Origin of the sequence: Undibacterium sp. SXout7W (assembly GCF_049339385.1) — a bacterium.
GTDB lineage: Bacteria > Pseudomonadota > Gammaproteobacteria > Burkholderiales > Burkholderiaceae_D > Undibacterium.
This window is the reverse complement of the sequence record NZ_JBMPPF010000025.1, coordinates 1-57,671: the sequence shown is the minus strand read 5'-3', so window position 1 is coordinate 57,671 and position 57,671 is coordinate 1. Positions and strand designations below refer to the sequence as shown.

42 protein-coding genes and 2 riboswitches (1 of these 44 running past the window's edge) are annotated in these 57,671 nt (G+C 49.4%); of the genes, 29 read left to right on the top strand and 13 right to left on the bottom strand.

What is annotated here, in order from left to right; all coding sequences use genetic code 11:
* The 4 genes from ACO0LB_RS19135 to ACO0LB_RS19120 form a co-directional block, all read left to right on the top strand.
* On the top strand, positions 1–1,849 hold the 3' portion of the coding sequence (locus ACO0LB_RS19135; protein ID WP_423052024.1) for a TonB-dependent receptor. The gene continues 446 nt to the left of window position 1, outside the view; only the last 1,849 of its 2,295 coding nucleotides appear in the window; its start codon lies off the left edge, out of view; the stop codon is at positions 1,847–1,849.
* 165 nt (positions 1,850–2,014) lie between these two features.
* A complete protein-coding gene (locus ACO0LB_RS19130) occupies positions 2,015–4,036 on the top strand; it encodes an alpha-amylase family glycosyl hydrolase (RefSeq protein WP_423052022.1) in 2,022 nt (673 codons plus the stop codon).
* A complete protein-coding gene (locus ACO0LB_RS19125; RefSeq protein WP_423052020.1) occupies positions 4,033–5,076 on the top strand; it encodes a PfkB family carbohydrate kinase in 1,044 nt (347 codons plus the stop codon). Before ACO0LB_RS19130 ends, ACO0LB_RS19125 begins: the two co-directional genes overlap by 4 nt.
* Positions 5,073–6,473, top strand: a complete 1,401-nt coding sequence (locus ACO0LB_RS19120) for an MFS transporter (protein ID WP_423052018.1) — start codon at positions 5,073–5,075, stop codon at positions 6,471–6,473. The genes ACO0LB_RS19125 and ACO0LB_RS19120 overlap by 4 nt, the downstream gene beginning before the upstream one ends.
* 419 nt (positions 6,474–6,892) lie before the next feature.
* On the opposite strand, the gene ACO0LB_RS19115 is transcribed toward ACO0LB_RS19120, so the two are convergent.
* Both ACO0LB_RS19115 and ACO0LB_RS19110 read right to left on the bottom strand, forming a co-directional pair.
* Entirely contained in the window at positions 6,893–7,270 is a 378-nt protein-coding gene (locus ACO0LB_RS19115; RefSeq protein WP_423052016.1) for a VOC family protein, read from the bottom strand.
* 213 nt (positions 7,271–7,483) lie between these two features.
* Positions 7,484–9,286: an ABC transporter transmembrane domain-containing protein gene (locus ACO0LB_RS19110; protein ID WP_423052015.1), complete on the bottom strand. Its 1,803-nt coding sequence runs from the start codon at positions 9,284–9,286 to the stop codon at positions 7,484–7,486.
* A 366-nt stretch (positions 9,287–9,652) separates the two neighbouring features.
* On the opposite strand from ACO0LB_RS19110, the gene ACO0LB_RS19105 reads away from it, so the two are divergent.
* The 5 genes from ACO0LB_RS19105 to gcvP all read left to right on the top strand — a co-directional run bounded on the left by ACO0LB_RS19105 (position 9,653) and on the right by gcvP (position 17,638).
* The gene (locus tag ACO0LB_RS19105; RefSeq protein ID WP_423052013.1) at positions 9,653–9,892 is read left to right on the top strand and encodes a hypothetical protein; all 240 of its coding nucleotides are present in this window, start codon (positions 9,653–9,655) and stop codon (positions 9,890–9,892) included.
* A gap of 240 nt (positions 9,893–10,132) precedes the next feature.
* The gene (locus ACO0LB_RS19100) at positions 10,133–12,544 is read left to right on the top strand and encodes a penicillin acylase family protein (protein WP_423052011.1); all 2,412 of its coding nucleotides are present in this window, start codon (positions 10,133–10,135) and stop codon (positions 12,542–12,544) included.
* A 133-nt stretch (positions 12,545–12,677) separates the two neighbouring features.
* Positions 12,678–12,766, top strand: a riboswitch (glycine riboswitch).
* An 11-nt stretch (positions 12,767–12,777) separates the two neighbouring features.
* Positions 12,778–12,901, top strand: a riboswitch (glycine riboswitch).
* Positions 12,902–12,977: 76 nt separating this feature from the next.
* The gene (gene gcvT / locus ACO0LB_RS19095) at positions 12,978–14,108 is read left to right on the top strand and encodes a glycine cleavage system aminomethyltransferase GcvT (protein ID WP_423052009.1); all 1,131 of its coding nucleotides are present in this window, start codon (positions 12,978–12,980) and stop codon (positions 14,106–14,108) included.
* A gap of 150 nt (positions 14,109–14,258) precedes the next feature.
* Positions 14,259–14,636 carry a glycine cleavage system protein GcvH gene (gene gcvH / locus ACO0LB_RS19090; protein ID WP_186863912.1) on the top strand — a complete coding sequence of 126 codons (378 nt, stop codon included), beginning with the start codon at positions 14,259–14,261 and terminating at the stop codon, positions 14,634–14,636.
* A 122-nt stretch (positions 14,637–14,758) separates the two neighbouring features.
* Entirely contained in the window at positions 14,759–17,638 is a 2,880-nt protein-coding gene (gcvP, locus tag ACO0LB_RS19085; protein WP_423052006.1) for an aminomethyl-transferring glycine dehydrogenase, read from the top strand.
* 137 nt (positions 17,639–17,775) lie between these two features.
* Here the strand turns inward: gcvP and ACO0LB_RS19080 are convergent, their stop codons facing one another.
* The 5 genes from ACO0LB_RS19080 to prpR all read right to left on the bottom strand — a co-directional run bounded on the left by ACO0LB_RS19080 (position 17,776) and on the right by prpR (position 22,499).
* Positions 17,776–18,228 (bottom strand): cache domain-containing protein, encoded by a 453-nt coding sequence (locus ACO0LB_RS19080; RefSeq protein WP_423052005.1) that lies wholly within the window; start codon positions 18,226–18,228, stop codon positions 17,776–17,778.
* 310 nt (positions 18,229–18,538) lie between these two features.
* Complete coding sequence (locus ACO0LB_RS19075) at positions 18,539–19,516, bottom strand: GGDEF domain-containing protein (protein ID WP_423052004.1); 978 nt, start codon at positions 19,514–19,516, stop codon at positions 18,539–18,541.
* A complete protein-coding gene (locus ACO0LB_RS19070) occupies positions 19,513–20,124 on the bottom strand; it encodes a chemotaxis protein CheC (RefSeq protein ID WP_423052002.1) in 612 nt (203 codons plus the stop codon). The genes ACO0LB_RS19075 and ACO0LB_RS19070 overlap by 4 nt, the downstream gene beginning before the upstream one ends.
* A 2-nt stretch (positions 20,125–20,126) precedes the next feature.
* Positions 20,127–20,486: a response regulator transcription factor gene (locus ACO0LB_RS19065; protein ID WP_423052000.1), complete on the bottom strand. Its 360-nt coding sequence runs from the start codon at positions 20,484–20,486 to the stop codon at positions 20,127–20,129.
* A 402-nt stretch (positions 20,487–20,888) separates the two neighbouring features.
* Positions 20,889–22,499, bottom strand: a complete 1,611-nt coding sequence (gene prpR / locus ACO0LB_RS19060) for a propionate catabolism operon regulatory protein PrpR (protein WP_423051998.1) — start codon at positions 22,497–22,499, stop codon at positions 20,889–20,891.
* A 244-nt stretch (positions 22,500–22,743) separates the two neighbouring features.
* Between prpR and prpB the strand changes: the two genes are divergently transcribed.
* The 6 genes from prpB to ACO0LB_RS19030 all read left to right on the top strand — a co-directional run bounded on the left by prpB (position 22,744) and on the right by ACO0LB_RS19030 (position 31,631).
* Positions 22,744–23,631, top strand: a complete 888-nt coding sequence (gene prpB, locus ACO0LB_RS19055) for a methylisocitrate lyase (RefSeq protein ID WP_423051996.1) — start codon at positions 22,744–22,746, stop codon at positions 23,629–23,631.
* 268 nt (positions 23,632–23,899) lie between these two features.
* Positions 23,900–25,048 carry a bifunctional 2-methylcitrate synthase/citrate synthase gene (gene prpC, locus ACO0LB_RS19050; protein ID WP_423051994.1) on the top strand — a complete coding sequence of 383 codons (1,149 nt, stop codon included), beginning with the start codon at positions 23,900–23,902 and terminating at the stop codon, positions 25,046–25,048.
* Positions 25,049–25,312: 264 nt separating this feature from the next.
* On the top strand, positions 25,313–27,904 hold the full coding sequence (gene acnD, locus ACO0LB_RS19045) for a Fe/S-dependent 2-methylisocitrate dehydratase AcnD (RefSeq protein WP_423051992.1): 2,592 nt from the start codon (positions 25,313–25,315) through the stop codon (positions 27,902–27,904).
* Positions 27,905–28,038: 134 nt separating this feature from the next.
* Positions 28,039–29,229, top strand: coding sequence for a 2-methylaconitate cis-trans isomerase PrpF (gene prpF, locus ACO0LB_RS19040; protein WP_423052035.1), 1,191 nt, complete (start codon positions 28,039–28,041; stop codon positions 29,227–29,229).
* Between the two features lie 8 nt (positions 29,230–29,237).
* Positions 29,238–29,501: a hypothetical protein gene (locus tag ACO0LB_RS19035; RefSeq protein ID WP_423051990.1), complete on the top strand. Its 264-nt coding sequence runs from the start codon at positions 29,238–29,240 to the stop codon at positions 29,499–29,501.
* A 240-nt stretch (positions 29,502–29,741) separates the two neighbouring features.
* Positions 29,742–31,631 (top strand): propionate--CoA ligase, encoded by a 1,890-nt coding sequence (locus ACO0LB_RS19030; RefSeq protein ID WP_423051988.1) that lies wholly within the window; start codon positions 29,742–29,744, stop codon positions 31,629–31,631.
* Positions 31,632–31,941: 310 nt separating this feature from the next.
* On the opposite strand, the gene ACO0LB_RS19025 is transcribed toward ACO0LB_RS19030, so the two are convergent.
* Positions 31,942–32,298, bottom strand: coding sequence for an FKBP-type peptidyl-prolyl cis-trans isomerase (locus ACO0LB_RS19025; RefSeq protein ID WP_423051986.1), 357 nt, complete (start codon positions 32,296–32,298; stop codon positions 31,942–31,944).
* Positions 32,299–32,655: 357 nt separating this feature from the next.
* On the opposite strand from ACO0LB_RS19025, the gene ACO0LB_RS19020 reads away from it, so the two are divergent.
* From ACO0LB_RS19020 to ACO0LB_RS18990, 7 genes are all read left to right on the top strand, one after another.
* Positions 32,656–33,642 (top strand): cytochrome D1 domain-containing protein, encoded by a 987-nt coding sequence (locus tag ACO0LB_RS19020; RefSeq protein WP_423051984.1) that lies wholly within the window; start codon positions 32,656–32,658, stop codon positions 33,640–33,642.
* Entirely contained in the window at positions 33,626–34,453 is an 828-nt protein-coding gene (locus tag ACO0LB_RS19015; protein WP_423051982.1) for a polysaccharide deacetylase family protein, read from the top strand. Before ACO0LB_RS19020 ends, ACO0LB_RS19015 begins: the two co-directional genes overlap by 17 nt.
* On the top strand, positions 34,453–35,433 hold the full coding sequence (locus ACO0LB_RS19010; RefSeq protein ID WP_423051980.1) for a sterol desaturase family protein: 981 nt from the start codon (positions 34,453–34,455) through the stop codon (positions 35,431–35,433). Before ACO0LB_RS19015 ends, ACO0LB_RS19010 begins: the two co-directional genes overlap by 1 nt.
* Positions 35,430–36,257 carry an EI24 domain-containing protein gene (locus ACO0LB_RS19005; protein WP_423051978.1) on the top strand — a complete coding sequence of 276 codons (828 nt, stop codon included), beginning with the start codon at positions 35,430–35,432 and terminating at the stop codon, positions 36,255–36,257. The genes ACO0LB_RS19010 and ACO0LB_RS19005 overlap by 4 nt, the downstream gene beginning before the upstream one ends.
* Positions 36,258–36,549: 292 nt before the next feature.
* Positions 36,550–37,353, top strand: a complete 804-nt coding sequence (locus tag ACO0LB_RS19000) for a competence/damage-inducible protein A (protein WP_423051976.1) — start codon at positions 36,550–36,552, stop codon at positions 37,351–37,353.
* Entirely contained in the window at positions 37,325–38,704 is a 1,380-nt protein-coding gene (locus ACO0LB_RS18995) for a TAXI family TRAP transporter solute-binding subunit (protein ID WP_423051974.1), read from the top strand. The genes ACO0LB_RS19000 and ACO0LB_RS18995 overlap by 29 nt, the downstream gene beginning before the upstream one ends.
* Before the next feature lie 290 nt (positions 38,705–38,994).
* A complete protein-coding gene (locus tag ACO0LB_RS18990) occupies positions 38,995–40,743 on the top strand; it encodes a M14 family zinc carboxypeptidase (protein ID WP_423051972.1) in 1,749 nt (582 codons plus the stop codon).
* Positions 40,744–40,769: 26 nt separating this feature from the next.
* Here the strand turns inward: ACO0LB_RS18990 and ACO0LB_RS18985 are convergent, their stop codons facing one another.
* The 4 genes from ACO0LB_RS18985 to hutC all read right to left on the bottom strand — a co-directional run bounded on the left by ACO0LB_RS18985 (position 40,770) and on the right by hutC (position 42,733).
* Complete coding sequence (locus ACO0LB_RS18985; protein WP_423052033.1) at positions 40,770–40,988, bottom strand: DUF3820 family protein; 219 nt, start codon at positions 40,986–40,988, stop codon at positions 40,770–40,772.
* A complete protein-coding gene (locus tag ACO0LB_RS18980) occupies positions 40,988–41,653 on the bottom strand; it encodes a DUF2242 domain-containing protein (RefSeq protein ID WP_423051970.1) in 666 nt (221 codons plus the stop codon). Before ACO0LB_RS18980 ends, ACO0LB_RS18985 begins: the two co-directional genes overlap by 1 nt.
* 50 nt (positions 41,654–41,703) lie before the next feature.
* On the bottom strand, positions 41,704–41,901 hold the full coding sequence (locus tag ACO0LB_RS18975) for a hypothetical protein (RefSeq protein WP_423051969.1): 198 nt from the start codon (positions 41,899–41,901) through the stop codon (positions 41,704–41,706).
* A 121-nt stretch (positions 41,902–42,022) separates the two neighbouring features.
* Positions 42,023–42,733, bottom strand: a complete 711-nt coding sequence (gene hutC, locus ACO0LB_RS18970) for a histidine utilization repressor (protein WP_423051967.1) — start codon at positions 42,731–42,733, stop codon at positions 42,023–42,025.
* 369 nt (positions 42,734–43,102) lie between these two features.
* On the opposite strand from hutC, the gene hutU reads away from it, so the two are divergent.
* The 7 genes from hutU to ACO0LB_RS18935 all read left to right on the top strand — a co-directional run bounded on the left by hutU (position 43,103) and on the right by ACO0LB_RS18935 (position 54,880).
* Complete coding sequence (gene hutU / locus ACO0LB_RS18965) at positions 43,103–44,806, top strand: urocanate hydratase (RefSeq protein WP_423051965.1); 1,704 nt, start codon at positions 43,103–43,105, stop codon at positions 44,804–44,806.
* A 345-nt stretch (positions 44,807–45,151) separates the two neighbouring features.
* Positions 45,152–46,693: a histidine ammonia-lyase gene (gene hutH / locus ACO0LB_RS18960; protein WP_423051963.1), complete on the top strand. Its 1,542-nt coding sequence runs from the start codon at positions 45,152–45,154 to the stop codon at positions 46,691–46,693.
* 13 nt (positions 46,694–46,706) lie between these two features.
* Positions 46,707–47,315, top strand: coding sequence for a HutD family protein (locus ACO0LB_RS18955; RefSeq protein ID WP_423051962.1), 609 nt, complete (start codon positions 46,707–46,709; stop codon positions 47,313–47,315).
* Positions 47,312–48,523 carry an imidazolonepropionase gene (hutI, locus tag ACO0LB_RS18950; RefSeq protein WP_423051960.1) on the top strand — a complete coding sequence of 404 codons (1,212 nt, stop codon included), beginning with the start codon at positions 47,312–47,314 and terminating at the stop codon, positions 48,521–48,523. Before ACO0LB_RS18955 ends, hutI begins: the two co-directional genes overlap by 4 nt.
* 290 nt (positions 48,524–48,813) lie before the next feature.
* Positions 48,814–52,593: a DUF748 domain-containing protein gene (locus ACO0LB_RS18945; RefSeq protein ID WP_423051958.1), complete on the top strand. Its 3,780-nt coding sequence runs from the start codon at positions 48,814–48,816 to the stop codon at positions 52,591–52,593.
* A gap of 248 nt (positions 52,594–52,841) precedes the next feature.
* Entirely contained in the window at positions 52,842–53,237 is a 396-nt protein-coding gene (locus ACO0LB_RS18940) for a response regulator (protein ID WP_423051956.1), read from the top strand.
* Positions 53,237–54,880: a diguanylate cyclase gene (locus ACO0LB_RS18935; protein ID WP_423051954.1), complete on the top strand. Its 1,644-nt coding sequence runs from the start codon at positions 53,237–53,239 to the stop codon at positions 54,878–54,880. The genes ACO0LB_RS18940 and ACO0LB_RS18935 overlap by 1 nt, the downstream gene beginning before the upstream one ends.
* A gap of 302 nt (positions 54,881–55,182) precedes the next feature.
* On the opposite strand, the gene ACO0LB_RS18930 is transcribed toward ACO0LB_RS18935, so the two are convergent.
* Positions 55,183–57,234 (bottom strand): TonB-dependent receptor, encoded by a 2,052-nt coding sequence (locus ACO0LB_RS18930; RefSeq protein ID WP_423051952.1) that lies wholly within the window; start codon positions 57,232–57,234, stop codon positions 55,183–55,185.
* Positions 57,235–57,671: the final 437 nt, after the last annotated feature.

The following is a 57,671-nucleotide window of genomic DNA, read 5'->3' as shown; positions in this document are numbered from 1 at the left end:
AGTCGTGCGCGGCGGTACTGCATCGACGATGGCAACAAACTCCCCAGGCGGCATCATCAACTTCATCAGCAAAAATGGTGAAGCAAAAGGTGGCAGCATCGGTATCACCAAAGGGCTGGATTTTAATCAGACTCGTTTTGATTTTGATTATGGTGCCGCAATATCGGATAAAACACGCGTATTTATCGGTGGTTTTTACCGTAATGGCGATAGCTCACGTCCTGCCGGAGTGACAGCCGAGGATGGCGGTCAGATCAAGGCCAATGTCACGCATGAACTTGATAATGGTTATATCCGCCTGAGCTTCAAGCATCTCGATGATAAAACACCGATGAATATGCCAGCTCCGGTCAAGACAACGGGCGGCACAATTTCTGAGTTGCCTGGCATTGATCCGCGGACGGCCAGTTTTTATTCTCCGTACTGGGTGAAAGATATTGTTCTGGATAAGAACAATAATCGGATAGCGACCAATGTGAACGATGGTTTGCATGTGACGAACAATGCGTTTGGCGCGGAAGCCTCCCTGAAATTGGGCAATGGCTGGATACTCGACGAAAAATTCAGAAAATCCACCAATAGTGGTCGTTTCATTTCCTTGTTCCCTGCTGATAATGACAACTCATCAGCCAAAATGACTTATGCAACGGGCCCGAACGCGGGCAAGGCATACACCGGCAAGGCATTTACAGCGACTGTATTTAATACCTCGCTTGATGATCTGGGCAGTGTTGTGAATGATGTGAAGCTGTCCAAAGTATTTACACTGAGCGACAGCAAGTTGACAACGACAGCGGGTTATTACACTTCCCTGCAGAATCTGGGTGTGACATGGAACTTTAACCAGTATCTGATGCAGGCGAGTGGTGATAAACCAGCGCTGTTGAATTCTGCGAATACCGTTGCCGGTACACCTGGTTTGCTGGCGCAGGGAACAGATGTCTGGGGTGGTTGCTGCAACCGGAATATTGATGCGCAATACAAAACCAATGCTGCTTATGCCAACGTAGGCTGGGAACGTGGCGCATGGAATCTGGATGCGAGTGCCCGCTATGACAAGCAAAGCGCCAGTGGCACGTACAACCAGGCTGTGAATCAGAAGTACAGCCAGGCGAATACCAAGTTCATTGATTATTCCGTCAATCACACGTCCTATTCTCTGGGGGCTAACTACCGCCTGAACAGCAATGTTGCCTTGTTTGCGCGTACCAGCGACGGTATTGCTTTTAATGCCGATCGCATCATGTTTGCCAATCCGCTGGATGGCTCAGTGCCTATCAGCACCAATATCGTTAAGCAGAACGAAGTGGGTGTGAAATGGAAATCAGGTAGTTTCAGCAGTTTCGTGACTTTGTTCCAGGCCAAGACAACTGAGTCTAACTTTGAAGCAACGACACAGCGTTTCACTGCTAATTCTTATGATGCCAAAGGTGTGGAACTGGAAGCCAGCTATCGCATGGGTGACTTCAGTTTGATGGGGGGGATGACTTATACCAATGCCAAAATCGTTGGTGCTAACGATTCTTCGATTATCGGCAAAACACCACATCGCCAGGCAAATTTTGTATATCAGATCACTCCTAGCTACACCATGGGTGATGCTATGGTGGGTCTGAGTGTGATTGGCACGACTAAATCATGGGGTGATGACGGTAATACGCTGACATTGCCTGGATTTAACGTACTGAATGCCTTTGCCAATTACCAGTGGACACCAAAAGTACAGGTATCTCTGAGTGTCAATAATCTGTTGAACACGATTGGGTATACCGAAGTCGAGGGCGATGGCCATGCTGCTCGCTCTATCAACGGACGCACTATCCGTGCAACGGTGAAATACGCATTCTGATATTGAAAGGGAACCGGGGGATTCGAACCCCCCGGTTCTTTGCTGCGTGTTTTTCGTTGTTGATGTTCAGTTTTTGTCTTTTGTTGATCCCGTTTCTTTTTTCGTCCTGCGTCGCCTGTCCTGATTGCTTGATTCAGGCTGGCAACGCTTTATTTGAATAATGTTATGCATCCAGAATCAGATCCACAGGTCGCTTCTATTCATCGCACATTGAGCGATATGTTTGCCCGTTTACCGGCGTCACAAGCGCAACTGGGTCAACGTTATCAACAGCAGGCACCGGTATTGATTGAACGTTTGCGGCGTTTATATGGTGACCAGCCGGATTTTTCAGGTTGGGTAACGCAACTGATGAGCGCAGTGCTGGCGATCGCTGCTGAGCGCACGGATGCATTGCAGGAGTTGGATCAACAAAGGGAACAAAATAAAAACTGGTTCGCTGATCAGCATATGCTGGGATATTGCACTTACGTTGATCAGTTCGCAGGCAACTTGCGAGGCGTGATTGAAAAAATTCCTCATCTGAGCGAACTGGGTGTGTGTTATTTGCATTTACTGCCATTTTTACGGGGGCGGGCAGGCGAGAGCGATGGCGGTTTTGCGGTTGCCAGCTATGAAGAAGTTGAGCCGCGTTACGGCGATGTGCAGGATTTACTGGCACTCACGGCATCTTTGCGCTCTGCAAAGATCAGCTTGTGCTCTGACTTTATTTTGAATCATGTGGCAGACGATCATCCGTGGGCGATTGCGGCAAGAAGCGGTGATCCTGTCTATCAGAATTATTTTTACGGCTATGCCGATCGTGCGATTCCGGATCAGTATGAGCAGACGGTAGGACAAATTTTTCCGCAGGCAGCACCTGGAAATTTTACTTTTATCGAGTCCATGCAACGCTGGGTCTGGACCACGTTTTATCCTTTTCAATGGGATTTAAATTACCAGAATCCTGCTGTATTTCTGGATATGGTTAAGGCCTTATTGAAACTGGCAAACTATGGTATCGAGGTATTTCGCCTTGATTCTACGGCGTTTTTATGGAAGCGTCCGGGTACGAATTGCATGAACCAGCCAGAAGCGCACTGGATATTGCAGGCGATACGCAGCCTGGTCGATATCGCCGCGCCAGGAGTGTTATTAAAAGCGGAAGCGATTGTCCCGACCGCTGATCTGCCGGCGTATCTGGGTGTCAAAGCAACGGCGCAACAATCGCAAGTGAATGAATGTCACCTTGCCTATCACAGCAGTCTGATGAGTGCTGGTTGGGTTGCCTTGGCAGAGCAAAATACAGAAGTAATTCAACGCGTGATGGCGGCTACACCTGCCTTGCCTGAACATGCATCGTGGCTGACCTATGTCCGCTGTCACGACGATATTGGCTGGAATGTGTTGCGCCAGGAATTGACCGCAACCGCAGACATGAGTGTGCAGCAGCGCTTGTCGGCAGTTTCGCGGTTTTATGCCGGGGAGGGCGATAGTTACGCACGCGGTGCCAGTTTTCAGGCAGCAGATCCGGCGGCGGTACATGGTACGGTCGGTATGGCATCTGCATTGTGCGGTTATGCCAGCGCCTCCGATGCGCATGAAATTGCACTCGCTCAGCGACGCATGCTGCTGTTGTACGGGCTGGCGTTAAGTTTTGGCGGTTTGCCTGTCATTTATATGGGCGATGAATTGGCTCTGCCGAATGACGAAACCTACGTATTGTACAAAGACAAGGCGCATGATAGCCGTTGGTTGCATAGGGCAGAACTCGATGCCGATTGTTTCGCGTCCCGGCATGTGGCCGATACTAACGCTGGTAATATGTTTGCCGCCCTACGTCATCTGATTCGCTGCAGGCAGGCATTGCCGCAATTGGCGACCACACAAGAGCGCCGCCATATTGCCTGCGCCGACCAGGCATTGTTGATATTTTCCCGTGGATGTGAGGCGACACAAGACGCGGTGTATGTGGTTGCCAATTTTTCTGAACGCACAGCGCAACTGAATTTGCATCAGGTCGGCATTGGTGTTGATGGCGAGGATGATGGCGTCTGGCAGGATGTGTTAACCGGAACGATCTATACCCAAGACACCGCAGCAGAAGTACGCTTACAGCCCTATGCGCAATTATGGTTACGTCAAGTTGATCCGGTGGCGTTGGAGTCAATAGGACGTACAGCGCAGACTGCCGGAGATGAGAGATGACTTCAATGAACGTATCCACGAATACCTTGACGGACATGCCCGTCGTGATTTTTGGCGAGGCTCTGGTCGATGAGTTCAGTGAGCAAAGTATTGTCGGTGGTGCGCCGTTCAATGTTGCCCGCAATCTTGCCTGCTTTTCCTGTTCGCCATTGCTGGTATCGCGCATTGGTCAGGATGAAGTCGGGGCGCAGATCAGTGCTGAATTACAGCGCAGTGGCATGTTATCGGATGGCGTGCAAATGGATGTGCAACATGCGAGTGGTCGGGTGAAAGTCTGGCAAGATCAGCAGCACGATCATGCCGCCCATCGCTTTGAAATTCTGGCAGACCAGGCTTACGATTACATTGACCAGCAGCAGGCGGTGGAAGCGGTTGCGACATATTGCCAGGGACGTACGGACGGTATTTTTTATTTTGGCAGTCTGATTCAGCGTAGTCAGATTTCATCAGACACACTGCAGGAACTACTCAAGCGTCAAGGAATGACGACGTTTCTTGATCTGAACCTGCGCGATGGGCAGGCATCGGATGCTGTGATTTTATCTTCTTTACAGCAGGCCGATATCGTCAAGTTGAACGAAGATGAATTGCAATATGTATTGAAGTTGAGCAAAGATTTGCTGCCGATGCCATTACCTGTGTCAGCATCAGCATCAGCGATTGATTTGACTACGGCGCGTGAGGCATGGGGTGAAGTGATTTTGCCTTTGTTGCGTCATTTTTCTGTGCAGTCAATCCTGATTACGCTGGGCGAACGTGGTTATGCTTACTTTGACCAGAGTGGCAGACATTACAGTGCAGCCGAACTTCCACAGCCTGTACAGATTGTGGATACCGTTGGTGCGGGTGATGCATTTGCGGCTGTTTTTTTGTTGGGGCTGGTCAGGCAATGGCCGTTGGCGTTCACGCTGCAACGCGCACATCAGTTTGCTACCCGGGTGTGTGGCGTGCGTGGCGCAGTTGCCACCGATATCGCGTTTTATCAGGACCAGCTGCGTGGCTGGGAAGCTGACGTTTCATGTTCAGGAGAGGCTGTATGAGTACACTACTTGCGTCCGGCAAGCCACGCCTGTCGTTCTGGCAGATACTGAACATGAATGTCGGTTTTTTCGGTATTCAGTTCAGCTTCGGTTTGCAGCAAAGCAGCATGAGCCCGATTTACAAATATCTGGGCGCCGATGAGGCAAGTTTGCCGTATTTATGGCTGGCTGGACCAGTCACGGGGCTTCTGGTGCAGCCACTGATCGGCGCAATGAGTGACAGAACCGTGACGCGCTGGGGGCGACGGACTCCTTACTTCCTGATTGGTGCCATTATTTGCAGTCTGGGCTTACTGGCGATGCCGTTCAGCCCTGTGTTATGGATGGCAGCCAGCCTGTTGTGGATACTGGATGCAGCCAATAACGTGACGATGGAGCCATATCGCGCCTTTGTCAGCGATAAGCTCGATCCCAGTCAGCATTCGATTGGTTTCCTGACGCAAAGCGCATTTACCGGCCTGGGGCAGACTTTTGCGTATCTGACACCGTCATTACTGGTGTTTGCCGGTATGAACAAAGATGCGGTCAATAGCAGCCACATCCCGCTCATTGTGATTGCCGCATTTTTGATCGGCGCTGTATTTTCTCTGTGTTCTATACTCTGGACGCTGAAAACCACACCGGAACATCCTTTGTCTGAGACCGAGTTGCAAGCCTTGCGTGATAAACCCAAGGGCGGCATGGCAACGCTGGATGAAGTCTGGCTGGCGATCAAAGAGATGCCGGACACGATGAAGCAACTGGCGGTGGTGAAGTTGTTTCAGTGGTATGCGATGTTTTGCTACTGGCAATACATTATGCTGTCTCTGGCACGCACTATTTACGGCACCCATGATCAGGCATCCGAGGGATTCCGCGATGCAGGCTTACTCAACGGGCAGATCGGTGCGTTTTATAACTTTGTCGCTTTTATCGCTGCATTTTTGCTGATGCCGTTTGCGCGCCGCTACGGGCCTAAAATCACGCACTCCTTGTGTCTGACGCTGGCTGGTATTGGTATGTTAACGATTCCGATGATACACACACCCAGCTTGCTATTTCTTCCGATGATCGGTATCGGCATGGCTTGGGCCAGCATCATGGGAAATCCTTACATCATGCTGGCAGGCAGTATTCCGCCGGAGCGTACCGGGGTGTACATGGGGATTTTTAATATGTTCATCGTGATTCCCATGATCATACAAATTTTTACCTTGCCCCTGATTTACCAACCATTGTTGGCGGGTAATCCTGAAAATGTGATTCGTCTCGCTGGCCTGTTGCTGATATGTGCCGCTTGCGCAGTCGGGTTTGTGAAAGTGAAAGCGGCTCAAAAGAGTGCCGCTTCAGCGATTGATGCAGACCACACCAGAGCGACAGGGAATGTGGCGGATGTGGCTGCTGCATCGCGGCACTAACACATCGCGACACTAACACATCACGGTACGAACGTAGCATGAGCCATTGCATGGGCGGCAGAATCGTTCGTCAAATCAACGCAGCCGTCATGCAGGCAGAACTCGGTTTGTCGCTGTCAAAAGCGAGAGAAAAGAGGATACTCCCCCTCATTTTGAATAAAATCGTCTGATTGTCAGCATCAATAAAGGCAGTAATATTCATACTGGGAGGGAGTATTATTTGCCTTCTATCGGCGCATTCGTATGCTGATCGTTCGTTGGCGGTATCAGTCGCCATGTCTTTATTACCGGATGACTGCAGTTCTGAGCACCGGAACGAAAAAAAAGCAAGTCAGATATGCCTGACTTGCCTCGCTTGTGCCCGACTTGATTGAGTTTGGTTTCTATCGTCTTGCTTTGGTTTGTACAGTCTTACAGAATTAACCACCCATGCAAAAGACGTTCAGCTTATTGCCATCCAGATCCCGGAAGTAACCCGCATAAAATCCGCTGGTACCGCGAGGGCCGACCGGGCCTTCATCTTTTGAGCCGAGTTCCAGTGCTTTTGCGTGCAAGGCATTGACCTTCGCCGGACTGTCGACGACCAGTGCCACCATGACGCCATTGCCCACCGTGGCCGTATTGCCGTCAAATGGCTTGGCTAATCCCAGAGAAGGTTGCTTGGGGCTGACACCCCAGGCAATAAAGCCCTCCGATTCCATCAGTCGTCCGGCCCCGATGCTACCCAGCAGCTCGTCATAGAACGCTGCTGCGCGGACTAAATCATTTGTACCTAAAGTCACATAGCCAATCATCATTTGATCCTTATACGATATGAAAAACAGGTTTCAAAAAGAGTTAAAGTAAGGCTAAAGAAAATGTAAAGCAAATGTAAAGCAAGGTTCAGACAGGGTTAAACAGTAGGCAGAAAATATCACCACTTTGTCAATATCTGTTCAGACTGATTTCAACACCATCAAATGCCTCAGGTAAGAGAAGTTGCAACCTGATTGTGCCATAGGAATCGGATGTTATCCTTCCGTTTGTGTATTAAATTGCAAGGATGCCAGCTTTGCATAGATGCCGCCTTGCTCTACCAGCGATGCATGCGTGCCGGTTTCGACAATGTGTCCATGCTCCATGACAATGATTCTGTCGGCACGTAATACCGTCGCCAGACGATGTGCAATGATCAGCGTCGTACGCCCTTGCATCGCAGCTTCCAGCGCCACTTGTACCAGTCTCTCTGATTCGGCATCGAGCGCGCTGGTGGCTTCGTCCAGCAACAGTAACGGTGGATTTTTCAGCAATGCACGCGCAATCGCAATGCGTTGGCGCTGTCCGCCGGACAGGCGCACACCGCGCTCGCCGAGGAACGATTGATATGCCTCCGGCAGTCGTTCAATAAACTCATGCGCCGCCGCCATTTTTGCTGCTGCAATGACTTCCTCATCTGTCGCATCGGCTCTGCCATAACGGATATTTTCCATGGCGTTGGCAGAAAAAATCACGGTATCCTGCGGCACGATGCCGATTGCATTGCGTAATACATGCAAATCCAGCTGGCGCAGCTCAACGCCATCAAGTGTGATCTGACCTTGCTGGGGATCGTAAAAGCGCAACAGCAATTGAAACAGCGTGGTTTTTCCTGCACCAGATGAACCAACAATCGCAACAGTTTCTCCCGGCGCAATGTTGAGCGTCATATGCCCGATCGATGCCATATTCGGTCTGGATGGATAGTGAAATACCACATCCGATAATGCCAGTGCGGCACCGTTGGCAGTCCTGGCGGGTAATGGGAGCGGGTTGGCAGGAGAAGCGATGGACGATGTTGCCGCCATCAATTCGAGCAAACGTTCCGTCGCGCCCGCTGCACGTTGCGCCTCGCCCATGACTTCAGACAGCGCGCCGATGGCACCGGCAACAATGGAAGCGTAAAGAATAAATTGCCCCAGTTGCCCGCCACTCATGCTGCCTTTCATCACCGCGTGCGCACCTAGCCACAAAACAAAAACGATCGCGCCAAAAATCAGCAAAATCGCAATCATCGTCAGCAAAGAGCGCGCCCGTATCCTTTGCATGGCAGTTGAAAATGCACTCTCGACCGAACTGGAAAAACGTTGTGTTTCTATCTGTTCGTGGGTGAATGCCTGCACCGTTGGCATGGCATTTAAAATTTCTCCTGCCACGGCTGAAGCATCGGCGATTCTGTCCTGCGAGTCGCGTGACAGGCGGCGTACTTTTCTGCCAAAAAAGACGATAGGCAACACTGTCGCTGCCAGCGTCACAATAATGATGGAGGCCAGTCGTGGGCTGGTAATAAACAACATCACCAGTCCGCCAATAAACAACAACACATTGCGCAATGCCATCGAAATACTGGTGCCAACGACGGCTTGAATTAATGTGGTGTCTGTTGTCAGACGTGACAACACCTCACCCGTTTGCGTTGTTTCAAAAAACTCCGGACTTTGCGTCACCACATGCGAATACACAGCACTGCGAATATCCGCAGTGACCCGCTCACCCAGCCAGGACACCATATAAAAACGGGCAGCAGTTGCAATCCCCAGCACGGTAGCGACACCAAACAACGCAAGGAAAGTCAGATCGACATGTTGTATCTGATGATCGCTGTTACTGCCAAAACCCATGTCGATCATTTGCCGGAACGCAGCGGGAATCGCCAGCGTCGCCGATGCTGCAACCAGTAGCGCAATGCCGGCAAGAATAAACTGGCGTCGGTAAGGACGAAGAAATGGTAGTAAGCCTGCCAGCGCATTCAGGCTGCTTTTTTGTGGGGCGTCGCCAGACGTAGTAGATGTGCTCATGCAGATATCTTGTAGTGAAGACAGCGGTGGACGGAATAGGATAGGGCAAACAAACGTAACAGGCAGAAATAATCAGTAAGAATAATCAAAAGTAATCATCAAAAGTAATCATCAAAACTTAGCGGTAACAATCATTGACAGGAATAAGTGGGCGAATGGCCAGACTTGGCCTGATGACTTGCCCTCATAGCGTGCGAGTCATCAGGATTAACGCGATACTGCCCCGGCAGCATTATGGTTCCTTGCCGTAAAGGTCGAAACCATTGCGAAACATAGCGAAACCATTACAAGGCCAGTAAAAGCCCTTACGATGTTCGTTGCAAACCTTGCCGTGATCATTTTACGTAAGTTCTCAGATGATGTTCAATGCTGAAAAAACAAGCATTTCACTCTGTATTTCTTTTGCCCGCTTGTAACGTATTGCATCAGTATCAGCTTCAACATCAGCTGCATCAATCAGTTACCCGCGTCACGGAGTTATCGCCGCCATTCATTCATTCATTCGTTCTGGCATTCTGGCTGCATTCTTCAGTTCAACTGAGTGACCAGACGCGTCAACGTGTTCTACGCGCCATGGTCATCAGCTTTATTATGCTTCTGGACTGACGTAAAACTGTATCGGCGGCTTGTGGTTCCTTGTGGTTCCTTGTTTTAACGCCCATTGCCAGCAGCATACAAAGCCAATACTGACTTCATCGCTCAACTTTACCCTGGCAATTTTACGTAAGCGTTATCTCTTGTCTGTGTCTGCTATGACAATATGCAGACAAAACGCGACATGATATGTGTTGAAGCGCTGGTGACCAGAGTAAAATCCTTGCATTCCCTTGCTTCGAAAGTGACGTGATGAAACGCTTGTTCAAACGAAGTGCACTTGTACTCGCAGTGATCTTGCTCTCTTTATTGCTGGCCTTGGGATGGTATTTGCATACCAAGAAAGTACAGCGTGACGGCAGCGTTCAGCTTAGCGGTCTGACGGCGCAGGTGACGGTGCAATATGACGAGCGTGGCGTACCGCATATTCAGGCCCAGAACGAGGCAGATATGTACCGGGCGCTGGGATATGTTCATGCGCAGGACAGGCTTTTTCAGATGGAAATGTTGAGACGTCTGGCACGTGGTGAACTGGCAGAAATTCTGGGGCCTAAATTACTCGACCTTGATCAACTTTTTCGCACTTTGGGTCTGCGAGCATACGCCAGTAGTTATGTTGCAAAGATGAATCCCAATTCGGCGTCATCGAAAGCATTGGCGGCGTATCTGGATGGTATCAACCAGTTTCAGGATCACCATCCAGCACCGCTGGAATTTGATTTACTGCATATCCCTAAACGACCCTTTACGACAGAAGACACCATTGCCGTGACCGGCTATATGGCGTATAGCTTCGCCGCTGCTTTCCGTACTGAGCCCGTGCTGAGTATGGTGCGTGACAAACTGGGTGCCGATTATCTGAAAGTATTCGATATTGACTGGCATCCGGATGGCGTATTGCAAAAGCCATCAGCACAACAACCATCAGCGCTGGCCGATGCTGACTGGCATACCTTGAACCAGCTTGCACAAGTCAGCCAGGATGCGATTGAGCAACTGGGGATGCCACAATTTGAAGGTAGTAACGCCTGGGTCATCTCCGGCAAGCGTACCGCCAGCGGCAAACCTTTACTGGCTGGTGATCCGCATATCGCTTACTCAGCGCCCTCCGTTTGGTACGAAGCCCATTTGTCAGCACCGGGATTTGAACTGTATGGACATCATCAGGCGTTGAACCCCTTGGCATTGCTGGGACATAACCTGCAATTTGGCTGGAGTCTGACGATGTTTCAGAATGATGATATCGATCTGATTGCAGAAAAAGTGAATCCTGCCAATACGAATCAGGTCTGGTATCACGGCCAATGGGTGGACATGACAAGTCGTGATGAGACGATACAGGTCAAAGGTGAAGCCCCGGTGACGCTGACACTCAGAAAGTCGCCGCATGGGCCGGTCATTACCGATGCATTTAAAGATAGCTATGGCACTACGCCGGTGGCAATGTGGTGGACATTTCTGGAAACACCTAATCCGGTACTGGATGCATTTTATGAACTAAATCGTGCAGATACACTGAGCAAAGCGCGTGAGGCGGCAAAGAAAATCCACGCCCCCGGCTTGAACGTGGTGTGGGCAAATGCCAAAGGTGACATAGGCTGGTGGGCCGCTGCCAGATTGCCGAAGCGTCACGGAACAGCCAATCCGTCGTTGATACTGGATGGTAGTCAGGCGGAATCGGATCGGCCGGAGTTTTATGATTTTTCTGATAATCCACAAGAAGAAAATCCGACGCGTGGTTATATCGTTTCTGCCAATCATCAACCTCTGCCAGCAAGCGGCATACGTATTCCCGGTTATTACAACCTGGCTGATCGCGCCAGACGGTTGAATGATTTGCTCAGCCAAAATACGATTGCCTGGGATACCAGTAATAGTCAGGCCTTGCAATTGGATGTTCAGACCGGATATGCGCCGCGCGTACTGCAAACCCTATTGCCTTTGCTGAAATCGGAGTTACGCGAGGATGCCGATCTGCGTCTGCTGGATATGCTGGTCAAATGGGATGGCTCATTTAAAACCGAATCGATTGCCCCGACAATCTTCAGTCAGTTGCTGTATCAGATTACCTATGATGCATTTGCAGATGAACTGGGCGATGTGCAATTCAAAAATCTGTTACGTACCCGTGCACTCGATGAAGCTATTCCACGCCTGTTATCAGACCCACAATCACCATGGTGGGACGACAGGAATACACCCGGAGTTCAAACTAGGAACGAGATTGTCCGGCTTGCCTGGAGTCAGAGCATACGGCACTTGCAGGAAACCTTTGGTAAAAACAGTGCCGACTGGGCTTGGGGCAAAGCACATACCTTGACGCATCAACATCCAATTGGACAAAAAAAACCACTCGACCGCTTGTTTAATATCGGTTCATTCGCTGTTCCCGGCGCGAGGGAAGTGCCGAATAACCTTTCGGGTCCTATCGGCCCTGCGCCTTGGGCTGTTGTTTATGGCCCATCAACTCGCAGGCTGATTGATTTTGCTGATGCCGGTAAATCTTTGGGGATTAATCCGGTCGGTCAGAGTGGGGTTTTGTTTGATGAACATTACAACGATCAGGCCGCCTTGTTTGCCGCCGGTAAATATATGCCGCAATACCTGAGGGCAGAAGATATCAAAGCGCATAGCCATGAGACTTTGTTGTTGCAGGCAAAGTAAAGCCGGAATGTTGCTTGATGGCAGCCAGTTTCAACATAGTTTGAATGATGTCTGAATGATATTGAAAGAAAACATGCATGGAAAAATTTGGTTCCGAATATATCCAAGCTGATCCAAAGCCTTATATAATCGCGCTACTTGATCGGGAGAGAGCAGCAACGCGCTGCCGCCGAAGGGGCTAATACCCAACAAACTCTCAGGCAAAAGGACCGGTCAACTGGGGAGTAAAATACACCCCACACTCTGGAGAGTGGTAGCGGTGGCACAAGCTAGCCGGACTACCCACCGAAGGTGCGCACGGGATGGCAAACATCATTGCTCCCGTAATCTCTCAGGTACCAGGACAGAGGGGTCTGCGATTTTTTCGCACGCGACGGACATTGTTCGTCGATGTGTGTTTGTTCGTCCCTTCTAAACTGGTAATGAGGCACTCATGACGCAAGTAGCGACATCACTCAAGGCAACTCCCCTCAACGCGGCGCATCGTGCTGCTGGCGCAAAAATGGTCGATTTCGGCGGCTGGGATATGCCTGTCAACTACGGTTCACAAATCGAAGAACATCACGCCGTGCGCAGCGATTGCGGCATGTTCGATGTTTCTCATATGTGCGTTGTGGATCTGAAAGGCGACAATGCACGCAGTTTCCTGCGCGGTCTGGTCGCCAATAATGTCGATAAACTGCAAGTGTCCGGTAAAGCGTTGTATTCCTGCATGTTGAAGCCAGAAGGCACCGTCATCGATGATCTGATTATCTATTTCTTTTCCGAAAACTGGTTCCGTCTGGTGGTCAATGCAGGTACTGCTGAAAAAGACATCGCCTGGATGAATGCACGTAATGCAGAAACCGGTGCCGGACTGACAATTACCCAGCGCCGCGATGGTGCTGATGCGTTTGCACTGGTCGCCGTACAAGGCCCGAATGCGCGTGCCAAAGCCTGGGAAGTCATACCGGAAACCAAGGCAGCCAGTGCTGACATCAAACCATTTAATGCCGTGATTGTGGCAGATACCGCATTTGGCGAAGTCATGGTAGCGCGTACTGGCTACACCGGTGAAGACGGTTTTGAAATCGCCGTTGTCGCTGATCGTGTGAACGATCTCTGGAATGCGCTGTCCGCCGCTGGTGTCAAACCTGCTGGTCTTGGTGCGCGCGACACGCTGCGTCTGGAAGCCGGTATGAATCTGTACGGTCAGGATATGGATGAAAGCGTGAATCCACTTGATGCTGGTCTGGCATGGACGATTGATCTGGTCAGTGAACGCGAGTTCGTCGGCAAGCAAGCCCTGCAACAACAAGGACAGAAGGCACAATTCCTCGGCCTGATCCTGCGTGAAAAAGGCGGCATCCTGCGCGCGCATCAGCAAGTTATCACCGCACAAGGGAATGGCGAAATCACCAGTGGCACATTCAGCCCGACCATGCAGCAGGCGATCGCGCTGGCGCGTTTGCCGATGGGTGTGGCAATTGGCGATACAGTGCAGGTGGTGATTCGCGACAAGCAATTAGCAGCAACGGTCGTCAAATTGCCGTTTGTCCGTAACGGTAAAATTCTGGTTGCCTGATCGCGCCGGTAGCGCCGTTAAACAGAGCCTGGCGCACTGAATATCCCATCATATTTGCGTCAATAGGGCGCAAATAGTCGGTGCAAATAGTCGGTGCAAACACAGTGAAACATATTTTAAAACCATCTTATTGATTATCCGGAGTCCATCATGAATGTACCAGCAGAACTGAAATACACTTCCTCCCACGAATGGGTACGCACAGAAGCAGACGGTACGCTGACTGTCGGCATCACTGAATTTGCGCAGGATGCATTGGGTGACATCGTTTTCGTTGACTTGCCAAAAGTAGGCACAACACTTGCCGCCGGTAAAGATTGCGCCGTTGTTGAATCCGTCAAGGCGGCTGGCGACATCTACGCACCAGTCAGCGGCGAAGTCGTTGCCATCAACGAAGCATTGGCCGATGCACCAGAATCCATCAACAGCGACGCCTTCGGTGCATGGCTGTTCAAATTAAAGCCAGCGAACCCGGCAGATGTTGATGCACTGTTGAGCGCAGACGCTTACGCGCAGAACATCGGCTAAAAAAAGTCGTTTTCACTGCCTCATCCGGTGTCGCCAGGCATATGCTGGCACCGTGACTGGATCATCATGCACCAGTCCGCTCCGGATGAGTTCCCCCAGCTACTTCTCGTTGCCTACCTATCATGACCCGTCCTTCACTGACCCAACTGGAAGCTCACGATGCTTTCATTTCCCGCCACATTGCCCCATCCGACGCTGAACAAGCGAAGATGTTGGCTGTGCTTGGCTACACTGACCGCAATGCGCTGATCGACGCGATCGTGCCTGCCAATATCCGCCGTCATGATGTCTTGCCGCTGGCTGGATTTACCGCTGCGAAATCCGAACCGGAAGCGCTAGCGCAATTGAAAGCCATCGCCGGCAAAAACCAGGTGCTGAAATCCCTGATCGGTCAGGGCTATTACAACACCCATACGCCAGGCGTCATCCTGCGTAATATCTTTGAAAACCCTGCCTGGTACACAGCGTACACGCCTTACCAGCCAGAGATTTCGCAAGGTCGTCTGGAAGCAATGTTGAATTTCCAGACCATGATCACCGATCTGACAGCGATGGATATTGCCAACGCGTCGATGCTGGATGAAGGCACTGCCGCCGCCGAAGCAATGACGCTGATTCAGCGTGTTGGCAAATCAAATTCCAATGTGTTTTATGTGGCAGCCGACGTCTTGCCGCAAACCCGTGAAATCATCGAAACCCGCGCTGAGCCGCTGGGGATCGAAGTTCGTACCTGCCACGGCAGCGATGCACTGAACAATGACTGCTTCGGTGTACTGCTGCAATACCCGGGCGCGAATGGCGATATCCGTGATTACCGCGAATACGCCGCTGCCATCCACGCCAAAGGTGGCATGGTGATTGCCGCTGCCGATCTGCTGGCACTGACACTGCTGACGCCGCCGGGTGAATGGGGCGCTGATGTGGTCGTTGGTAACAGTCAGCGTTTTGGTGTGCCACTGGGATTCGGCGGCCCGCACGCAGGCTATATGTCCACCCGCGATGCGTTCAAGCGCAGCATGCCTGGCCGTCTGGTTGGCGTGACCATTGATGCACAGGGCAATTCTGCTTACCGTCTGGCACTGCAAACCCGCGAGCAGCACATCCGCCGCGAAAAAGCGACGTCCAACATTTGTACTGCACAGGTATTGCTGGCTGTCATGGCTTCTATGTACGCCGTGTATCACGGTCCTGATGGCCTGCGTCGTATCGCGCAACGTGTGCAACGCTTTACTGGTGTGCTGGCGGCAGGTCTGCAACAGATGGGTCTTGCGCTGGCGAACAGCACGTATTTTGATACGCTGACGGTGAATGTAGCCGATGCTGCAGCGGTACATGCAGCAGCAACTGCGCAAGGCTATAACCTGCGCCAGATCAGTGCAACGCAAGTCGGCGTCTCGTTCGACGAGACCGTGACGCGCGACGATGTGGTGAAAGTCTGGGCGATCTTTGCCCAAGGTAAGGCAACGCCGGATTTCAACGCCGTTGAAGCTACCGTCAGCGATACTGTTCCTGCCGCATTGGTTCGCAGCAGCACTTTCCTGACGCATCCGACCTTCAGCCGTTATCACGCTGAACATGAAATGTTGCGTTATCTGCGTAGTCTGGCAGACAAGGATCTGGCGCTTGACCGCAGCATGATCCCACTCGGTTCCTGCACTATGAAATTGAATGCCACGTCGGAAATGATTCCCGTCACTTGGCCAGAGTTTTCCAATATTCACCCGTTTGCACCGCAAGATCAGACGCTGGGCTACCGCGAAATGATAGCTCAGCTCGAAGCAATGCTGTGTGCGGCAACGGGCTATGCGGCTGTTTCGTTGCAACCGAACGCTGGTTCACAAGGCGAATACGCTGGCTTGCTGGTGATCCGCAAATACCATGAATCGCGCGGCGAAGGCCACCGTAACATATGCCTGATTCCATCTTCCGCGCATGGCACCAATCCTGCATCGGCAGCGATGGTGGGTATGGACGTCGTGGTGGTTGCTTGTGACGAACGCGGTAACGTTGATCTGGCTGATCTGGCTGCCAAGGCAGAAAAACATAGCGCCAATCTGGCGGCGATCATGGTGACTTACCCATCAACGCATGGTGTGTTTGAAGAAGGCATTCAGCAATTGTGCGAGATCGTGCATAGCCACGGCGGTCAGGTGTATGTTGATGGTGCGAACATGAACGCGCTGGTCGGTGTGGCCGCACCGGGGCAATTCGGTGGCGACGTCAGCCATCTGAATCTGCACAAAACTTTCTGTATCCCGCATGGCGGCGGCGGTCCTGGCGTGGGTCCGGTCGCAGTTGGTGCGCATCTGGCGAAATTTTTGCCGAATCAGAAATCGACCGGCTATGTGCGTGGCGAAGACGGTATTTCCGCCGTCAGCGCAGCGCCGTTTGGCTCGGCATCGATTTTGCCGATTTCGTGGATGTATATCGCGATGATGGGTGCAGAAGGATTGAAAGCAGCAACCGAAACAGCGATTCTGGCAGCGAACTACATCGCCAAACGCCTCGCTCCACATTATCCGGTGCTGTATTCCGGACATGATGGGCTGGTGGCGCATGAGTGCATTCTGGATTTGCGTCCTCTGTCTGATGCAACAGGTATTTCCAACGAAGACGTAGCCAAGCGCCTCATCGACTTTGGTTTCCACGCACCGACCATGAGCTTCCCGGTTCCTGGCACACTGATGATCGAGCCGACCGAGAGTGAATCGCTGGCAGAACTGGATCGTTTTATCGATGCGATGATTGCGATTCGTGAAGAAATCGCTAAAGTGGCGAGCGGTGAATTCGATGCGAAAGACAATCCATTGAAAAACGCACCGCACACTATGCAGGCATTGCTGTCCGCTGACTGGAACCGTCCATACAGCCGCGAAGCAGCGGCCTATCCGGTTGCCAGTCTGCGTCACCAGAAATACTGGGCGCCGGTAGGCCGTGCTGATAATGTCTATGGCGACCGCAACTTGTTCTGTTCTTGCGTGCCACTGTCTGATTATCAGTAAATTGGTATCTCATGCCGGATCATTAGGCTAAAAAAAAGACCAGTGCTGAAAACACTGGTCTTTTTTTATCTGTTTGTTTCTATGTGAATCTTGCAGTTTGGAACCTGCAGTTGACATGCTGAATTTTCTGCTATCGACTATTTACCTTTATAAATCCCGGCTTCAAAAATCAGATCATCGCTCTTGAAAATGTAAGTAGATTTATTTTCCAGTTGTTTCGTGACGGGATTGTTGTAACGGTAATCCACCCAGCCTTTGCCTTTTGTTTTGGCCAGTTCAATAATTTCTTTTCTATAATATTTTCCATCGGCATCTGGCAGTTCCAACATGTTTTTACCGATGAGTTTCGGGTTGACAGGATGGGCAACAATAACGCCATTCGGTTCGCGTAGATAGAGATAAATATCTCCTTGGATGAACTCGGGATTTTTGTTGTTAATTTCTTTGATCAGTGCTTCTTTTCCATTTTTCTGCACATAACTAACACCTTTTTCGACCATGGCAATCGCCTCTGCCCGATCATCTTTTGCTGTTGCGATCAGGACGATACTGGTTAGAAAAAAAGCGAAAAATATTTTTAGCATGTTCATTGCGAAGTCTCCTTGAGAGTCTCTGGTTTTTTCGTGCGATGTCTTTACCCATGCGAAAACCGTCAGGGAGTGGGGCATCGAGCCATCGTTCTTGATTAATAGCCATACAGGCAAGCTCAATACCTAGCCTGTATGACTATTACATCACGAGAAGATCGGAAGTTATATAGCGGATGTTACGTAGGCGTTTTACATGTTTTCTGGAAACATAAGCCACTTTTGCTACTTTATCGGATATGACAGTCAGTTTGCGACAGTGGGGCTATCGCGATGCATTGACTGCGCTGATATTACCGTAGTGAGATATAACTTAAGGCAAAGGCAGGAAACTGCATTGGTTACGACCGCTGTTTTTTGCCATATACAGAGCCGCATCTGCGGTCTTGAGCAAATGTTGCGGATCAGCGTTCGATTGTTTCAGGTAACTACTGAACCCGACACTGATGGTAACGCGCTGATGATGGCTTTTATTGTGAGGAATGTTCAAATTCCAGATCGCATCACGCAAACGTTCGGCAAACCGCATTGCTGAGTCTGTGTCCATGTTTGGCAACATCACAATGAATTCTTCACCACCATAACGTGCAACGACATCAGTCGCGCGCATCAGTTGTTTTTTAAGGGTTGTTGCTACCTGTATCAATGTCCGATCACCGGCGAGATGACCGTAGCAATCGTTGTATTGTTTGAATAGGTCAATATCGACCATGAACACGGCGAGCGGCAAATTATGTCGCAAGGCATTACCCATTGCCATTTTGTAATGCTCGTCAAAAAAACGTCGGTTATAGATGCCAGTCAGGCTATCGGTTGTCGCTTCCTTTTTCAGAACTTCGGAATGTGAGCGAAGAATTTTTTCACGTTTGATGGATGTGCTGGAGTCCGTGATTTGTATCAGACAGCAGCGATTACCATCAGAATCCGAAATAGGCGTCAGGGTAATTGATTGATGGATGCGTTTTTTTTCTTCGGCATCTTCCAGCCGCTCGTACAGTGCAAGCGGAGAGCGATGAAGCGCATTCGACAGTACGACGGGCAAACCGTAATTCAGTGTGTTGGTGACGGCACTCAGAAACGCGCGACTGGGGATTTCTGAAAAAACATCCTGAATATGGCTGCCAACCGCGGCATCTGCTTCAATGCCACTATGTCTGGCAATCCAGCCATTCCATATCCGCACAGATTGCCCTGCATCGACGACGATCAGACCCAGATTGATCGTATTGATAATATCTTCCATCGCCACTGATGTTGCCATCGGTATTGGCGCGACATGTTGCAACATCATACTGCTCCCAGGAACCGATCTATATGGATGATCAGATCTTTCAGCGAAGTAGAACTCAGTAAAAAGATCAAATGACCTTCCGAGTGTCTTTTTTCTATCGCCAGATCAATGTGCAGTAACAATACGTAAGGCTGACTGCTGTCACTATTCATGCGTTTGAAAATATCATCAGTGGTCGTTACGCTGTAATCGGGCAGAGAGCAGTTCATCGGGATGCTGAGCATATCTGCCATGGCAGACAGGCAGGCATTGAGAATGATATTGCCAAGTTCGCACATCGCTTCTTGTTCAAATTCTGCCAGATCATCGATGCTGATTTGTGAACCCATCATGTCTTTGACGATTTCAAGCGCATGATCTTCGGTGAACAACAAAATGGCTTCTGCTTCGAAGGCACCAATGAATGTCTGGTGAACGGCACCAAAGCGGGTGCCGCCCAGCTCCATGACAGAGGCATTGATTTCAGAGGATTTTCTGATTTCTACAGACGGTACTGATAAGCGAACTTCATCACCCACGATTTCGGATAAACTGGCCGCAGCGCGTCCGGCACCAACATTGAATACTTCACTGAGTGCATCCAGATGTAATTCGCTTAATGAGTTCATGATCAGCCTGCGAAATGGTGTAAAACAATAGCGATCGATTTTTCTGTGACTGGTTTTGCAACAAAAATCGAACCGATAGAGGACGCGCGTGATTGCATCGTATCTTGAACATTCGCTGAGAAAATCGCGATACGGATTTCGGGGTGCGACTGCAAAATCTGCTCAGCGGCGTCTGTACCCAGCATTCCTGGCATATTGATATCCATGGTGCAAAAATCTGGTCTGTGTTCTTCGACCATCGCAATTGCCTGTTCACCATTGGCCGCTTCCAGAAATTCCCAGTCTGGCTGTACCGCTTTGACATGCGCACGAATGACCATGCGAGATACTTTGCTATCGTCAACGATTAATAATTTTTTCATAAAATTGCTGTTATATCGGTGTCTGGGCTGGTTAAGGAGGAAGGTAAAAGGTGCATCGAATGCGGCATTGAATGGTGTATCTAATGGTATGCTTAACGATGTATTAACTATGTATTAACGATTTATCAAATAGTGTGACTGGCAGTGTATCTAATGGTAAGCCTAAGAGCGAATGAATGCTTTGAAGGAGATCACTATTTTTATTGCTTGTTCTTAAGCTTATCGGTTCGCTGGTTGATTCCGTAGATTCTGTTGATTATTCAGCAGCTGTTTTTAGCAGGCATCTCAAGTCCGGAGTGCACTCAGTATGTGCTCAGTACATGCTCAGATTGATATGGTCCAAATAATTTGTTGGTATTCTACCTTACTGCGTTACGAAAATAACTTTCGCCAGAACGATGATTATGTTAACGATTGTTTTTTTAGGCGCCTCCAAAGGGTGGTACGGCTGATTCCCAGATGGCTTGCAGCGGCGTCGCGATTATTGTCATATTTCTGCATCACTGCTTCGAGTGATTCATCTAAAACAACATGCGCCTTATCTGGCAGTTCCATGTTGACCGATAAGGCAGTAGTCAGCTCTGGTAAGGTCCTCTGAACAAAACCGGGGTTGAGTGCCTGCAGCGGTTCTGCCGCCAGAAATAACGCCAATCGCTCCATCATGTTGCGCATTTCACGCACATTCCCAGGCCAGGCATATTGTTGCAAACTATTGGCACAGGTGGCAATTTCTGCGTGCAGATTCACATGCGGTCTTGATCCCAGCGATGCCAGTGCATGTTTGAGGCACCATTCCGCCAGCGGTAATACATCCTCGGGGCGCTCGCGTAACGAGGGTAAATGCAAGCGCAGTACTGCCAGACGATAAAACAAATCTGAGCGAAAACGACCATCTCTGCTGCGCGCATCAAGATCGCAATGGGTTGCACAAATGATACGCACATCAATCGGGATCGGACGTATGCCACCAACGCGCACCACTTCACGTTCTTCCAGTACCCGCAATAAACGGGTTTGCAGATTGATTGGCATTTCGCCAATCTCATCCAGAAACAATGTACCGCGATGAGCGGCTTCAAACAGCCCGGCATGGCCGCCACGCCGTGATCCGGTGAACGCGCCTTCTTCGTAGCCGAACAGCTCGGACTCCAGTAAAGATTCTGCAATAGCGCCACAATTCACAGCGACAAACGGATGGCGCGCACGCGGACTTTCGCGATGTATGGCCTGTGCTGCCAGTTCTTTGCCGGTACCTGTTTCACCCTGCAACAGCACCGTTGCAGGGGAACGGGCAAACAGGGAAATCGCTTTGCGTAGTTCTTGCATGGCGACAGAATCCCCCCGCAGATCATTCAGTCCATGTTTGGTACGCAAGGATTCTGCTGCCGGATGATGCCTGCCCCGGGCAGATTCCAGTCGTGTCAGACGTGCGATTTCCAGTGCGTCTTCAAAGGACTGGCGTATCGACTCCGCAGAGTACATGAAAATTCCGGTGAGCCCGGCTTCTTCTGCCAGATCGGTGATCAGCCCTGCGCCAACAATCGCCTCAATCCCCAGCGTTTTTAATTCCCGAATTTGCGCGCGTGCGTCTTCTTCGGTGACATAAGTGCGTTGTTCCAGTTCGAAACCAAACGTGGTTTTAAAATCCACCAGTTCCGGCATGGTTTCCTGGTAGGTGATCAGGCCAATTTTTGGTGACACCCGGCGCGCCCGCGCGAGTGCCTGCATGACATCAAAGCCGCTGGCTTTAGCGATGACGACCGGAATAGGCAAGCGGCTTTTCAGATAGGCGCCATTCGAGCCGGCGGCAATCACCGCGTCACAGTGTTCGGTTTGCAGACGTTCCCGCAAATACTGGGCGGCTTCTTCGAACCCCATATGAATCGGTTCGATGTCAGCGCTGACATCGTATTCCACCATGATGTCCCGGAACATATCGAACAGGCGTGAAATGGACACAGTCCAGATGACGGGTTTGTCGCTGCTGTCTCGGGGGGATGGATGATGTTTCATAATTTGTTTATGTTTATTTCATGTTTCACATTGAAACATCATTATGAAACATTTGATAGTCTTTGTGTTGTCACAAATCAGAGAAATAATCAATTAAGTCTATGATTTATAAGCATCTTCTGGAATATGGCGAGTCGGGCAGCAAGCCTGGCACACTGATTGCAATAGCATGGGCAACACGTAGCAGAACGTAGCAGAACAGAACATTTTTTGTGACAGACCCACATTGAAAGGTATTCGCGACATGAGCAATTACTCCGCAGGCGCAGCTTTCCGTAAAGCAATGCAGGAAGAATCCCCGTTACAGGTGGTTGGTGCGATCAACGCAAACCACGCTTTGCTGGCCAAACGTGCTGGCTTCAAGGCTATTTATCTGTCTGGTGGCGGTGTTGCTGCCGGTTCTCTGGGTTTGCCAGATCTGGGTATTTCCAATCTGGACGACGTGCTGACCGATGTGCGTCGTATTACTGACGTGTGCGACTTGCCGTTGCTGGTCGATGTGGATACCGGTTTTGGTTCTTCCGCCTTCAATGTGGCACGTACCGTGAAATCGATGATCAAGTTCGGCGCGGCAGCGATGCACATCGAAGATCAGGTTGGCGCTAAACGTTGCGGCCATCGCCCGAATAAAGAAATCGTCACCAAGCAGGAAATGGTTGATCGTATCAAAGCCGCTGTTGATGCGCGTACTGACGAAAACTTCGTGATCATGGCGCGTACCGATGCGCTGGCAGTAGAAGGGCTGGAATCTGCCATTGATCGTGCTCAGGCATGTGTCGAAGCCGGTGCCGACATGATTTTCCCGGAAGCGATTACTGAACTGGCGATGTACAAACAGTTCGCCAGCGCTGTCAAAGTACCTATTCTGGCCAACATTACAGAATTCGGCGCGACACCGTTGTATTCCGTCGAAGAACTGGCTGCGGTGGATGTCGGTTTGGTGCTGTATCCATTGTCTGCGTTCCGCGCGATGAACAAAGCTGCTGAAAACGTCTACACCGCGATTCGTCGTGATGGTTCACAAAAGAACGTGGTCGATACGATGCAAACCCGGATGGAATTGTACGAACGCATCAACTATCACGATTTTGAGCAAAAACTGGATGCCTTGTTTGCGCAGCAAAAAAAATAAATTGAATGCGGCTCATGGGTACCGAAAGGTATTCATGAGTATGGATGAGCATTGATGGATGCCGAATATTCAAGGTGAATCTTCAGCGTCAGACAATATCAAGCGGCATACAAGATGTATGCATGATCAGTACAAATATTTAGCCCGATAACCGATAAAAACACATACTCCCCCTTATTTTTTAATAAATCGTCTTATAGTCCACGGATTTAAAGGCTTATAAAAAATACTGAGGGGAGTATATTTAACATCATTTTAGGAGAACAGCATGACTGAAGCAGTTTCTTTCAAACCAAAAAAATCTGTTGCCTTGTCCGGCGTCACCGCTGGCAATACTGCATTGTGTACCGTTGGTAAAACCGGTAACGATTTGCACTACCGTGGCTACGACATCCTGGATGTCGCTGATGCTTGCGAATTTGAAGAAATCGCCCATTTGCTGGTACACGGAAAACTGCCAACAGCAGCCGAACTCAGCGCTTATAAAACTAAACTCAAGGCGTTGCGCGGCTTGCCGGCAAATCTGAAAGCAGCGCTTGAGGCATTGCCAGCATCATCCCATCCTATGGACGTGATGCGTACCGGCGTTTCCGTACTTGGTTGCGTATTGCCAGAAAAAGATGATCACAACACACCAGGCGCACGCGACATTGCAGATCGCCTGATGGCATCGTTGGGTTCCATGCTGTTGTACTGGTACCACTTCAGCCATAACGGCAAGCGTATTGAAGTGGAAACCGACGATGAGTCGATTGGCGGCCATTTCCTGCACTTGCTGCACGGCGCGAAACCAAGCGCTTCATGGGAAAAAGCCATGCACACTTCCCTGATTCTGTACGCAGAACACGAATTCAATGCATCAACATTCACCGGCCGCGTCATTGCGGGCACTGGCTCCGACATGCATTCGGCGATTACAGGCGCAATCGGTGCATTGCGTGGTCCTAAACACGGTGGCGCGAACGAAGTTGCGTTCGAAATCCAGAAGCGTTACGACAACCCTGACGAAGCAGAAGCCGACATCAAAAAACGCGTTGAGAACAAAGAAGTAGTGATCGGCTTCGGTCATCCTGTGTACACGATTTCCGATCCACGTAACAAAGTGATCAAAGAAGTAGCGCGCAATTTATCGATAGAAGCAGGATCAACCAAAATGTTTGATATCGCCGAGCGTCTGGAAACAGTCATGTGGGACATCAAAAAAATGTTCCCGAACCTGGACTGGTTCTCCGCGGTGTCTTATCACATGATGGGCGTACCAACTGCTATGTTTACACCACTGTTCGTGATCGCACGTACTTCTGGCTGGGCTGCGCATATCATCGAGCAGCGTATCGACAACAAGATCATTCGTCCAAGCGCCAACTATGTGGGCCCTGAAGATCTGACATTCGTACCAATCAACGATCGTAAGTAATTGGTCATTTGTAATCGATCATTTTAATTTGTCTGACATGCGTTGATGAGCAGAGCAATCTGAGTACACAATTAGTACAAAATCAGTACAACATCTGTACAAGATAGGTACACATCATCAACGCAGAAAAGTGCGTATAGCAGCGTGCAGACAACGCCGGTGTTCGTAGCGCTTTGCTACCTTCTTCCGGCGCTGTTTGTGCTACTGATGAAACAGACTGCCACGCGTTCCGCTCCCAGAACATCCATTATTCCTGAATAAGCCATGAACACTGCAAACCGCAAACCACTCCCCGGCACCCAACTGGATTTTTTCGACGCCCGTGCGGCAGTCGATGCGATTCAACCCGGTGCTTACGACAAACTGCCCTACACCTCACGCGTACTGGCTGAAAATCTGGTGCGTCGTTGCGATCCGGCGACCCTGACTGATTCTCTGAAACAGTTCATCGAACGCAAACGCGAACTCGATTTTCCGTGGTTCCCCGCACGTGTGGTCTGCCACGATATTCTGGGGCAGACTGCGCTGGTTGATCTGGCTGGTTTGCGTGATGCGATTGCAGAGCAGGGCGGTGATCCGGCGCAAGTGAATCCGGTCGTGCCGGTGCAACTGATTGTCGATCACTCGTTGGCAGTCGAATGCGGCGGTTTTGATCCTGACGCGTTTTCCAAAAACCGCGCGATTGAAGACCGTCGTAATGAAGACCGGTTTGACTTTATTAACTGGACCAAAAAAGCTTTCAAAAATGTGGATGTGATCCCGCCGGGTAACGGCATCATGCATCAGATCAATCTGGAACGGATGTCGCCAGTGATTCATGCCAAAGATGGCGTGGCATTTCCTGATACGCTGGTCGGTACCGACAGCCACACGCCTCACGTCGATGCGCTGGGTGTGATCGCGATTGGTGTCGGCGGTCTGGAAGCAGAAAATGTCATGCTGGGGCGCGCATCGTGGATGCGTTTGCCGGATATCATCGGCGTTGAACTCACTGGTCGTCCGCAGCCAGGCATCACTGCCACTGACGTGGTGCTGGCATTGACTGAATTCCTGCGTAAGCAAAAAGTGGTGGGTGCCTACCTTGAATTTTACGGCGCTGGCGCTGCTGCGCTGACGCTCGGTGACCGCGCGACGATTTCAAATATGGCACCGGAATACGGCGCGACAGCGGCGATGTTCGCGATCGATCAGCAAACCATTGATTATCTGAAACTGACTGGCCGCAGCGATGAACAGGTGAAACTGGTCGAGACTTATGCGAAAGCTGCCGGTCTGTGGGCAGACAGTCTGATCAATGCTGAGTACGAACGCGTATTGACATTCGATTTGTCCAGTGTCGTGCGTAATATGGCTGGTCCATCGAATCCGCATGCACGCGTTGCAACCAGCGATCTGGCCGCTAAAGGCATCGCTGCCAAATGGGATGATGTGCCAGGGCAAATGCCGGATGGCGCTGTGATTATCGCGGCGATTACCAGCTGCACCAATACCAGCAATCCGCGTAATGTGATTGCGGCAGCGCTGCTGGCGCGTAATGCGAATAAACTGGGACTTACCCGCAAACCGTGGGTGAAATCATCACTGGCGCCAGGCTCCAAAGCCGTTACGTTGTATCTGGAAGAAGCTGGTTTGATGGACGATCTGGAAAAGCTGGGCTTCGGCGTGGTTGCTTATGCCTGCACTTCTTGCAACGGCATGTCCGGTGCGCTTGATCCTGTGATCCAGCAAGAAATTATTGATCGCGATTTATACGCGACTGCCGTGTTATCCGGTAACCGTAATTTCGACGGACGTATCCATCCGTATGCAAAACAAGCATTCCTCGCATCCCCACCGCTGGTAGTTGCGTATGCGATTGCGGGCACGATACGCTTTGATATTGAGAAGGATGTTTTGACTGTCGTTGATGGCAAAGAAATCCGTTTAAAAGATATCTGGCCTACCGATGAAGAAATTGATGCGATTGTGAAATCCAGCGTCAAGCCTGAAATGTTCCGTCAGGTGTATGAGCCTATGTTTGCGATTCAGGCCGACAACGGTGAGAAAGTCAGCCCGCTGTACGACTGGCGTCCGCAAACGACGTATATCCGCCGTCCACCATACTGGGAAGGCGCGCTCGCTGCGCCACGCACGATGACTGGCATGCGTCCTTTGGCGGTATTGGGCGACAACATCACGACCGATCATCTATCACCATCGAATGCGATTATGCTCGACAGTGCGGCGGGTGCTTACCTCGCCAAAATGGGTTTGCCGGAAGAAGATTTCAATTCCTACGCAACCCATCGCGGCGATCATCTGACAGCGCAGCGCGCGACCTTTGCGAACCCGACATTGAAAAATGAAATGGTGCAGGTCGATGGCAAAGTGAAAGCCGGCTCGCTGGCTCGCATAGAACCAGAAGGCAAAGTGACCCGCATGTGGGAAGCGATTGAAACCTATATGGAACGCAAGCAGCCGTTGATCATCATCGCCGGTGCGGATTATGGTCAGGGTTCATCGCGTGACTGGGCCGCCAAAGGTGTGCGTCTGGCGGGTGTGGAAGCGATTGTGGCTGAAGGTTTCGAACGTATCCATCGTACGAATCTGGTCGGTATGGGCGTATTGCCGCTGGAATTCAAACCAGGTGTGAACCGCCTGACGCTGAATATCGACGGTAGCGAAACTTTTGATGTCGTGGGTCAACGCACACCACGCGCTACGCTGACGCTGATCATTCATCGTAAAAATGGTGAACGCGTCGAAGTGCCTGTCACCTGCCGCCTGGATACCGCAGAAGAAGTTTCGATTTATGAGGCCGGTGGTGTGTTGCAGCGCTTTGCGCAAGACTTTTTGGAATCGACGAAAGCAGCCTGATTTTTTAAATGTCTCAACACGACAGTAGGGTGCGCTGTGCGTACTGTTTGGCCAGCAGGCATGCTGGTGCACATAGCGAATCTTACACGAGTGGTTTCAGGAATTTCAGATTGTCAAAATACGAAAGATGAATGATGGCTCATCCAGCTCAAATTAAAATTCCCGCGACGTATATTCGTGGCGGTACCAGCAAAGGTGTGTTTTTCCGTTTGCAGGATTTGCCGCAGGCGGCGCAAGTGCCCGGTGCTGCGCGTGACGCAATCCTGTTGCGCGTGATCGGCAGCCCCGACCCTTACGGCAAACAAATCGACGGTATGGGCGGTGCGACCTCCAGCACCAGTAAAACAGTGATTCTGTCAAAAAGTACCAAGGCGGATCACGATGTCGATTACCTGTTCGGTCAGGTGTCGATAGATAAGGCTTTTGTTGACTGGAGCGGTAATTGCGGCAATTTGTCGGCAGCGGTTGGTTCGTTCGCGATCAGCGCCGGTCTGGTGGATGCGAGTCGTATTCCACAAAACGGCATCGCCGTGGTACGCATCTGGCAAGCGAATATCAGCAAAACCATCATCGCTCATGTGCCGATTACGAATGGCGAAGTGCAGGAAACTGGCGACTTTGAACTCGACGGTGTGACTTTTCCAGCCGCTGAAGTGCAGCTTGAATTCATGGATCCGGCAGCCGATGAAGAAGGCGCTGGCGGCTCCATGTTCCCGACAGGCAATCTGGTCGATGATCTGGAGGTGCCCGGTATCGGCACACTGAAGGCGACCATGATCAATGCCGGTATTCCGACGATTTTTGTGAACGCTGAAGCGATAGGCTACACCGGCACTGAGTTGCAAGACGCGATCAACAGTGACGCTGCAGCACTCGCAAAGTTCGAGACTATCCGCGCTTATGGAGCGGTACGTATGGGCTTGATCAAGCATATTGATGAAGCTGCAAAACGCCAGCATACGCCGAAGGTAGCTTTCGTTGCTCAACCGCAGTCGTATGTGTCGTCGAGTGGTAAGCAAGTCAATGCAACGGAGATTGATCTGCTGGTGCGCGCTTTATCTATGGGCAAACTGCATCACGCGATGATGGGTACGGCAGCGGTTGCGATCGGCACTGCGGCGGCGATTCCCGGCACACTGGTGAATCTGGCTGCGGGTGGCGGCGAACGTACTGCGGTGCGTTTTGGTCATCCGTCCGGCACCTTGCGGGTCGGTGCGGAAGCAACGCAGGTGAATGGCGAATGGACCGTCAAAAAAGCCATCATGAGCCGTAGTGCCCGTGTACTGATGGAAGGCTGGGTGCGTATTCCCGGCGATACATTCTGAGTGACAGCATGAAGATCAACTGGACCAACTGGACCAATACTCATCTCATCCCGGTCAGCATGAAGCTTTTTGCTGCCGCTCGGGTATGGGGTGAGAAGTTACATTGTTTGTTTCAGTTGCTTCAGTTCCGTCTGTTCATGCTCAGAAAAAACACCATGGTGATGTTCGGGATGATCTGTTTTGATCCTCAACAATGCAGCGCAATGTGTGGAAAAATAAAAATGCTGATAGAAAATACGGGAAAAATACGAATAGAAAGCGCGACCAGTTAAACGGTCGCGTTTTTTCTTATTGGCTTACATAAAACTTACATAAAATTTATATAACAGGAATCTGGTGCGATGAATTGAATGTGTGACTGATGTCGGCGAAATGGGCGTTGGTGTTGCAATGCTTATTGAGATTGCTGTCCTTAGGTTGTTGTCCTTGGCTTCGTCAATTCCGTCAATTTTGTCAGTTGTGCAGTTTTCATCACATTACAAATTCGCATCCTATCTACTTCAGGAGGGACTATGTCTTACGCAGCGTTTTATCAGGAATCTATCCAGCAACCAGAATTATTCTGGGATAAAGAGGCCAGACTGATTGACTGGCATCAACCATACAATCAGGTACTGGATCACAGCCGGCCACCATTTGCCAAATGGTTTGTCGGTGGACAGACTAATCTGTGTCACAACGCTGTCGATCGCTGGCTTGCGACGCAGGCAGACAAACCGGCACTGATTGCGATTTCAACAGAAACCAATGTTGAAAAGGTGTATAGCTTTGCTGATTTGCACGCAGAAGTGCAGCGCATGGCGGCCATCATGCAGTCTCTTGGTGTGCGGAAAGGTGACCGCGTGCTGATTTATATGCCGATGATCGCGGAAGCCGCTTTTGCCATGCTGGCGTGCGCCCGTATCGGCGCAGTGCATTCTGTCGTATTCGGCGGGTTTGCTGCCAAAAGTCTGGCAACCCGGATTGATGATGCAGCACCGGTTCTGGTGATCTCAGCGGATGCTGGTATGCGTGGTGGTAAGGCAGTACCTTATAAACCTTTGTTGGATGAGGCAATCGCAGCGGCAAATCACAAGCCACAGCATGTATTGCTGGTGAATCGCGGTCTGGATGAGATGAATATCGTCGCTGGACGTGATGTGGATTATGCCAGCGCACGTGAACAGCACATGGCGGCCCAGGTGCCAGTGACATGGCTGGAATCGAACGAGATGTCTTATGTACTGTACACCTCTGGCACGACTGGCAAACCGAAAGGCGTGCAGCGTGATGTTGGTGGTTATGCCGTTGCACTGGCGTCATCGATGAAACACATTTTTTGCGGCAACCCGGGTGAAACCTATTTTGCCACGTCGGATATCGGCTGGGTGGTTGGTCACTCCTACATTGTGTACGGCCCGCTGATCGCCGGAATGGCCACCATCATGTATGAAGGAACGCCGATCAGACCAGATGCCGGTATCTGGTGGAGTATCGTTGAAAAGTACAAGGTCACACGCATGTTTTCTGCGCCCACAGCGATCCGCGTACTGAAAAAACATCCATCTGAGTTGATGAAAAAATATGATCTTTCTTCATTGAAAGCCTTGTACTTGGCGGGGGAACCATTGGATGAAACCACATCGGACTGGATCGCCAGCGAGTTGGGTGTGCCTATTATTGATAATTACTGGCAAACCGAAACTGGCTGGCCAATTCTGTCGATTGCCCGTGGCATTGAAAACAAAGCTACCCGACTCGGCAGCCCCGGTGTTGCGGTGTACGGTTATAACGTGCAATTGATTAATGAATCTACTGGTGCGGAATGTGCCGCCAATGAAAAAGGTGTTGTCGCGATCAAAGGACCATTGCCACCGGGTTGTATGCAAACCGTCTACGGCGACGATCAGCGTTTTGTGCAGACATACTGGTCAAATTTTGCACATGAGCAGTTGTATTCGACGTTTGACTGGGGTATCCGCGATGCGGATGGTTATTACTTTATTCTTGGTCGTACCGACGATGTGATTAATGTGGCCGGTCATCGTCTCGGCACGCGCGAGATAGAGGAGAGTATTTCCAGTCATCCTCAAGTATCGGAAGTTGCGGTTGTCGGCGTGGAAGATAAGCTCAAAGGGCAGGTGGCTGTTGCGTTTGCAATATTGAAGCATCCGGAACTGGCGGCCAGCGCAGAAAACATGAAAGCGCTGGAGGCAGAGGTGATGGCGGTCGTCGATAAGCAGCTGGGCGCGGTTGCCAGACCGTCTCGGGTACATTTTGTCACGACGTTACCGAAGACCCGTTCGGGCAAATTATTGCGTCGCTCGATTCAGGCAATCTGCGAAGGCCGTGATGCTGGTGATCTGACCACCATTGAGGACCCAACGTCGTTGCAGCAGATCAAGAACGCACTCGCGCATTGATGGTGAAGGATTGATGGCGGATGATTGATGACTGATGGTTGATCGCCGTACAAGTTCATCGCCGTCATTCGTTCGTGAATTTGCACAGAAACTGGCGTGAGTAAGAAGAAAAACGGCGATAAGCAAAACGGCGATTACAATGCACGAGACCCATGAAGTTGTCACACTTCATGGGTCTCGTCTGGGGTATTGTAGTGAGTACATACCGAGGGGGAGTATCATCCACTTGACTGGATGAGTGCTTTAAAACATGAGACTACCAGCACTACAGTGTAGATACTCCCCCTTTTTATCCAACAATAGCGCTGCTTCAGACGCCGAGCAGTTCAACTTCAAAAATCAGCGTGGCATTTGGCGGAATCACACCACCGGCGCCGCGTGGACCGTAGCCAAGGCTGGAAGGGATAGTCAGGATGCGGGTGCCGCCGATTTTCATTCCTTGCACGCCTTCATCCCAGCCTTTAATCACATGACCAGCACCAAGTGGGAACGAGAATGGATCATTGCGATCTTTGCTTGAGTCAAATTTCTTACCTGCGCTGCCGTCTGGATTTTGCAACCAGCCAGTGTAATGAACAACAACGTGGTTGCCTGCCTGCGCTTCTGCGCCATCGCCAACAACTTTGTCTTCGTATTGCAGGCCGGATACTGTCGTGATAGAGGTCATGGTTTTCCTTTATTTCTGGGACTTACGCAAAACCGCCCCAGCGGCGTTATGGCTCCTTGTCGTACAGCATGTACTGCCTTCGTCGCCATGCCTTACTGGAACAATTTTGCGTAAGTCCTGTTTCTTTAAAAAATCTGGCGCAATTGTAGAGCAAAAGCGGAGCAAAATGGATTTGTGAATGTATCTGAGAGGGGAATTGATCGCAGAATGTTCATTAAATTTCCGCGTGGAAATAAAATGAGGCTTGATCTTTCTCAAAATATGCTGAAAAGTAGAAATTCCGCCAATAGAAAGAGCACCCCCTCAGCCCATGCGCTGTAAAATGGAGATTCGATTCATTTTTAGCGGTTCTCTTTCATGCGTAGTCGTCATTTGTTGGCATCCCTGGTTTTTTCTTTATTAACGCCTTTTTCCGCAGCAATTGCGCAGTCAAATACACCGTCAAATGTGGTGGTGGTCTTGAATTCACGTGATGCCACAGTCAGTTTGCTGGATCAGCAGACCTATAAAGAAATCAGCACGTTCCCTATCGGTAAAGAACCACATCATCTGATGGCGACGCCGGACAACAAATCACTGATTGTTGCCAATGCCGTTGGCGATGAATTGGTTTTTCTGGATCCTAAGACCGGACAAATTCAAAAAAGAATGAAAGATATCGCCGATCCTTATCAGATCGGCTTTTCACCTGATCAAAAATGGTTCGTGTCGAATTCATTGCGTCTGGATCGTGTTGATTTCTATCATTATGATGGCAAAGAGATGCGTCTGGCTCAACGTGTTCCTCTGGCAAAATTGCCAAGCCATATGGCGTTTGATGCTGCCAGCACGACCGTGTTTATTACGCAGCAGGGGAGCGATCAGGTATCTGCGATTGATCTGGCGACTCAGAAAGTAAAATGGACTATCCCTGTAGGTAAGCTGCCAGCCGGCATTGTCATGACTCCAGACGATAAATATCTGCTGGTCGGCATCATGGGCAGCAATTATGTAGAAGTGATTGACTGGCGCACACAAAAAACGATCAAACGCATCAAGGCTGGTGTTGGTACGCATAATTTCCGTGCTTTAGGTGACAAACGCCATTTATTTGTCTCTAACCGTACTTCCAATGAGATCAACATCATTGACCAGCAAACACTGGAAAACGTCGGCAGCATTCCTGTGCCAGGCGGCCCGGATTGCATGGAAGTGAGCGAAGATGGCAAGACTTTATGGACGACCCTGCGCTGGATTAAAAAAGTCGCAGTGGTAGACATCGCTTCCAGAAAAGTCATCAAACTGATTCCAGTCGGACGCTCTCCTCATGGAGTTTTCTTTGCGAACCGTGCCGGAAATATGTAAATTACCGATGGTTGCCAGTGGTTTTCGCAGGCTGGTGCCGTCGTTCCCTTTATTGCTAGGCATTGCGTGCAGCCCATCTGTAGCAAGTGCTGCTACTGCTGCTGCCGTGCAATGTCAGGGGCACATTTATCTGACTTTCGATACGGGCAGCCAGTCACAGACCGAGTTGATCGCGTCAGTGTTGCGCCGTCACCAGATCAAGGCGACGTTTTTTCTGGCCAACGAAAAAACGGTTCGCGACGACTATTCATTGGATGCTTCCTGGGGGAGTTACTGGAAAACGCTGGCAAATGAAGGCCATGCATTTGGTAGTCATACCTTTGATCATGTTTATGCCATGCGCGATTTACCCGATGGCCGCATTGAAGTCAGGCCGCAGTTCGGCGCACAAGCTGGACAAAAGTTGACATGGACTGCAGGTCAGTATTGCGAGGAATTACGTCGCGTCGATCAGCGTTTTTTGCAATTGACAGGTAAAAAACTCGACCCTTACTGGCGTGCACCCGGTGGAAAACTGACACCGAATCTGCAAAAGGCAGGTGAGTCCTGCGGGTATCGACACGTTGCCTGGGCTGCCGCCGGATTTTCTGGTGATGAATTATCCAGCGAAAAATTCAGTAACCCAATGTTGCTGAAACGTGCGCTGACTGGTTTGCGTGATGGCGATATTTTTATGGCACATCTTGGCATCTGGTCTCGCAAGCAAGCCTGGGCTCCCGAGAATCTGGAGCCGCTGATTTCTGGCCTTGAGCAAAAAGGCTATTGTTTTGCTACCCTGCGTGAACATCCTTCTTACCGAGTCGCTCAATAATGAATTTCTCTGATTTATTTACCAATCTGCAAGCCTGGATTTTTGAAACTGTCGTACAACCCCTGATGTTTTATTGTGGTCTGGGCGAGTTTATCGAAGATTCTTTTGAGGGCGTGGAATGGTTTATCTTCGGTGTGTTGCAGCTGATTATTTTATTTATCATTTTGCGACCGCTGGAAGCACTGATTCCGGTGCAGCCTATCCGCAACGGCTACGCACGCTGGAATGATTTCATTTATACGGCACTTCACAGGCTGGGCGCATTTTCCATACTGGTATTTTTTGTTCTTGATCCTTTGCTGGATCATTTGACTGCTATTTTGCATTTTCAGGGCGTTAAGCCCTTCAATCTGGAAAATATCTGGCCAGACATGGTGAATCACCCTGTGCTGGTGTTTCTGGTCTATCTGGTCGTGCTGGATTTTTTTGATTACTGGTATCACCGCGCAGAACACCAATTTAACTGGTGGTGGGGGCTGCACAGTCTGCATCATAGTCAACAGGATATGAACTTGTGGAGCGATAACCGTAACCATTTGCTGGATGATTTTTTGCGTGATATTTATATGGGCGTGATTGCGCTGGCGATCGGCGTAGAGCCGCGACAATACGTGATGCTGGTCATGGCATCGCAAATGCTGCAAAGCCTGCAACATGCGAACGTGCGTATCCATTTTGGTCATTTTGGCGACAGGATTCTGGTTTCTCCGCGGTTTCACCGTCTGCATCATGCGATCGGTCTGGGACATGAAGCCAATGGTAAAGGTACGTTAGGTGGACATAATTTTGCGGTACTGTTCCCGATCTGGGATATCTTGTTCGGCACAGCATTATTCTCGGATGAGTTCGTGAAGACGGGCATTCGTGATCAGTTACCTGCACCGGAAGGCTGTTCCCGTGATTACGGCCAAGGGTTCTGGTCACAGCAATGGCTGGGCATTAAACGTATGTGTGGCCTGGAAAAGGACATGCCGTTATGAATCTCTCAGCAGTCGGTATTTCATGGGGCAGGGCGCTGGTGGCGCAATTACATTTCCGGATGCTGCTGTTGACTTTCTGGCCTTTTCTGGCCGCTTTGGCGATATGGAGTATTGCCATGTGGTTTGGCTTGCAGGCATTAATGGATTATCTGCAGCAATGGTTCATCGCTAATGATGGTTTTCATACTGCTGGCGATGTACTCAATATGCTGGGTTTGCTGACGTTCAAGACCATGGTGGTGCCACTGGTCGCCATGTGGCTGCTGCTGCCGGTGATGGTGTTTACTGCCTTGCTGTGCATAGGTCTGTTTGCGATGCCCGCCATCAACAAACATGTCGGCGCGCGCACCTATCCCGATCTGGAACAGCGTCGTGGCGGCTCGCTGTTTGGCAGCCTCTGGCATTCATTGTCTTCGTTTATTGTCTTTGCCTTGTTATGGTTGCTGGCGTTGCCATTGACGCTGATACCACCGGTCAGCCTGGTGCTGCAACCGTTGCTGTGGGGATGGCTGACATATCGGGTGATGGTCTATGATGCCTTATCTTTACATGCTGATCGTGAAGAACGCCGACAACTGATACAGCAGCATCGCTGGTCGCTGTTATTGATCGGTACTATTGCAGGTCTGATCGGGGCTGCACCTGGCCTGCTGTGGCTGGGGGGCGTGTTATCAGTAATGTTTTTACCGGTTCTGGCTGGATTAGCCATCTGGGTATACGTTTTAGTGTTTGTCTTCACCGGCCTCTGGTTTCAGCATTTTTGTCTGGCAGCGTTGAAACAACAACGATCTGTTCAGGTGTCTCCGACGATTAATGCCGGATAAGTATCGTCCGGCAATTTCCCACGACGGAAATCGATCGTGTAAACTGGCGTTTGTCGTCAGGTATTCAAAAGTATAGAGCTGACGCCAAAATTGTCTTGGCAATGAGCCATCACGCCGCTTAGGCGGTTTTGTGTCAGTCGCGATTTGCATGCATTATCTGTAAGTATTATCTGTAAACATTAACAGTTGTTGAACTGGTTTCAATCAAGCCAGTCATGTTTATTGTCCGTAACGTGTACCAATTGCCTTACCGATTGCGTACCCATTGTGTAACATTTATCAGGAGTCTCATGTGGCTATCGGTCTGATCATTATCGGTGACGAAATTCTGTCTGGCAAACGCGTTGACAAGCACATGCCTAAAGTGCTCGAACTCCTGCACGCACGCGGTTTGCAACTGGATTGGGTTGAATATATCGGTGACGACCGCACCCGCATTATTTCGACATTACAGCGTAGTTTCGGGAGTAACGACATCGTATTTTCAACGGGTGGCATTGGTGCCACGCCGGATGACCATACCCGCCAGTGCGCCGCATCTGCACTGAACCTGCCGCTGGTGCTGCATCCGGAGGCAAAGCGTTTGATCCAGAGCAGAATCAGTGATATGGCCAAAGAGGCTGGCAAAGAAATCGACCTCGATAGTGCAGAGAATTTGCAGCGTCTGAAGATGGGCGAATTCCCGCAAGGCGCTGAATTGATACCCAATCCTTATAATAAAATCCCGGGGTTTTCGATTCGTCAGCATTACTTCGTACCGGGTTTTCCGGTGATGGCATGGCCAATGATAGAGTGGGTGCTGGATACGCATTTCCAGCATTTATTCCATCAGCAAGCGCGTGCCGAGCAAGCTGTTTTTGTCTATGAATCAATGGAATCGACACTGACACCGTTGATGGAAGCACTGGAAGCAGAATTTCCCTTAATTAAAGTATTCAGTCTGCCAAGCGTAGGTTCAGCGACACAACGCCGTCATATCGAACTGGGTGTAAAAGGCGATCCTGAGCAGGTTGCTGCAGCTTATCAGGTCATGTGCGCAGGTCTGGATCAGTTTGACGCAGAATATATTGCTACCAGTAAGGTTGCTGAAGCCTGATCTGACGCCGATGAAAAAAATCAAGTTCACGCTGTTTTCTTTGCGCGATTTGCTAGTGGCATTTGGTCCAGTCACGCTCATGATGATCATCGTTTGCGGCATCGGCTATTGGCTGGTAGATCCTGCGCCATCGCGTGTCATTGATATTTCTACCGGCCCAGAAAATAGTGGTTATGAGCGTTTTGCGAGACGCTACGCAGCAGAGCTGGCTAAAAATCAGATCAGCTTGCGTTTTCAGGCATCGGAGGGCTCGCAGGAAAATCTGCGACGTATCAGTGATCCCGATTCTGAGATTGAAGTTGGTTTTGTCCGCAGTGGTTCCATTGAAACAGCAGACGCGCAGGAAAAAGGTCTGATCTCGCTGGGCAGCCTGTTTTATGAGCCTATATGGATTTTTTACCGCGATAAAAAAGAGATCACTACGATCAGTCAGCTCAAAGGAAAAACGATCAATATCGGTTCCGAAGGAATGGGAGTCAATCGTCTGTTTTCGCAGATTTTATCTGTCAACAACATGACCACCGAAGATGTCAACCTGCGATATCTGAAGGATACTCCGGCTACAGCGGCATTATTGGATGGAAAAATAGATGCTCTGGTCTTTAGCAGTGCCAGTGATTCACCTCTGGTGCAAATGTTGCTGCTGACGCCGGGTATCCGCTTGTTTGATTTTGTGCAGGCGGAAGCCTATACACGGCGCTTTCCATTTTTGTCGCATGTCGTGCTGCCCAGAGGCATTGTCGACATCGGTAACGATATTCCAGCGCATGATTATCATCTGATTTCTCCAACGGCAACGATGGTTGCGCACGAAAGTCTGCACCCAGCACTAACTGGTTTGCTGTTGCAGGCTGCGCAAAAGATACATAGCCGCGCTGACTGGTTTAGCAAGCAAGGGGAGTTTCCCTCTGATAAATATGTAGAAATTCCGGTTTCTCATGAAGCTGAAAAATTTTATAAGTCCGGCCCTCCTGTATTACAGCGTTATCTGAGCTTCTGGATTGCCAACTTTTTTGAGCGTATGTGGGTCGTGCTGGTTGCGTTCGGTGCCTTGTTGCTGCCGCTGTCCAAAATTATTCCGCCGCTGTATGTCTGGCGTATCCGTTCCCGGATTTACCGTTGGTATGGCCAATTGAGGCTGGTGGAGCAGTCCATAGAAAATCTGACGTCCGAAGATCGACAACAGGTGTTACAAAAACAATTGCATCATCTGGATGATATCGAAGCCCGTGTGAATCGCCTGACAATACCGCTTTCCTATGCTGAGGAATTGTATGGTTTACGTAGCCATATTGGCTTTGTCAGGAACCGTATACAGGCGCTACTGAGTACGTCAGCTACGCAGGTATGATGGATTAGCATTTACTATCTGGATGGTGATACTTAATTTGAAGTGCCGATGAGCCAGTTTGCAGGTACTGGCCAGATGATTATCTGTTTCCGGATTGTTTTCTGTTTGTGATGTCTTCACTTATCATCGATATGGATTTTGGCATGGGTTTCAGCGGGAACTATTCCTGACTAGTTCAATCCAATTGAGCTGAATCGGATCGCATAGTGGTCGCATAGAGGCCGCATAGAGGCGTCTGTATTCAGCGCCTGTTAAAATTTTCCCCTTATTTATTCCTGGATGCTGATTCCATGCTTTCAATCCCTCCGCATTTATTGACGCCTTATGAATCTGGTAACCAGACTCAGACAACAACCTGGGATGCCTGTATTGCGTTTTATGAGCAACTTGCCACACAGTTTCCGCAGGTACTGAGTTTCAAGATCATTGGCTATTCTGATGCAGGGCGACCTATTCATGCCGGCCTGGTCAGCGCTGACGGCGTTTTTGATCGTGAGCAATTGCAAAAGGCGCATCGGCCAGTTTTTTTTAATAATAACGGCATACATCCCGGAGAGCCTGAAGGTATTGATGCCTGCATGGCGCTGGTCAGAGATTTTTGTCTGCAACAGTCGCTACGAGAAGCGTTGGGTAAAACGGTATTTTTATTTATACCGGTCTATAACGTTGATGGATGCCTGAATCGCCAGAATACGTCGCGTGTGAATCAGGATGGACCTGAACAATTTGGTTTTCGTGGCAATAGCCTGCATCTGGATTTAAACCGCGATTTCATTAAATGTGACAGCTTGAATGCACAGGTATTCAATCGTTTTTTTTGCGAGTGGAATCCCGATGTGATGGTCGATACGCATACATCGAATGGTGCGGACTATCAATACACGATGACACTGATACAGACGCAGACAGATAAATTGGGCGGCGAACTCGGGAATTTTTTGCGTGACAACATGTTGCCAGCCATCTACCGTGAAATGGATGCACGTGGCTGGCCGACCTGTCCCTATGTCAATCCAGTCAACGAAATTCCCGATCATGGCATTGAAGATTTTCTGGAAACGCCACGATTTTCTACCGGCTATGCAGCGCTGCATCAGACCATAGGATTTATGCCGGAAACGCATATGCTGAAACCTTTTGCCGATCGGTATGCATCCATGCGTGCATTGATTGAAACGGTGTTGAGTTTTACGGTGGCGCATGCTGGCCAGATTCAGTTGCTGCGTGCTGAAGCACGTCAGGCTTTCACCCGACAGTCGGAGATTGCGGTCAACTGGCGAGCCGATCATCATCAGCCTTCAAGCTTTATGTTTAAAGGTTATCAGGCGCAATACAGTCCTAGCCGCCTGGGAAATTACACCCGTTTGTCATATGACCGTCAGCAACCTTGGGAAAAACCAATTCCTTATTTCAATCACTTTGTGCCGCATGTGCAAGTGGTCAAACCACTTGCTTATCTGATCCCGCAATCCTGGTGGGCAGTGCTTGAGCGCTTGCAATGGAATGGCGTGATATTACGCGAGGTAACACGTACGACGACATTGCAAGTGCAGATGTATCGCATACGCAGTATAGGGTCACGCCCTGATGCTTATGAAGGGCATCTGTTTCACGATCAGGTCAGTCTTGATTGTCAGATAGAAGAGGTCACAGCGCAGGTGGGTGATATGGTATTGATGCTGGATCAGGTTCAGGCGCGTTATGCGGTGGAAACGCTGGAGCCGGAAGCACACGACAGTTTTTTCCGCTGGGGATTTTTTAATAGTGTGCTGGAAAAAAAAGAGGCGTACTCCGATTACGTATTTGAGGATACCGCAGCAGAAATTTTGCAGAGTGAAGAGCTGACACGTCTCGCTTTTGAGCGCTGGAAGCTAGAACATCCGGCGTTATTAAACAATCAGGAAGCGGTGCTGGACTTTATTTTTACTCATTGCCAGCGTTTTCGTGAACCTGAATGGCGTCGTTATCCGGTTGCACGACTGATGAATGCGAATGATATTGCGACGATGTTGATTGCTTCGGCCGATGAGAGTCAATAAACAGATAAGCCACTGAACGCGATTGATTACTTCACAGCGTCTCTGAGCGGCTGTAATAAGCTGCGCAGGTCGTTGTGATCGATTTCGTACATCAGTGCGAGCAAACGACCGATCTCACCCTTAGGAAACCCTTCACGCGCAAACCAGCCAAGATAATCACCTGGAAGATCAGCGATGGCTTTGTCCTTATATTTTCCGTAAGGCATTTTGCGTGTCAGCAGTCGCTGCAGATCATCCGTTTGCATCATGGTGATTCTTCATCCGTTTTTTTAGACGCGTCGTTTTGTGTTGAGGCAGGTGCCTGAATTGGTGCTGTGCCTGAGGGCGAGGTGAGTGGTGTCGGTGGTATCAGTAGCTTCTTTTCAGTTTCTGGCTCGGTGATTGCAGGGACATTATCCAGATAACGCTCCAGCAAATCAAAAAACTGCTCATAGAAATGTCCGGTCGGTATCGTTTCGCTGGCAACTTTGACCAGCGCATCATCTGTTGATCCAAAAGGCAATGAAACAGATCCCAGAGCGCTGACACCGATACTGGCAGAGGTATTGCTTTTTTTCAGTGAATACCGGTCACGTACCGCATTGGCAAAAACAGTAGTGCTGTTGCTGCCTTTACTGTCAGCGACACAGACGACGTTGAATTCTATTTCGGCATGAATATCATTTTCTGGTTGATATTTACGCCGTCCCTTGATGACAGACGGCTTCCAGTCACTGATGACATAACCCTGGCTCAACAAGGCACGACGAGCTGCCTCACATGCGGTTTGCTCGGCAGAGGCGAAGTTGCGGGTAAAGACGCCGGTGGCGCCAAATTCTTCATGGTCCTGTACTGTACGCTTAGTGGTCGAACAGGCGCTCAACAAGAGTGCTGCAAGTGCACATGAGATGAAATAAATGGGGCGTTTCATGGCGATTCTGGCGTGAAAAATAATACGTATGGGCTGCCTTGCATTGATATTTATGCCAACGCTTCTTTGGCAGCTTCTTCTGGTGTCAGTCCATCAAAAAAAAGATCGGTAAACCATTCAATCTGTTCTTCGATGTGATCTTGTGCCTGATCGCGGGTAGCGCCTCCGGCGATCAGGTATGTTTCTACTTCTGTACACCAGGCGATCAGTGCTTCGGTTTCCGGATCGAGTTCATTTTTCTTTGCCATGAGGTGCTTTCTTGTTGATTGGTGTGAAGTTGTTACTGACCATGTTGCAGTAGAGTTGGTTCCCTTGCAATTTCCCGCACATGCGGGCTGTACAGGAATTATCAAGCCAGGATGATCAAGTTTAAAAGCTGCCTGCAAATTGATAGCGTTTGCCCGGATGCCACATTGTCACGATGGTGGCAATTTTTCCTTGTGAGCGGGTTTTTCGGTGCAATACCAGACAAGCTTCTTTGCTTGAAATATGCAACATCTCAGCGACTGTTTTCGTTGGAAGTACGGCTTCTATGCTGTAATCAACACCCTGCAGGGGCGCAACGGCAACCAGGTATTCATTCGGTGTCATACGGCTGAAATCTTGTTCCAGATAATCTGGTGTCACTGCCGAATTAATCCACCTGTCTTCTACTTGAATTGCTACGTCATTTTCAAAATGAACGATCACTGAGTGGAATAATCTATGTCCAGGCATGACCTGAAATTGTTGTGCCAACAGTTCGCTGGCCACATTGTCACTGAGTTCATGTAATTCGCTACGATGGATATGGCCGCGAGAACGGATTTCTTCGGCAATGCTTTTGATCTCCACCAATGTTGCCTGATACTTTTGTTGTGCGACATAAGTGCCCGATCCCTGAATCCGGTTCAGAATTTGCTCACTCGTCAGCTCACGGACTGCCCTGTTAACGGTCATACGCGACACGCTGAACTGTTCTGCCAGCATCGCTTCCGAAGGGATGGCATCACCTTCTTTCCACGTTCCGGTCTGGATTTCTTTGAGCAGATAATCCTTGATTATCTGAAAGGCGGGAGCGGCTTGAGTAGGTTTTGACACGGGTATCCTGCAAATAATTTTTGTCTATTGTCTCATTATTGACGTACTCGTGTTCCATCGCTGTGTAGCAAATTGCAACGCAGATGATGACGTAATACTCACCAGGACGAAGTATGACAACTTGGTTAGGACAGTTTTACCCTGATTTTCAGTCAAATTCTTAGTTGTCTTAGTTGTATTGCTAGCCAAATAAAATTCTCAAAAAAGAGAAAAAATCCGCTTGCATAAGTTGTATATACAACTTAAACTCCTTCCATCGTAAATCACAACGTTGATAGCAACTTAGATAGCAACTGAACGAGCAGCTTTGATCGTGATGAGAATCATCGCGATCAAAGCACCGACCTTCCACCTAACAGGAGACAACTCATGACAACGCAATTGCATAATGACCCACGCTGGGATGCCAGCCGTGTTATCCACGCACCGCATGGTGCCGAGAAGGTTTGTAAAACCTGGGTGGCTGAGGCAGCTTATCGCATGATACAAAATAATCTGGACCCGGCCGTTGCTGAAAATCCTAAGCATCTGGTGGTGTACGGCGGCATCGGTCGCGCGGCGCGTAACTGGGAATGCTATGATCAGATTCTGGCTTCGCTCAAGGCGCTGGAAGCTGATGAAACCCTGTTGATACAGTCAGGCAAACCGGTCGGTGTATTCCAGACCCATGAAGATGCACCACGCGTGCTGATCGCGAATTCCAATCTGGTACCGAAATGGGCCAACTGGGAACACTTCAATGAACTCGATCGCAAAGGTCTGTTCATGTATGGTCAGATGACCGCAGGCAGCTGGATTTACATAGGCACGCAAGGCATCGTGCAGGGCACTTATGAAACTTTCGCTGAAGCCGGACGCCAGCATTACAACGGCGACTGGGGTGGGCGCTGGATACTGACCGCTGGTCTCGGTGGAATGGGCGGTGCGCAGCCACTGGCAGCCAGCTTTGCCGGTGCGGTGTCGCTGAATATCGAATGCCAGCAAAGCAGTATCGACTTCCGTCTGCGTACCCGTTATGTCGATAAACAAGCGAAAGACCTGGACGATGCGCTGGCGCTGATACAGCAGCATTGCGAACGTAAAGAAGCGGTTTCCATCGCCTTGCTCGGCAATGCGGCTGAAATTTTGCCTGAGCTGGTCAAGCGCGCCAAAGCGGGCGGCATGAAACCGGATCTGGTAACTGACCAGACTTCGGCCCATGATCTGATCAATGGCTATCTGCCTATAGGCTGGAGCGTGGAACAGTGGAAGTCTGCCCAGCACGATTCGACACAACATGCAAAGCTGACGGCGGATGCGGCTCAGGCTTGTGCGGTGCATGTACAGGCAATGCTGGATTTCCATGCGATGGGCATACCTACTGTCGACTATGGCAATAATATCCGCCAGGTCGCATTCGATACCGGCGTAAAAAATGCCTTCGATTTCCCCGGCTTTGTACCGGCTTACATCCGTCCGCTGTTCTGCGATGGCAAAGGCCCATTCCGCTGGGTGGCTTTGTCGGGTGATCCGGAAGACATCCGTAAAACCGACGCCAAAATCAAGGAATTATTCCCGCACAATAAAGGCGTGCATAAATGGCTGGACATGGCGGGTGAACGTATCGCCTTCCAGGGCTTACCTGCACGTATTTGCTGGCTGGGTCTGGGCGAACGTCATATCGCCGGCCTCGCATTCAATGAAATGGTCAAAAACGGTGAGCTCAAAGCACCGATCGTCATTGGTCGCGATCACCTTGATACCGGCTCAGTGTCCAGTCCTAACCGCGAAACAGAAGCGATGCTCGATGGCACCGATGCAGTCTCTGACTGGCCTTTGCTGAATGCCTTGCTGAATACCGCCGGTGGCGCCAGCTGGGTTTCTTTGCATCATGGCGGTGGCGTTGGTATGGGTTATTCCCAGCATTCCGGTATGGTGATTGTGGCCGACGGGACAGATGCCGCAGCGAAACGTCTGGCGCGCGTACTGGTCAACGATTGCGGTTCCGGTGTGATGCGTCATGCCGACGCTGGCTACGAACAGGCGGTGGCCTGCGCCAAGCGCGAAGGTCTGAATTTGCCAATGATCCGGTAAGTAGATCAAAGCAAATCAAAAGTATACAAATAAGCGTGCAAATGAATACGATCGAATATCGTCGGACATGAGCCGATATCCATCAGGACTGATGCAAAGTTGCACCAGCAAGCTTCTTGCCGTACAAGCACGTACTGCTCTCGTTGCCTATGCTCTGGCGGAACAATTTTGCATCAATCCTGTATGGACTCGAAAATAGATCGAAAGCATTTTGTATTCTCAGAAATACGCTGCCAGGGCAGCATATTTTCTCGCATTATGGTTGTCGATATTGAATACTGCAGCAACGTGACTGTTGCTGGTACGTAGTATCTGGCACATTGATTTCATATGAAGGAAACCAACATGAGTAAGTCACTCGTCATTCACCCAGGTCAGTTCACTCTCTCTGACCTACGGGCAATCTGGTCTCAGGCACAGCCGTTGTCATTAGATAGTGCAGCATATCCGGCGATTCATGCCGCTTCAGCCACTATTGATCGCATCGTGGCAAAGGGGGATGCTGCTTATGGCATTAATACTGGTTTTGGAAAACTGGCAAAAACCCGCATTCCGGATGAACAGCTGGAGTTGTTACAGCGCAATCTGATTTTGTCGCATTCCGTCGGTTCCGGCGAGTTGATTGCGGACGAAGTTTGTCGTTTGATTTTAGCAATGAAGATAGGAAGTCTGTCACGTGGATATTCTGGTATCCGTGCTTCAGTGATTGATACGATGATCGCGATGTATAACGCGGGCATCATGCCAGCGATTCCGGTCAAGGGATCAGTCGGCGCATCGGGTGATCTGGCGCCGTTGTCGCACATGACGCTGGCCTTACTGGGCGAAGGAAATGTCCGTATGAATGGGCAGTTGTTGCCAGCAAAAGATGCCCTGGCGGCGGCTGGTATTGAGCCTGTTGTTCTGGCTGCAAAAGAAGGTCTGGCATTGATCAACGGTACGCAGGTATCCGCGGGTCTGGCATTGCACGGCTTATTTTTGGCAGAGCGTTTGTTGGAAGCTGCGACGATTACTGGTGCCATGTCGGTTGATGCGGCAAAAGGTAGCGATGCACCGTTCGACCCTCGCATTCATCTGACGCGCGGTCAGCCTGGTCAGATTGCGACAGCACAAATTTATCGCAGCCTGCTGGAGGGAAGCGAAATCCGTCGATCACATCTGGTTAATGATGAACGTGTGCAAGACCCGTATTGTCTGCGTTGCCAGCCTCAGGTCATGGGCGCATGTCTGGATATCATTAACAATGCAGCGCGTACCTTGCTGATCGAAGCAAATGCAGTGACGGATAATCCACTGGTGTTTGTCGAGACGGGCGAAGTGATTTCTGGTGGTAACTTCCATGCAGAGCCGGTCGCGTTTGCCGCAGATGCGCTGGCACTGGCGATTGCCGAAATTGGCTCTATCTCTGAACGGCGTATTGCCTTGTTGATCGACGCATCGATTTCTGGTTTACCACCTTTCCTGGTGCCGTCGTCTGGGCTGAATTCCGGCTTCATGATCGCGCATGTCACTGCTGCCGCACTGGCATCGGAGAATAAGTCCCATGCTCATCCATCCAGTGTGGATTCGATTCCGACTTCCGCCAATCAGGAAGATCATGTCAGCATGGCGACCTATGGCGCCCGACGTTTGCATGAAATGGCACACAATACCGCAACCATTATTGGCATTGAACTGCTGGCAGCTGCACAAGGTGTTGATTTCCATGCACCATTAAAAACATCTTCCATGCTGACGCAGGTACATCAGGCGTTGCGTGGGCAGGTGACGTTTTATGATAAAGACCGTTTCTTTGCACCGGATATAGAAGCCGCGAAAAAGCTGGTGGCAGACGGCGTATTAAGCGCACAATGCCAACACCTGTATCAGCATTTGTATATCAACTGACATGAGGCAGCCTATGCGTCAATGGAGCCATCAGGATTATCACAGTATGCCCTGGAAGAATGGCGGTGGCAGCACGACAGAGCTGGCGATTTTCCCGCAAGGATCAAGCCTGGATCATTTCATCTGGCGGCTGAGTACGGCGCAGGTGAATGCCGATGGGCTATTTTCGCATTTTCCTCAGATTGACCGCACTTTGGCAATACTGTCTGGCGACGGTCTGGTCTTGCACAGCGACAGTGAGCAGACGCATGCACAATCTGTTCATCTGACGCAGGCTGCCGCGCCACACAGTTTTGCCGGAGAGCTGCCAATCATCGCAGAGTTACCCGGTGGCCCGGTGCTGGATCTGAACATGATGAGCCGACGTGGGGTATGCACGCATTTCATGCAAAGACTGGAAAGCGGCTCCCACTTTATCGAAGCGAAAGACGCACAACAATTGCTGCTGTTCTGTGCATCTGGCTCGGCAACGCTGGCGTCGGGTCAACACATGGGTGCAGAGGATTTATATTTATTCGATGAAGAACACCCGCATGCCGGGATTGTTCTGGAGCTACAGGCCAGCGAAGATGCGGTGCTATATCTGATACGGATTCATTTTTTGACGAGAGGCGAGCCATGATGCAATGGGATAGTCTCTGGCTTAATCTGCATCTGGCCTGTATGGATGATGGCTATGGTGAAGTACGCAATGCAGCAATCGCGGTCAAAGAGGGCAAAATTGCCTGGCTGGGACAACAACGGGATTTGCCGTCTTATACTGCGCTGAAAACACATGATGCGCAGGGCGCCTGGATGACACCGGGTTTGATTGATTGTCATACGCATCTCATATTTGCCGGAAACCGTAGCAATGAATTCGAGGCCAGACTCAATGGCGTCGCCTACGAAGAGATTGCCCGCCAGGGCGGTGGCATTGTTTCTACGGTCAGGGCAACTCGTGCGGCGGATGAAGCTGGGCTGATGTTGCAGAGTCTGCCACGCTTGCGTCGTCTGATGGCGGAAGGTGTGACCACAGTTGAAATTAAATCTGGTTATGGTCTCGATGTACAGACAGAGGCCAGAATATTACGCGTCGCCCGGCAGATGCAGCGGGATGCTCCGGTGCGTATTAAAACGACCTTTCTTGGAGCGCATGCGCTTCCGCCGGAATATGCCGGCAGGTCTGATGACTATATTGATCTGGTCTGTAATTCGATGTTACCCACGTTTGCCGATGAGGGGCTGATCGATGCGGTTGATGTCTTCTGCGAAAAAATTGGCTTTACTCCAGCGCAGACAGAACGTGTGTTTCAGGCAGCAACAGCGCTTGGGCTTCCTGTAAAGTTACATGCCGAACAGCTTTCAGATCAGGGAGGTGCCGCATTAACGGCGCGTTATCGGGGTTTATCGGCAGATCATCTGGAGTACTTGTCGGAAGAGGGTATTGCTGCAATGGCAAATGCTGGTACGGTAGCAGTGCTACTACCAGGAGCATTTTATTTTTTGCGCGAGACCAAATATCCGCCGCTGGCTGGGTTGCGCGCTGCAGGGGTACCGATCGCGCTTGCGACGGATTGCAATCCGGGTACATCGCCAATGACCTCCTTGTTACTGACCATGAATATGGCGTGTACCTTGTTCCGCATGACGCCTTTAGAAGCTTTGCAGGGGGTTACCTGTCATGCAGCCAGAGCGCTGGGGATTGCTGCGGAAACCGGCACGCTGGCGGTAGGCAAATCCGCTGATTTCGCTCTTTGGGCAATAGAAAGACCGGCGGATCTTGCTTATCATATCGGCGATAATCGAATTCAGGCGCGTGTTTTTGCAGGAGAGGTCACTTTCCAGTGAACTAGCACTATATTAAGACCGCAGCTTTGCAAACTGATCAAGGACAGCGTCCAACTCAAAGAGCGCCACTGAAGGCCCGTATTTTTAAAGCCCTATACCGCGCCAGATCATGGCAAGCGTATTCTCATATCCGCTTCAGAAGATGTGCGCTTCGATAGAACATTGCAACAGAAATCCGCCCCGCTCATGCGGGGTTTGTCTTTTGATACTGAGTGCCGGGACGTATAATGTTGAAGATACAAATGCTGCATTGACAGTATTTTCCGCAAAAAATTTATCCGGGACGTATCGTGACGATCGTGACAACACTGCCACACCGCATTTCTTCTCTCATTTCTCCGCTATACCAACGCTGGCATCTGGGGCGCTGGTTAGCTGGATTAATGGCTCTTCTTTTGTTCTGTGCAGTTACCAGTTGGACTTTCTTGCCGTCATTGGTAAAACGCGTGGCTGCAGAGCAGACAATGCAACAGATAGGTCGCAAACTGGAGATTGCGGAGGCGCATTTTTCACCTTTTACACTGACGCTGACGCTTGATGGCGTCAGTTTATATGAGGCAGATCAACGCACTCCGGCATTCAAAGTCAAACAACTGGTATTGAATTTGTCGCTTGCATCCTTATTTCGTCAGGCGTTAATAGTGGATGAGGTCAGAGTTGATACGCCATATGCACACATCATTCGAACTAGTGGCGATGGATACGGTCATTATAATTTTAATGACATTCTCGATAAAATCGCCGCCATGCCCAAGAGCGATACGCCATTCCGGTTTTCGCTGGCAAACCTGCAGATTAACAATGGCCTGATTGAGTTCGATGATGAAGTCGTTGATCGACATGTCAACATTGATGCGCTTAAACTGGGCGTGCCATTTTTATCTAATTTCCCGAATCAGGTGAATAGCTTTGTGGAACCGTTACTTTCGGCCAGGATTAATGGTTCTACCCTGACGCTGAAAGGTCGTGCAAAACCTTTCACCAGTACGCTTGATACTTCATTGGCAATTGATCTGGAGCAACTCGATCTTGCCAGCTATGTACCTTACGTTCCTGTGCCTTTACCAGTGCAGATACAAAGCGCTAAATTGTCAACCAAGCTGGATCTGATTTTCAGTCGTAAAAATACTACCCCTGAACTGATATTGGCAGGAGATTTGCGCTTGCAGGATATTGGTTTGCAAGATACCAAAAAGACCCCATTACTCAAGCTGGCAAGTCTTGATCTCTCGCTAAAGAAGTTGAATGTGATGAGTTTGATGGCGGAAATGAACCATCTGACATTGTCCGCACCAGAAGTTTGGCTGAACATTAATTCTCAAGGGAAATTGAACTGGGCGAGTCTGATGGCGCCAGATACAAACGCTGGTGCCGCTGGTGTCAAGGGTTCGGTGAGTACAGCCAAAAACACATCGTCAAAGACTGTTCCAGAAAAGAAAAATACGGGCGTCAGCCTATTGCCTTTGGTGCAGTTACATCAGTTCACATTGGAAAAAGGGCAAATTCATCTGAGTGATGCTGCACATGCAGTGCCGTTACAAACGATCAACTTGAGCAATATCCATCTGACAGCCAGTGGATTGACGACAAAAACGGATGCCAGGGCAGCTGCTGTCAAGTTGGCAATGACAGGCGAGCATGAGGAGCAAATAGAATTCACTGGTGAAGTTAAGCCACTATCTGTCGCCGTGGATGGGCAGTTCAGCATCAGTCACCTCCCATTGGCACCATATCAGCCATTGATCAATAAGTATCTGGCTGCCAATATGGCAGGCCAGCTGGATGTGAGTACACAAGTGCATCTGGCGCAGTCGCAGCTTGCACTCGATGAGGCGAAGTTGACGTTAGGTCAGTTTCAGGTGAAAGGGAAGGCGGGGGATGATGCCGGAATCGGTTTTAAATCACTTGTTGTCGATCAGCTTCGTCTTGATCTTTCCGAACGTAACATTCGGATCGGTAATGTTCAGCTCGATGGTCTGAATGGTGATATTCGCCGGGATTCTCAAGCAGTTCTGAGCATTAAAAAATGGTTACCGGCAGAAACTGCGGTGACCTCCGGAACCAGGCAGAATACGGCACCTCCAGCTGTTGCTGCGTCTGATGCAGCATGGAAACTGGCATTCGCCAATATTGATGTCAAAAATAGTGCAGTGACATTTAGTGACCAGTCTGTGGAACCTGCGTTCCGCATCCAGGCAGATGGAATTGCTTTACATCTCGAACAGCTACAAAGCGATTTATCGCAAGCCATGAAATTTTCCTTGCAATCCAATCTGGGGCGAAAATCCAGTGTCAAAATGAATGGTAATAGCAGTGCTCAGTTGAAGAAAATCGATATGAACCTGGATGCCGAGGGCTTACCTCTGGCGGCGTTGTATCCTTATTTTTCACAATATGTGAATGTGGCACTGACCCGCGGTCGTGCGAACGCCAAAGCAAAAATCAATTTGCTGAATATCACGGAAGATAATCGCCAGATTAGTTATAACGGCATGTTGAGTTTGACGGATTTTCATGTGCTGGAAAACGGCGCCAGTGAGGATTTTCTCGAGTGGAAGAGCATTGCGCTCGATGGTATTAATGCGAATATCGGAAGTAAACAACCACTTATTACAATCAAAAAATTATCGCTGAATGATTTTTATGCCAGAGCGATTTTGTCTGAAAAAGGCAAGTTGAATCTGCAAAACATTCTGGTCAGTCGTACACAGAACAAGGATGTGCAGGCTAATACCAATGCTGGCGGAGCGAGTGGCGATATCACCAAGGAGACAGCCAAGGTCGTTGTAGATAGTGCAAGCGTGGCGACCACGACGGTCGCTAAACTCCAGCAATCGGTTGACAACAGTAAAGCAATGATTCGCCCTGAAGCTACAGCACCCATCATTCGGGTGATGCAGACGACTTTACGCGGTGGAAACATCAATTTTACCGATAATTTTATTAAACCCAATTACAGCGCCAATCTGACTGGGTTGAGCGGTAATATCGGGGCTGTTGCTTCGGATAATCCTCAGCCTGCTACAGTAGAGTTGACTGGTAAGGTCGATGATGATGCACCGTTGGTGATTTCTGGTGCGGTGAATCCCTTGCTATCTCCTATTTTTCTTGATATCAAGGGGAGTGCCAACGGTCTTGAGTTGACTCGCTTGACACCATACGCGGCAAAATATGCAGGTTACATCATCGAAAAAGGCAAGCTCTCAATGCAGGTTGCCTATCGCGTGGAAAATCAGCAATTGAAGGCTGAAAATGAAGTAAGACTTGATCAGTTGACATTTGGCGAGCGCGTCGATAGCCCTGCTGCGACTAAATTGCCAGTGATGCTGGCGGTAGCTTTGCTGCGTGACAATGATGGGCAGATCGCGATTAACTTGCCAATTTCCGGTTCCTTGTCTGATCCTCAGTTTTCTGTCGGAAATATTATTTTCCGTGTGTTGATCAACGTCATTACTAAGGCTGTTACGGCACCGTTTTCTTTGCTGGGGTCTATGTTTGGCGGTGGTGAAGAACTTGCCTATGCCGAATTTTTGCCGGGACAGTCCGTATTGACACCAGCTGCCAAAGATAAACTAGATCATTTGGCAATAGCATTGAAAAAACGTTCAGGGCTGAAGCTTGATATTATTGGGCGGGTCGATGCTGCTAATGATACTGAAGGCAGCAAGCAAATGATTCTTGAACAGAGACTACGTGATTTGAAGTGGAAAGATGCGCGCCAGAAAGACCGTAGCACGAAAAAAGAAGAAGTACAGCTAAGCGCGGACGATAGAAAGAAATATATTGAAGAGTTATATCAATCCGAAAAAATGGATAAGCCACGCAATTTGATTGGGATAGCCAAAACTCTCCCGACCGCAGAAGCAGAGCAGATGTTGCTGGCCCATACAATGATTACGCCAGATGCGTTGCGTGGATTGGCGCAAAAGCGTGCAGACGTTGTCAGAGATTATCTCGAAGATGTCAGTGGTATTGAGCGTGACCGTCTTTTTTTGATTGCCCCTAAACTGACTGCCGACGGTATTAAAGATAAAGGTGCAACGACACGTGTTGATTTTTCACTGAAATAAAAAAATGCATCAAAATAAACTTGTTGGCAGTTTTTTTTGATAGACCATTGAATGAACACTATGAGGCTCAAAGCAGGTACTTGGAATTTCCTGTTTCTGAGAGGAATCTTTTGTGAATCATAAAATCTGTAACAAGAACATGGTTTTGTTGGTAAATATCAAGATTCCTGACTGATTTCTGATTGTTTTGAGTCTTATCTTGATTTATGCTGACCTTTATATATACGGCATCACTTAAAGGAGTGACAATGACTTCAGCAACGCTTGTTAACATTCTATATGTCGAGGATGATCGGGATATACAGACTGTTGCTCAGATTGCATTAGAAGTGGTTGGCGGCCTTTCATTAAAAACCTGTAGTTCCGGAACCGCAGCATTGGAAGCCATCAAAGACGGGTTTTTACCAGACCTGTTATTGCTGGACGTGATGATGCCCGTCATGGATGGACCAACAACGCTCGCTGAATTGCGTAAATTACCGGTAACGCAGTCCACACCGGTTATTTTTATGACTGCCAAAGTACAATCGACGGAAATGGAGTACTACCAGTCGCTGGGCGCTATAGGGGTGATTGCAAAACCGTTTGATCCTATGGATCTCTCAGCTCAGGTGCAAAAAATATGGCAGGAAAAGGTATCGTAATGTCTGATAAATATGACAGCCTGCAAGAAAAATTACGTGCGCTTGAAGATATTTTCTTGCAAAAATTGCCATCAAAAATCGATGAAATCAATGACACGTTAAAAAAAGTCGTTGAATGCCCATCGGATAAAGAATCAATGATCGTATTACATCGCCATTTGCATACGATGGCGGGATCAGCTGGCACTTTCGGGTTTGCTGATCTTGGTATTCAAGCAAGAGTATTCGAGGCAAAACTTAAGCCTTTTCTGGAAGGTGACGCTTGGTCTGTTGAGTCCTTGAATGAATATGCCCGCGATGTACATGCCTATTTTTCGACAGCGTTAATCAATCAGAGTAAGCCGATCAACGGTATCGCCGAATCTGTTCAGGAAAAAGAGAAAATACGTAGTGATCCGAGATTGATTTATCTGGTTGATGAAGATGAAGCGCAAAACGCGGCAATAACGACACAACTCGAGCATTTCGGTTATGAAGTGTTAAGACTCCATCATCTGAAAGAAATCGCTGTAGCAGTTGCTACCCGGCGTCCTGATGTCGTGGTGATTGAACTCAGTTTTCCGGAAGGCAGGGTCGCGGGTGTAGAGGAAATGGCTCGTATCGAGCAGATAGAGCGTTTGCGGATACCGACTATTTTTGTTTCAAAATCGAGTACGTTTGAATCCCGGTTGCTGGCGGTTCGTGCAAAAGGTGATGGCTATTTCACCAAGCCTGTTGATGTGGTGGCGTTGACTGAGCGTATTGATGCCGTTCTTTCGCATGACGAAAGCAAAGGGTATCGTATATTAATCATTGATGATGATGCCGTAACGTCAAAGTATTACGCGACGATTTTGCATAATGCCGGTATGAATGTGCGTTTACTCAGTGACCCCACGCAGGTACTGAGTGTGATGACTGATTTCCGTCCAGAACTGGTATTGATGGACGTTTATATGCCGGTATGCAGTGGCATAGAACTCTCTAAAATCATTCGACAGGACAATTCATACCTTGATATTCCGATTGTATTTTTCTCTAGTGAAGCTGATCTGAGCAAGCAGCTTGATGCTGTTCGTGCCGGTGCTGATGATTTCATCACCAAACCAGTTGCTTCCGAATATCTGATTTCGTCATTGTCAACCAGGGCAGAGCGCTATCGCTCCTTACGTGCTTTGATTATGCGTGACGGTTTGACGGGGTTGTTCAATCATACTGCGATCAAGGAGCATCTGGCATCGGAGGTGCTGCAGGCTCGTCGTAATGGATTGCCACTTGCGTTGGCAATGATCGATTTGGACAATTTTAAGCAGATCAATGATAGTTTTGGGCATCCCGCGGGGGACCAGGTATTGCGTACACTTGCCAGATTGTTGCGGCAGCGTTTGCGTCGTACTGATATTGTAGGGCGCTATGGCGGAGAAGAGTTCGCCGTGATTTTTCCGGATACAACTGCAGAAGTGGCGCGTAAAGTGCTGGATCAGGTCAGAATTGCATTTGCCAAGATTCAGCAACATTCTGAAGACGTTAGTTTTTCAGTGACTTTTTCCGGCGGTGTCGCCGATATGGAATTGACCGCCGATGCTGACGAATTGTTTGATGTCGCTGATGCTGCAATGTATTTATCCAAACAGAGTGGGCGTAATCGCATTACATTGGCCTGAGCCTGCACGATGTGCTTAACGTGCTGATGAGCTGGAACGTAATTGAGCAGAGTAGTGGGTGGGGTGGGGGGGGAGATATCACGCACCTTTTTATTTTTATGAATAAGCAGCCACTTCAACAAAAGCCCGGATCGTTAGATTTGGGCTTTTGTGAATATTTTTTGAAATCAATGTAATCACTGCTCACTGTTTGAGTTTGTTTCAAGGTGAATGAAACGTTTGAAACGTTTTTGTTGCTTGTGTCTGAGATTTGGTGCGACTGAATTTATTCTTGAGTCGAGATGATATGTGGATTCCACGCATTAAAAACTCAGCTTCAATCCCAATCGTATCGTTCTTGGTTCTACTGGGTGTATCAGGCGCCCATCGCTACCACAGGTGGCAGTACCAATTTCTTGACGAGTACAAGCACCTCCCCAGTACTCAATATCATTCGCCTTTTTATCGAATGCATTGAGTAAATCCATTGTTACTTGCCATTGTTTATTAAACCGATAACCTAATTTAAGATTGGTTAGCCAATATGCCTGGGATTTTTCAGTGCCAGTTTCCTCAAGATCGTATGAGCCTAAATAACGCAAGCGCAAACCTCCGAACCAAGGGCCACCATTATCTGCGGTAACGCCAAGAGAAGCAGTGAGTGGTACGGCATTTGGTACGCGTCTGCCTCCATTAATATCAGTTTTAAAGCGCGCTCTGGATATCGCCAAGTCTGCGTCGACAATGATGCCATGTGCCGGGGTAAAATAATTTGACCACTCTAGCCCTGTGCGATCTGATGCCCCTCTCGGCTCAGTAATTCCTTCATCTCCAATAAATACCAGTTCTGAAGCTAATTGCATTTTCCATAAACTGACACTTGTGTTCCAGCCGGGGAATGCTGCGGCACGTAGCCCGACTTCGCTACCTTTCACTTTGACGATCAATGGTACAGGGTCAACTGCAGAGCCATATTGTGGATTGGCACGTGTGGTTGCACCGCGTGCATCGTTGCTATGAAAGCCATTTCCCCAATTCGCATAAAATTCGGTTTGTCCCAAAATATTGAATGGTCCAAATACTCCACCCAACTTGCCACTAAATTGACGTGCTGCGACACTGCCGCCATTATTTGCATTATAAATTCCGTCAAGAGGCGTTACTTGCGCACGAATATCATCATTTCGGCCTCCAAGACTTGTGCGTAACCAAGGCGTCCACTGTGTTTTAACGTCAAAAAATAAGCCGGAAGTTGTTTCAGTTATTTTGTCTTCACGAACGATCTTGGTTCGTTGTCTGTTGATGGTGTTGTACAGTCCCAGTTTGCCAATTCTGTCCTGGCGCAACTGAAGTCCTGCGGTAATTTCTGTATTACTCCAATCTTGAGCCAGATCCCATATGCGATAAACACTGCCGCCTAATACAATACGTGAGTCACTTTGTTCGTGCTGATCGCCTTGTGCTCCTGTCATGTAGCCGGATGGCGCAGAAAACAGGTTTAAACCGTAATCGATCGCATATATATTTGCGCGAGTTGACGTGGCTTCTTGTGATGCAGCCCAATCTGCAGAGAGGCTGTAGCGGTGGGCTTTCCCACCATCGTTTTTACTTAGAGTCCCATATCTGCCGATTTCACCACTATCGATAGCACGCTCAGGTACGTGTTCTGAGGCAAGCCAGTCTGCGCTATAAACCATACCAGTCAGTGCATACCCATTAGATGTGGTTCCTGATGAAATACGAAATAATGCATTTTGTTTTTTTAATTGTTCAGCTTGCTCCCATGGCCCATTATTGCCAGCGATTTCTACGCCAGTCAAAAATTGAATGCCATTGACCTCGGTGCTTCCCGCAGCCAGTATGCGGCGATAACTATGCTCACCCAAAGACAGATCAATAAAGGGAGTATCAAGTTTCTTGACGTAGTCAATGCGGGCGCTGCCGCTGGTAGCAAAATCGCCACCACCAATATCAAAAACATTTTTCTTATATTTAACGGTACTGATCAGCTCAGGGATCACGAAGTTGAGATCCATATATCCTTGGCCATGAGCGTGTGACACCATATTGATGGGCATGCCCATCACGTGAGTCGAGAAATCACTGCCGTGGTCGAGATTAAATCCACGTAAAAAGTATTGATTCGCTTTGCCATCACCGGAGTGCTGGGTAACAACCATGCCAGGAATCACCTCCATTACTTCAGCGGGGCGTAGCAATGGCCGATTGGCCAATTGTTTCGCCGTAATTGTCCCTTCACTTGCCGCATCAGCAAGGCCTATTAAATTTTTACCCTCTGCACTAACGATGACCTCTTGCAACGTTGGGATGCCAGCGCTATAAGCAGGAAAGGCAAATGCAATTGATAGCGTCAATGTATATCGGTGGAAATGTCTACTAATCATATTCTTAATGCGTTAGTCAATCGATATGCCCTCACTTCAAACAATCACCGCATTTGAAAAATACATCGGAGGCCGAATGTCTTGTTTAGAAAGGAAATGCGATTGTATTGAGCGGAGCGTGAGTGCGCAAAGAATGAATCCAGATACTCTTATGCGATAAAAAGAGTGAAGTAGGGTGATATTAAGATCGTTTCCCGTTAAAAATGATTGGATTATTTCTATATTTGAGGTGGTCGGAGGCAGATTGTTTAGGTAAGGTTGAGCGGGCAGTTGACATGTATGGTTAGATCCTGCATAATCTCGCTTCTCTGCTGCTGACGAACACAACGCTTCGAAGCAAAAGCAGAAAAGAATACGGTTCTTTAACAATTAACAGTCAATAAATGTGGGCACTTGATAAAAGCGCA

What these genes read in the sequence shown, in the direction of transcription:
- ACO0LB_RS19010 (WP_423051980.1), top strand. Translation starts at nt 34,453, where the DNA reads ATGAATTTCTCTGATTTATTTACCAATCTGCAAGCCTGGATTTTTGAA.
- gcvT (WP_423052009.1), top strand. Translation starts at nt 12,978, where the DNA reads ATGACGCAAGTAGCGACATCACTCAAGGCAACTCCCCTCAACGCGGCG.
- hutI (WP_423051960.1), top strand. Translation starts at nt 47,312, where the DNA reads ATGATGCAATGGGATAGTCTCTGGCTTAATCTGCATCTGGCCTGTATG.
- gcvH (WP_186863912.1), top strand. Translation starts at nt 14,259, where the DNA reads ATGAATGTACCAGCAGAACTGAAATACACTTCCTCCCACGAATGGGTA.
- ACO0LB_RS18955 (WP_423051962.1), top strand. Translation starts at nt 46,707, where the DNA reads ATGCGTCAATGGAGCCATCAGGATTATCACAGTATGCCCTGGAAGAAT.
- ACO0LB_RS19080 (WP_423052005.1), bottom strand. Translation starts at nt 18,228, where the DNA reads ATGAACATGCTAAAAATATTTTTCGCTTTTTTTCTAACCAGTATCGTC.
- ACO0LB_RS19075 (WP_423052004.1), bottom strand. Translation starts at nt 19,516, where the DNA reads ATGATGTTGCAACATGTCGCGCCAATACCGATGGCAACATCAGTGGCG.
- prpR (WP_423051998.1), bottom strand. Translation starts at nt 22,499, where the DNA reads ATGAAACATCATCCATCCCCCCGAGACAGCAGCGACAAACCCGTCATC.
- prpB (WP_423051996.1), top strand. Translation starts at nt 22,744, where the DNA reads ATGAGCAATTACTCCGCAGGCGCAGCTTTCCGTAAAGCAATGCAGGAA.
- gcvP (WP_423052006.1), top strand. Translation starts at nt 14,759, where the DNA reads ATGACCCGTCCTTCACTGACCCAACTGGAAGCTCACGATGCTTTCATT.
- ACO0LB_RS19025 (WP_423051986.1), bottom strand. Translation starts at nt 32,298, where the DNA reads ATGACCTCTATCACGACAGTATCCGGCCTGCAATACGAAGACAAAGTT.
- ACO0LB_RS19115 (WP_423052016.1), bottom strand. Translation starts at nt 7,270, where the DNA reads ATGATGATTGGCTATGTGACTTTAGGTACAAATGATTTAGTCCGCGCA.
- ACO0LB_RS19030 (WP_423051988.1), top strand. Translation starts at nt 29,742, where the DNA reads ATGTCTTACGCAGCGTTTTATCAGGAATCTATCCAGCAACCAGAATTA.
- ACO0LB_RS19005 (WP_423051978.1), top strand. Translation starts at nt 35,430, where the DNA reads ATGAATCTCTCAGCAGTCGGTATTTCATGGGGCAGGGCGCTGGTGGCG.
- ACO0LB_RS18940 (WP_423051956.1), top strand. Translation starts at nt 52,842, where the DNA reads ATGACTTCAGCAACGCTTGTTAACATTCTATATGTCGAGGATGATCGG.
- ACO0LB_RS18990 (WP_423051972.1), top strand. Translation starts at nt 38,995, where the DNA reads ATGCTTTCAATCCCTCCGCATTTATTGACGCCTTATGAATCTGGTAAC.
- ACO0LB_RS18975 (WP_423051969.1), bottom strand. Translation starts at nt 41,901, where the DNA reads ATGGCAAAGAAAAATGAACTCGATCCGGAAACCGAAGCACTGATCGCC.
- ACO0LB_RS18980 (WP_423051970.1), bottom strand. Translation starts at nt 41,653, where the DNA reads ATGAAACGCCCCATTTATTTCATCTCATGTGCACTTGCAGCACTCTTG.
- ACO0LB_RS19120 (WP_423052018.1), top strand. Translation starts at nt 5,073, where the DNA reads ATGAGTACACTACTTGCGTCCGGCAAGCCACGCCTGTCGTTCTGGCAG.
- ACO0LB_RS19070 (WP_423052002.1), bottom strand. Translation starts at nt 20,124, where the DNA reads ATGAACTCATTAAGCGAATTACATCTGGATGCACTCAGTGAAGTATTC.
- prpF (WP_423052035.1), top strand. Translation starts at nt 28,039, where the DNA reads ATGGCTCATCCAGCTCAAATTAAAATTCCCGCGACGTATATTCGTGGC.
- hutU (WP_423051965.1), top strand. Translation starts at nt 43,103, where the DNA reads ATGACAACGCAATTGCATAATGACCCACGCTGGGATGCCAGCCGTGTT.
- ACO0LB_RS19035 (WP_423051990.1), top strand. Translation starts at nt 29,238, where the DNA reads ATGAAGATCAACTGGACCAACTGGACCAATACTCATCTCATCCCGGTC.
- ACO0LB_RS18935 (WP_423051954.1), top strand. Translation starts at nt 53,237, where the DNA reads ATGTCTGATAAATATGACAGCCTGCAAGAAAAATTACGTGCGCTTGAA.
- acnD (WP_423051992.1), top strand. Translation starts at nt 25,313, where the DNA reads ATGAACACTGCAAACCGCAAACCACTCCCCGGCACCCAACTGGATTTT.
- ACO0LB_RS19100 (WP_423052011.1), top strand. Translation starts at nt 10,133, where the DNA reads ATGAAACGCTTGTTCAAACGAAGTGCACTTGTACTCGCAGTGATCTTG.
- ACO0LB_RS19065 (WP_423052000.1), bottom strand. Translation starts at nt 20,486, where the DNA reads ATGAAAAAATTATTAATCGTTGACGATAGCAAAGTATCTCGCATGGTC.
- hutH (WP_423051963.1), top strand. Translation starts at nt 45,152, where the DNA reads ATGAGTAAGTCACTCGTCATTCACCCAGGTCAGTTCACTCTCTCTGAC.
- ACO0LB_RS19020 (WP_423051984.1), top strand. Translation starts at nt 32,656, where the DNA reads ATGCGTAGTCGTCATTTGTTGGCATCCCTGGTTTTTTCTTTATTAACG.
- ACO0LB_RS19125 (WP_423052020.1), top strand. Translation starts at nt 4,033, where the DNA reads ATGACTTCAATGAACGTATCCACGAATACCTTGACGGACATGCCCGTC.
- ACO0LB_RS19110 (WP_423052015.1), bottom strand. Translation starts at nt 9,286, where the DNA reads ATGAGCACATCTACTACGTCTGGCGACGCCCCACAAAAAAGCAGCCTG.
- ACO0LB_RS19105 (WP_423052013.1), top strand. Translation starts at nt 9,653, where the DNA reads ATGCTGAAAAAACAAGCATTTCACTCTGTATTTCTTTTGCCCGCTTGT.
- ACO0LB_RS19130 (WP_423052022.1), top strand. Translation starts at nt 2,015, where the DNA reads ATGCATCCAGAATCAGATCCACAGGTCGCTTCTATTCATCGCACATTG.
- prpC (WP_423051994.1), top strand. Translation starts at nt 23,900, where the DNA reads ATGACTGAAGCAGTTTCTTTCAAACCAAAAAAATCTGTTGCCTTGTCC.
- ACO0LB_RS18985 (WP_423052033.1), bottom strand. Translation starts at nt 40,988, where the DNA reads ATGCAAACGGATGATCTGCAGCGACTGCTGACACGCAAAATGCCTTAC.